Annotated in this window: 53 protein-coding genes (2 of these 53 only partly in view); 30 read left to right on the top strand and 23 right to left on the bottom strand. The window is 69.3% G+C overall.

The features are described from left to right. Positions 1–518: the 3' end of a Na+/H+ antiporter gene (locus ACIBJH_RS00510; RefSeq protein ID WP_399114678.1), read on the top strand. 1,078 nt of this gene lie to the left of the window's left edge; only the last 518 of its 1,596 coding nucleotides appear in the window; its start codon lies beyond the left edge, outside the window; it ends in the stop codon at positions 516–518. 285 nt (positions 519–803) lie between these two features. Here the strand turns inward: ACIBJH_RS00510 and ACIBJH_RS00505 are convergent, their stop codons facing one another. Beyond that, positions 804–1,709 (bottom strand): 1-aminocyclopropane-1-carboxylate deaminase/D-cysteine desulfhydrase, encoded by a 906-nt coding sequence (locus ACIBJH_RS00505; protein WP_399114677.1) that lies wholly within the window; start codon positions 1,707–1,709, stop codon positions 804–806. Positions 1,710–1,757: 48 nt separating this feature from the next. Next, on the bottom strand, positions 1,758–2,348 hold the full coding sequence (locus ACIBJH_RS00500) for an N-acetylmuramoyl-L-alanine amidase (RefSeq protein ID WP_399114676.1): 591 nt from the start codon (positions 2,346–2,348) through the stop codon (positions 1,758–1,760). 298 nt (positions 2,349–2,646) lie between these two features. Between ACIBJH_RS00500 and ACIBJH_RS00495 the strand changes: the two genes are divergently transcribed. The 5 genes from ACIBJH_RS00495 to ACIBJH_RS00475 all read left to right on the top strand — a co-directional run bounded on the left by ACIBJH_RS00495 (position 2,647) and on the right by ACIBJH_RS00475 (position 6,950). Further along, positions 2,647–4,053: a family 2B encapsulin nanocompartment shell protein gene (locus tag ACIBJH_RS00495; RefSeq protein ID WP_399114675.1), complete on the top strand. Its 1,407-nt coding sequence runs from the start codon at positions 2,647–2,649 to the stop codon at positions 4,051–4,053. Between the two features lie 113 nt (positions 4,054–4,166). Then, complete coding sequence (locus ACIBJH_RS00490) at positions 4,167–5,243, top strand: family 2 encapsulin nanocompartment cargo protein polyprenyl transferase (protein ID WP_399114674.1); 1,077 nt, start codon at positions 4,167–4,169, stop codon at positions 5,241–5,243. A 297-nt stretch (positions 5,244–5,540) separates the two neighbouring features. Beyond that, positions 5,541–6,146, top strand: a complete 606-nt coding sequence (locus ACIBJH_RS00485; RefSeq protein WP_399114673.1) for a GNAT family N-acetyltransferase — start codon at positions 5,541–5,543, stop codon at positions 6,144–6,146. Positions 6,147–6,357: 211 nt separating this feature from the next. Further along, the gene (locus tag ACIBJH_RS00480; RefSeq protein WP_399114672.1) at positions 6,358–6,699 is read left to right on the top strand and encodes a DUF952 domain-containing protein; all 342 of its coding nucleotides are present in this window, start codon (positions 6,358–6,360) and stop codon (positions 6,697–6,699) included. Continuing rightward, positions 6,687–6,950, top strand: coding sequence for a hypothetical protein (locus tag ACIBJH_RS00475; protein ID WP_399114671.1), 264 nt, complete (start codon positions 6,687–6,689; stop codon positions 6,948–6,950). Before ACIBJH_RS00480 ends, ACIBJH_RS00475 begins: the two co-directional genes overlap by 13 nt. Here ACIBJH_RS00475 and ACIBJH_RS00470 read toward each other — a convergent pair. The 4 genes from ACIBJH_RS00470 to ACIBJH_RS00455 form a co-directional block, all read right to left on the bottom strand. Next, positions 6,937–7,689: a VOC family protein gene (locus ACIBJH_RS00470; protein WP_399114670.1), complete on the bottom strand. Its 753-nt coding sequence runs from the start codon at positions 7,687–7,689 to the stop codon at positions 6,937–6,939. The two genes, ACIBJH_RS00475 and ACIBJH_RS00470, sit on opposite strands and share 14 nt — an antisense overlap. 43 nt (positions 7,690–7,732) lie before the next feature. Next, positions 7,733–8,149, bottom strand: coding sequence for a VOC family protein (locus ACIBJH_RS00465; RefSeq protein ID WP_019072193.1), 417 nt, complete (start codon positions 8,147–8,149; stop codon positions 7,733–7,735). Positions 8,150–8,159: 10 nt separating this feature from the next. After that, positions 8,160–8,570 (bottom strand): helix-turn-helix transcriptional regulator, encoded by a 411-nt coding sequence (locus ACIBJH_RS00460; RefSeq protein ID WP_019072194.1) that lies wholly within the window; start codon positions 8,568–8,570, stop codon positions 8,160–8,162. Between the two features lie 336 nt (positions 8,571–8,906). Beyond that, the gene (locus ACIBJH_RS00455) at positions 8,907–9,980 is read right to left on the bottom strand and encodes a LacI family DNA-binding transcriptional regulator (RefSeq protein ID WP_399114669.1); all 1,074 of its coding nucleotides are present in this window, start codon (positions 9,978–9,980) and stop codon (positions 8,907–8,909) included. A gap of 367 nt (positions 9,981–10,347) precedes the next feature. On the opposite strand from ACIBJH_RS00455, the gene ACIBJH_RS00450 reads away from it, so the two are divergent. Genes ACIBJH_RS00450 through ACIBJH_RS00435 form a run of 4 tightly spaced genes read left to right on the top strand, consistent with a single transcriptional unit; the run spans position 10,348 to position 15,220 of the window. Then, positions 10,348–11,646, top strand: a complete 1,299-nt coding sequence (locus tag ACIBJH_RS00450; protein ID WP_399114668.1) for an ABC transporter substrate-binding protein — start codon at positions 10,348–10,350, stop codon at positions 11,644–11,646. Between the two features lie 11 nt (positions 11,647–11,657). Beyond that, positions 11,658–12,704, top strand: a complete 1,047-nt coding sequence (locus ACIBJH_RS00445) for a carbohydrate ABC transporter permease (protein ID WP_399114667.1) — start codon at positions 11,658–11,660, stop codon at positions 12,702–12,704. Further along, positions 12,701–13,534, top strand: a complete 834-nt coding sequence (locus ACIBJH_RS00440) for a carbohydrate ABC transporter permease (protein WP_399114666.1) — start codon at positions 12,701–12,703, stop codon at positions 13,532–13,534. Before ACIBJH_RS00445 ends, ACIBJH_RS00440 begins: the two co-directional genes overlap by 4 nt. 45 nt (positions 13,535–13,579) lie before the next feature. After that, positions 13,580–15,220, top strand: coding sequence for a glycoside hydrolase family 13 protein (locus tag ACIBJH_RS00435; RefSeq protein ID WP_399114665.1), 1,641 nt, complete (start codon positions 13,580–13,582; stop codon positions 15,218–15,220). 74 nt (positions 15,221–15,294) lie between these two features. Here the strand turns inward: ACIBJH_RS00435 and ACIBJH_RS00430 are convergent, their stop codons facing one another. From ACIBJH_RS00430 to ACIBJH_RS00415, 4 genes are read right to left on the bottom strand one after another with little or no spacing between them, the layout of a single operon-like run. Further along, positions 15,295–15,651: an ASCH domain-containing protein gene (locus tag ACIBJH_RS00430; protein ID WP_399114664.1), complete on the bottom strand. Its 357-nt coding sequence runs from the start codon at positions 15,649–15,651 to the stop codon at positions 15,295–15,297. Beyond that, a complete protein-coding gene (locus tag ACIBJH_RS00425; protein ID WP_399114663.1) occupies positions 15,648–16,763 on the bottom strand; it encodes a hypothetical protein in 1,116 nt (371 codons plus the stop codon). Before ACIBJH_RS00425 ends, ACIBJH_RS00430 begins: the two co-directional genes overlap by 4 nt. A gap of 28 nt (positions 16,764–16,791) precedes the next feature. Further along, entirely contained in the window at positions 16,792–17,268 is a 477-nt protein-coding gene (locus tag ACIBJH_RS00420) for a hypothetical protein (protein WP_399114662.1), read from the bottom strand. After that, positions 17,262–17,723, bottom strand: a complete 462-nt coding sequence (locus ACIBJH_RS00415; protein WP_399114661.1) for an ATP-binding protein — start codon at positions 17,721–17,723, stop codon at positions 17,262–17,264. The genes ACIBJH_RS00420 and ACIBJH_RS00415 overlap by 7 nt, the downstream gene beginning before the upstream one ends. Before the next feature lie 104 nt (positions 17,724–17,827). Here ACIBJH_RS00415 and ACIBJH_RS00410 point away from each other — a divergent pair, with 104 nt between their 5' ends. After that, entirely contained in the window at positions 17,828–19,165 is a 1,338-nt protein-coding gene (locus tag ACIBJH_RS00410) for an XRE family transcriptional regulator (protein ID WP_399114660.1), read from the top strand. Then, on the top strand, positions 19,162–19,986 hold the full coding sequence (locus ACIBJH_RS00405; protein WP_399114659.1) for a class I SAM-dependent methyltransferase: 825 nt from the start codon (positions 19,162–19,164) through the stop codon (positions 19,984–19,986). The genes ACIBJH_RS00410 and ACIBJH_RS00405 overlap by 4 nt, the downstream gene beginning before the upstream one ends. A gap of 120 nt (positions 19,987–20,106) precedes the next feature. Here the strand turns inward: ACIBJH_RS00405 and sodN are convergent, their stop codons facing one another. Next, positions 20,107–20,502: a superoxide dismutase, Ni gene (gene sodN, locus ACIBJH_RS00400; protein WP_399114658.1), complete on the bottom strand. Its 396-nt coding sequence runs from the start codon at positions 20,500–20,502 to the stop codon at positions 20,107–20,109. A gap of 145 nt (positions 20,503–20,647) precedes the next feature. Here sodN and sodX point away from each other — a divergent pair, with 145 nt between their 5' ends. Continuing rightward, positions 20,648–21,082: a nickel-type superoxide dismutase maturation protease gene (gene sodX, locus ACIBJH_RS00395; RefSeq protein ID WP_399114657.1), complete on the top strand. Its 435-nt coding sequence runs from the start codon at positions 20,648–20,650 to the stop codon at positions 21,080–21,082. Here the strand turns inward: sodX and ACIBJH_RS00390 are convergent. Next, entirely contained in the window at positions 20,986–21,615 is a 630-nt protein-coding gene (locus ACIBJH_RS00390) for a CGNR zinc finger domain-containing protein (RefSeq protein WP_399114656.1), read from the bottom strand. The two genes, sodX and ACIBJH_RS00390, sit on opposite strands and share 97 nt — an antisense overlap. A gap of 114 nt (positions 21,616–21,729) precedes the next feature. Here ACIBJH_RS00390 and ACIBJH_RS00385 point away from each other — a divergent pair, with 114 nt between their 5' ends. Next, the gene (locus tag ACIBJH_RS00385) at positions 21,730–22,488 is read left to right on the top strand and encodes a class I SAM-dependent methyltransferase (protein WP_399114655.1); all 759 of its coding nucleotides are present in this window, start codon (positions 21,730–21,732) and stop codon (positions 22,486–22,488) included. Positions 22,489–22,555: 67 nt separating this feature from the next. On the opposite strand, the gene ACIBJH_RS00380 is transcribed toward ACIBJH_RS00385, so the two are convergent. Genes ACIBJH_RS00380 through ACIBJH_RS00370 form a run of 3 tightly spaced genes read right to left on the bottom strand, consistent with a single transcriptional unit; the run spans position 22,556 to position 25,287 of the window. After that, positions 22,556–23,362 (bottom strand): amino acid ABC transporter ATP-binding protein, encoded by an 807-nt coding sequence (locus ACIBJH_RS00380; RefSeq protein ID WP_399114654.1) that lies wholly within the window; start codon positions 23,360–23,362, stop codon positions 22,556–22,558. Next, positions 23,359–24,297, bottom strand: a complete 939-nt coding sequence (locus ACIBJH_RS00375; RefSeq protein WP_200710789.1) for an amino acid ABC transporter permease — start codon at positions 24,295–24,297, stop codon at positions 23,359–23,361. The genes ACIBJH_RS00380 and ACIBJH_RS00375 overlap by 4 nt, the downstream gene beginning before the upstream one ends. 33 nt (positions 24,298–24,330) lie before the next feature. Further along, positions 24,331–25,287 carry an ABC transporter substrate-binding protein gene (locus tag ACIBJH_RS00370; protein ID WP_399114653.1) on the bottom strand — a complete coding sequence of 319 codons (957 nt, stop codon included), beginning with the start codon at positions 25,285–25,287 and terminating at the stop codon, positions 24,331–24,333. A gap of 501 nt (positions 25,288–25,788) precedes the next feature. Between ACIBJH_RS00370 and ACIBJH_RS00365 the strand changes: the two genes are divergently transcribed. The 4 genes from ACIBJH_RS00365 to ACIBJH_RS00350 all read left to right on the top strand — a co-directional run bounded on the left by ACIBJH_RS00365 (position 25,789) and on the right by ACIBJH_RS00350 (position 29,298). Further along, positions 25,789–27,012, top strand: coding sequence for an NADP-dependent malic enzyme (locus ACIBJH_RS00365; protein WP_262055719.1), 1,224 nt, complete (start codon positions 25,789–25,791; stop codon positions 27,010–27,012). A 335-nt stretch (positions 27,013–27,347) separates the two neighbouring features. Next, complete coding sequence (locus tag ACIBJH_RS00360) at positions 27,348–28,313, top strand: zinc-binding dehydrogenase (protein WP_262055718.1); 966 nt, start codon at positions 27,348–27,350, stop codon at positions 28,311–28,313. A 206-nt stretch (positions 28,314–28,519) separates the two neighbouring features. After that, positions 28,520–28,729, top strand: a complete 210-nt coding sequence (locus ACIBJH_RS00355; protein ID WP_399114652.1) for a helix-turn-helix domain-containing protein — start codon at positions 28,520–28,522, stop codon at positions 28,727–28,729. After that, positions 28,729–29,298, top strand: a complete 570-nt coding sequence (locus tag ACIBJH_RS00350; RefSeq protein ID WP_399114651.1) for a Clp protease N-terminal domain-containing protein — start codon at positions 28,729–28,731, stop codon at positions 29,296–29,298. The genes ACIBJH_RS00355 and ACIBJH_RS00350 overlap by 1 nt, the downstream gene beginning before the upstream one ends. Before the next feature lie 200 nt (positions 29,299–29,498). Here ACIBJH_RS00350 and ACIBJH_RS00345 read toward each other — a convergent pair whose 3' ends face one another. Together ACIBJH_RS00345 and ACIBJH_RS00340 are read right to left on the bottom strand one after the other, a co-directional pair. After that, on the bottom strand, positions 29,499–30,602 hold the full coding sequence (locus ACIBJH_RS00345; protein WP_399114650.1) for a helix-turn-helix transcriptional regulator: 1,104 nt from the start codon (positions 30,600–30,602) through the stop codon (positions 29,499–29,501). A gap of 1 nt (position 30,603) precedes the next feature. Further along, positions 30,604–31,614 (bottom strand): DUF4097 family beta strand repeat-containing protein, encoded by a 1,011-nt coding sequence (locus tag ACIBJH_RS00340; protein ID WP_399114649.1) that lies wholly within the window; start codon positions 31,612–31,614, stop codon positions 30,604–30,606. A 189-nt stretch (positions 31,615–31,803) separates the two neighbouring features. Here ACIBJH_RS00340 and ACIBJH_RS00335 point away from each other — a divergent pair, with 189 nt between their 5' ends. Further along, positions 31,804–32,649, top strand: a complete 846-nt coding sequence (locus tag ACIBJH_RS00335; RefSeq protein WP_399114648.1) for a hypothetical protein — start codon at positions 31,804–31,806, stop codon at positions 32,647–32,649. Between the two features lie 48 nt (positions 32,650–32,697). Here the strand turns inward: ACIBJH_RS00335 and ACIBJH_RS00330 are convergent, their stop codons facing one another. Then, positions 32,698–32,880 (bottom strand): DUF6104 family protein, encoded by a 183-nt coding sequence (locus ACIBJH_RS00330; protein ID WP_019075209.1) that lies wholly within the window; start codon positions 32,878–32,880, stop codon positions 32,698–32,700. Between the two features lie 120 nt (positions 32,881–33,000). On the opposite strand from ACIBJH_RS00330, the gene fxsA reads away from it, so the two are divergent. The 9 genes from fxsA (at position 33,001) to fxsT (ACIBJH_RS00285) (ending at position 47,440) form a co-directional block, all read left to right on the top strand. Further along, on the top strand, positions 33,001–33,309 hold the full coding sequence (fxsA, locus tag ACIBJH_RS00325; protein ID WP_399114647.1) for an FxSxx-COOH cyclophane-containing RiPP peptide: 309 nt from the start codon (positions 33,001–33,003) through the stop codon (positions 33,307–33,309). Positions 33,310–33,481: 172 nt separating this feature from the next. Continuing rightward, positions 33,482–34,693 carry an FxsB family cyclophane-forming radical SAM/SPASM peptide maturase gene (locus tag ACIBJH_RS00320; protein ID WP_399114646.1) on the top strand — a complete coding sequence of 404 codons (1,212 nt, stop codon included), beginning with the start codon at positions 33,482–33,484 and terminating at the stop codon, positions 34,691–34,693. Next, entirely contained in the window at positions 34,690–36,180 is a 1,491-nt protein-coding gene (locus tag ACIBJH_RS00315; RefSeq protein ID WP_399114645.1) for an aKG-HExxH-type peptide beta-hydroxylase, read from the top strand. The genes ACIBJH_RS00320 and ACIBJH_RS00315 overlap by 4 nt, the downstream gene beginning before the upstream one ends. A gap of 196 nt (positions 36,181–36,376) precedes the next feature. After that, positions 36,377–39,373, top strand: coding sequence for an FxSxx-COOH system tetratricopeptide repeat protein (gene fxsT / locus ACIBJH_RS00310; protein ID WP_399114644.1), 2,997 nt, complete (start codon positions 36,377–36,379; stop codon positions 39,371–39,373). Positions 39,374–39,531: 158 nt separating this feature from the next. Further along, the gene (locus ACIBJH_RS00305; protein WP_399114643.1) at positions 39,532–39,891 is read left to right on the top strand and encodes a CU044_2847 family protein; all 360 of its coding nucleotides are present in this window, start codon (positions 39,532–39,534) and stop codon (positions 39,889–39,891) included. Beyond that, positions 39,888–40,832, top strand: coding sequence for an AAA family ATPase (locus ACIBJH_RS00300; RefSeq protein WP_399114642.1), 945 nt, complete (start codon positions 39,888–39,890; stop codon positions 40,830–40,832). Before ACIBJH_RS00305 ends, ACIBJH_RS00300 begins: the two co-directional genes overlap by 4 nt. An 8-nt stretch (positions 40,833–40,840) precedes the next feature. Beyond that, the gene (locus ACIBJH_RS00295; protein ID WP_399114641.1) at positions 40,841–42,736 is read left to right on the top strand and encodes a magnesium chelatase; all 1,896 of its coding nucleotides are present in this window, start codon (positions 40,841–40,843) and stop codon (positions 42,734–42,736) included. Next, positions 42,726–44,048, top strand: coding sequence for a CHAT domain-containing protein (locus tag ACIBJH_RS00290; RefSeq protein WP_399114640.1), 1,323 nt, complete (start codon positions 42,726–42,728; stop codon positions 44,046–44,048). Before ACIBJH_RS00295 ends, ACIBJH_RS00290 begins: the two co-directional genes overlap by 11 nt. After that, positions 44,042–47,440, top strand: coding sequence for an FxSxx-COOH system tetratricopeptide repeat protein (gene fxsT, locus ACIBJH_RS00285; RefSeq protein WP_399114639.1), 3,399 nt, complete (start codon positions 44,042–44,044; stop codon positions 47,438–47,440). Before ACIBJH_RS00290 ends, fxsT (ACIBJH_RS00285) begins: the two co-directional genes overlap by 7 nt. 80 nt (positions 47,441–47,520) lie before the next feature. Here fxsT (ACIBJH_RS00285) and ACIBJH_RS00280 read toward each other — a convergent pair whose 3' ends face one another. From ACIBJH_RS00280 to ACIBJH_RS00265, 4 genes are all read right to left on the bottom strand, one after another. Further along, positions 47,521–51,318: a multifunctional oxoglutarate decarboxylase/oxoglutarate dehydrogenase thiamine pyrophosphate-binding subunit/dihydrolipoyllysine-residue succinyltransferase subunit gene (locus ACIBJH_RS00280; RefSeq protein ID WP_399114638.1), complete on the bottom strand. Its 3,798-nt coding sequence runs from the start codon at positions 51,316–51,318 to the stop codon at positions 47,521–47,523. Positions 51,319–51,599: 281 nt separating this feature from the next. Then, the gene (locus ACIBJH_RS00275) at positions 51,600–52,706 is read right to left on the bottom strand and encodes a sensor histidine kinase (RefSeq protein WP_399114637.1); all 1,107 of its coding nucleotides are present in this window, start codon (positions 52,704–52,706) and stop codon (positions 51,600–51,602) included. Next, positions 52,703–53,443, bottom strand: coding sequence for a response regulator transcription factor (locus tag ACIBJH_RS00270; protein WP_399114636.1), 741 nt, complete (start codon positions 53,441–53,443; stop codon positions 52,703–52,705). Before ACIBJH_RS00270 ends, ACIBJH_RS00275 begins: the two co-directional genes overlap by 4 nt. Before the next feature lie 113 nt (positions 53,444–53,556). After that, the gene (locus ACIBJH_RS00265; protein WP_399114635.1) at positions 53,557–54,234 is read right to left on the bottom strand and encodes a spermidine synthase; all 678 of its coding nucleotides are present in this window, start codon (positions 54,232–54,234) and stop codon (positions 53,557–53,559) included. A gap of 131 nt (positions 54,235–54,365) precedes the next feature. On the opposite strand from ACIBJH_RS00265, the gene ACIBJH_RS00260 reads away from it, so the two are divergent. After that, the gene (locus tag ACIBJH_RS00260; protein WP_399114634.1) at positions 54,366–55,220 is read left to right on the top strand and encodes a rhomboid-like protein; all 855 of its coding nucleotides are present in this window, start codon (positions 54,366–54,368) and stop codon (positions 55,218–55,220) included. Positions 55,221–55,279: 59 nt separating this feature from the next. Continuing rightward, on the top strand, positions 55,280–55,903 hold the full coding sequence (locus ACIBJH_RS00255; protein WP_399114633.1) for a TIGR03086 family metal-binding protein: 624 nt from the start codon (positions 55,280–55,282) through the stop codon (positions 55,901–55,903). Between the two features lie 32 nt (positions 55,904–55,935). On the opposite strand, the gene ACIBJH_RS00250 is transcribed toward ACIBJH_RS00255, so the two are convergent. After that, positions 55,936–56,074: the 3' portion of a hypothetical protein gene (locus ACIBJH_RS00250; protein ID WP_399114632.1), read on the bottom strand. It continues 53 nt past the right edge of the window; only the last 139 of its 192 coding nucleotides appear in the window; the start codon falls outside the window, past its right edge; the stop codon is at positions 55,936–55,938.

Genomic DNA, 56,074 nt, shown 5'->3' with positions numbered 1-56,074 from the left:
CCTTCTCGATCCCCCTCACGGTGCACGGCGGCGAGCCCTTCCCGCAGCGCAACATCATCCTGTTCCTGACCTTCACGACGGTCATCGGCACCCTGGTCGTGCAGGGCCTGAGCCTGCCCCCGATCATCCGGCTGCTGAAATTCCCCGGCCGCGACCCCCAGGCCGAGACGCTCGCCGAGGCCAACGCCCAGGCGCAGGCCTCCCGAGTGGCCGAGAAACGCCTCAACGCCCTTCTGGAGGACGAGCGCAACGCCCTGCCCCCTCCGCTGGCCGACCGCCTCCGCGAGGTCCTGGAGCGCCGCCGCAACGCCGTCTGGGAGCGCCTGGGCGCCACCAACCCCGTCACCGGCGAGACCGTCGACGACACCTACCGCCGCCTGTCCCGCGAGATGATCAGCGCCGAACGCTCGATGTTCGTCCGCCTGCGCGACGGCCGCTACATCGACGACGAGATGCTGCGCACGCTGCTGCGCAGGCTGGACCTGGAGGAGGCGGCGGCCTATCGGGAAGCGGCCTAGGCCTGTCGGGAGGCCGCCCGGGCTTGTGGGGGAGGGCACCTGGGCGTACCGGGGATCACGTCGCAGACGCGGGGCGTGGCACGCGCTCCCCTCTGCCCCAGGAGCGCGGGCGCCCCAGCCGCCGTTGCCTTCACTCGCCGACGTCCCCCAGCCTTCGGCCGGGAGGTGTCCCCACCGCGTCGCCCGCGGCCGCACGGGCCTCGCCCCGCTCTCCGGCGCGGCCCTCAGCTACCGCCGCTTTCCCGCGACCTGAGCCGCCGGGCAGCCTCAGCGCGTGGCGGGACGCTACGGGAACGGTCGCCCGGTGACGACAGCGGCGACCGTGCTCCCGCGCGGGAAGGCTCCTTCCTCCGCCATCACGACAAGTCCGTACAGCAACTTGGCGACATAGAGACGCTCGACGGCCAGCCCGTGCCGGTCCTCGAAGTCCTCGGCGAAGGCGTCGAGTTCGGCCGGCACGCGCGCGTAGCCACCGAAATGGAAGCGCTCGTCGAGCGACCAGTCGCCGCGCCGGCCGCCGAAGGCCCGCTCCTGGAGGGCTGTGATGTCGGCGCCAAGGAAGCCGCCCTTGAGGACCGGGATCCCCAACACCCGCTGGTCGGGGGCGAGTCCGGCGGCCAGCCCGGCCAGTGTGCCGCCGGTCCCGCAGGCGAGGGCGACGACATCGACGCCGGCACGCGCGCGCAGCTCCTCACCCAGGGCCCGGCAGCCGCGCACGGCAAGGGAGTTGCTGCCGCCCTCCGGGACGACGTACGCGTCCTCCGCGTCCACCTCGCGCAGGATGCCGGCCAGCGCCCCGGGCTCGGCCTTGCGCCGGTACGTCGACCTGTCGACGAAGCGGAGACGCATCCCGTCGGCCGCGCACCGGGCCAGGGACGGATTGAGCGGGCGGTCCGCCAGCTCCTGGCCGCGGACCACGCCGACCGTGCGCAGGCCCAGGAGGCGGCCCGCGGCGGCGGTGGCGCGCAGGTGGTTGGAGTAGGCGCCGCCGAAGGTGACGACCGTATGGCCGGCCGCCGCCGCGAGGTTGGGCGCGAGTTTGCGCCACTTGTTGCCGATCAGGTCCGGGTGGATCAGGTCGTCCCGCTTGAGCAGCAGCCGGACACCGTGCCGGCCGAAGCGCCCGTCCGTGATCTCCTCCACCGGCGACGGCAGCCGGGGCCGTAGGGCGGCGAGGTCGGGGCTGGTCACGGCACCATTGTCACCCGGGTCGCCTGCACCGCCCGTGTTCGGCGGAGGTCACTTCAGACGGTCGCCGACCCGCTCGCGCAGCCAGTCCATCGTGAACCCGCGCGGGTCCACCTTTCCGGGCTGCCACTCCAGGTGGCCGATCACCGAGCGGGCAGACCATTCGTGGTGGCGGCAGATCGCCGCGCAGACCTTCTCGATCGCCTCCAACTGGGCCTCCGGCCACGGGTCCTCGCCGTCGCCGAGGTTCTCGCACTCGAAGCCGTAGAAGTGCCGGTTGCCGTCGGTGTTGGCCTCGTTGTCGTGCGGCAGCCGCTTCTCGGCGATTACCGCGCGCAGCACGTCGTCGTCGCCCAGGCCCGCGTGGTTGGCGCGGCCGTAGCCGACCAGGTGGACCCTGCCGTCCTTGGTGATGACGCCGTGGCACAGCGGGCCGGGCAGGTCGGGGCGGCCCTCGCGGCAGAGGTCCACGGTGTGTGCGCTGCCCTTGGTGACCGTGTGGTGGATCATCACGCCGTGGACGGGTCCCCACGGGCCCTTGTGGTTGCGGTTGTGGTGCTCCCAGTCGCCGACCTCGACGACCGTGACGCCCTCGTCCCGCAGCGCGCCCAGGAAACCGCCTGCGGACATGGGTGAGGCCATGAACGCCTCCTTCGTGCTGTGCGACGGCCGACGTGCACGGCCGCCTGTTATCGCTGCTTGTACCGAGAAAGTCCCGGTACGCACGACTTGTTCGTACGGCGTGCGAGCCGATCCGGACAACGGCGGCCCCGGCCGCAACTCGAACAACATTCGACGTAAACAGCCCCCGTGCCCAGCACGTGAAGATCCATTCCCGCTCTTTCGGGTAATACCACCGGCACGCAGAGTGAGGAAAGCTGGTGCGCGAGAACGAATGCCGGGCGCACAGGCCCGGCATCAATGGGGAGGGCATTTCTCTATGTCGGTAGGCGAAGAGGTCCGCGCGGAGCAGAACAAGCCGCAGCAGAGTCTTGGCACGGCGGCTGCGCGGAACCTGGCCACCACCACGAAGTCCGCACCGCAGATGCAGGAGATCAGCTCCCGCTGGCTCCTGCGCACACTGCCGTGGGTGAACGTGCAGGGTGGCACGTACCGGGTGAACCGACGGCTGAGCTACTCCGTCGGCGACGGCCGGGTGACATTCGTGAAGACCGGCGACCGCGTCGAGGTCATCCCCGCGGAGCTCGGCGAACTGCCCGCACTGCGGGACTACGAGGACGAGGAGGTCCTCTCGGAACTGGCCGTCCGCTGCCGGCAGCGCGAGTTCGCCCCGGGGGAGGCGATCGCGTCGTTCGGCAGCCAGGCCGACGAGGTGTACCTGCTGGCACACGGCAGGGTGGAGAAGATCGGCACGGGCCCGTACGGCGACGACACGGTCCTCGGAGTCCTCGCCGACGGCGCCTACTTCGGTGACCAGGCACTGCTGGACCCGGAGGCCATCTGGGAGTACACGGCCCGCGCGGACACCGCCTGCACGGTGCTCGTGCTGGCCCGCGGGGACGTCGAGCAGGTCGCGGAGCGCTCCGAGACCCTGCGCGACCACCTCACGCAGCTGCGCGCGATCCCCGAGCAGCGCACCAACAAGTACGGCGAGAAGGCCATCGACCTCGCCGCGGGCCACTCCGGCGAGCCGGACATCCCGCACACGTTCGTCGACTATGACGCCCGGCCGCGCGAGTACGAACTGAGCGTCGCCCAGACCGTCCTGCGCATCCACTCGCGCGTGGCCGATCTCTACAACCAGCCGATGAACCAGACGGAACAGCAACTCCGGCTCACCGTCGAGGCGTTGAAGGAGCGCCAGGAGCACGAGCTGATCAACAACCGCGAGTTCGGCCTGCTCAACAACTGCGAGTACGACCAGCGGCTCCAGCCGCACGACGGAGTGCCCAGCCCGGACGACCTGGACGAGCTGCTCAGCAGGCGGCGCGGCACCAGGATGCTCCTCGCCCACCCGCGCGCGATCTCCGCGTTCGGCCGCGAGCTCAACAAGCGCGGCCTGGTCCCGGAGTCCATCGAGATCGCCGGCAACCGCATCCCGACCTGGCGCGGGGTGCCGATCTACCCGTGCAACAAGATCCCGGTCAGCGACCGGCGGACCACCTCGATCATCGCCATGCGTACCGGCGAGGCCGACCAGGGCGTCATCGGCCTCCAGCAGGCCGGCATCCCGGACGAGATCGAGCCGAGCCTGTCGGTGCGCTTCATGGGCATCAACGAACAGGCGATCATCAAGTACCTCGTGACGGCCTACTACTCGGCGGCGGTCCTGGTGCCGGACGCCCTCGGCGTCCTGGAGAACGTCGAGATCGGCCGCTGGAGGTGACGTTTCAGCAGCTGGACGCGGTGTCCCCGCCCTTCGGGGCGGGTACACCCCGGTCACATGTGCCCAGCCGCAGTGGAAACGCCACCGTCCGCGGACTCTCCGAGGGGGACCCCATGGCCGAGTTCAGGGCGGAGACGAAACAGCATCCTGACCGGACGCAGCCGGCCGACGGGCACGAGGCCGCGGTGATCCTGGAGGAGGCCCGGGCGTCCGTCGACCCCGAACTGCGCTCGGCGATCCACTCGTTGCCCGGCTCCATGCGCCGGATCGCGCTCTACCACTTCGGGTGGGAGCACGCGGACGGCACCCCGGCGGCGGGCAACGCCGGCAAGGCGATCCGCCCCGCCCTCGTCCTCACCGCGGCCGGCGCACTCGGCGGCGAGCGGGCGCGGACGGGCGCGCTGCGGGCCGCCGCGGCGGTCGAGCTGATCCACAACTTCACACTGCTGCACGACGACGTGATGGACCGGGACACCACCCGCAGACACCGGCCCACCGCGTGGACCGTGTTCGGCGACCCCGACGCGATCCTCGCCGGGGACGCGCTCCAGGCGCTGGCACTGCGACTGCTCGCCGAGGACCCGCACCCGGCGGCCTCGGCCGCCGCGGCCCGGCTCGCGGACTGCGTCGTCGAACTGTGCGCGGGCCAGCACGCGGACACCGCCATGGAGCAGCGCGCCCCCGGCGAGGTCACTCTCGACGAGGTGCTCGCCATGGCCGAGGCCAAGACCGGCGCGCTGCTCGGCTGCGCCTGCGCGGTGGGCGCGCTGTACGCGGGGGCGTCCGCCGAGGACGTGGAGGCACTGGACGCGTTCGGCCGGCAGGCCGGGCTCGCCTTCCAGCTGATCGACGACGTCATCGGCATATGGGGCGACCCCGCCCGCACCGGCAAACCGGCCGGCGCCGACCTCGCCGTACGCAAGAAGTCGCTGCCCGTGGTCGCCGCGCTCACCTCGGGCACCCCGGCGGCCGTGGAACTCGCCGAACTGTACGGAATGCCGTACGAGGAAGGGGACTTGGAGCGCACCGCGCTCGCGGTCGAGCGGGCCGGCGGCCGGGACTGGGCGCAGGCCCAGGCGGCCGACCGGATGGCCCGGGCCGTGCAGGAACTGGCCCGGGCGATCCCGGACCCGCAGGACGCGGGCGGTCTGCTCGCGCTGGCCGAGTTCGTGACCCGGCGCAGCAGTTGAAGACTCCGGGGCCTTGTGGTGCCGTGCGGTCCTGACCCCGCACGGTGACCCGGGGCCCCGGACACGGGCGGGTCCCGCGCATCCCCACGGTGCGCGGGGCCCGCCCCTCTTTTTTTAAGGCTCGGTTCGCCTCCGGGGCGCAAAAGTCGGTGTCGAGAGGCCGACCGTGCTCGACCCTTCGGGCCTCCGCGCGCTGGGCCTCTCGCCTCCGACGCGCCCCTTCGGCTCACTCGCCCGTAAGTCCCGCTAGGCTCAACACCCGTACGGAATAGGACTGTTGAGACGCGGAGGCGGGACATGGGCGTGGCGATACGGGCGGCCGGCGAGGGCGACAGAGAGCTGGTCGTCCGGCTGCTGGACGACGCGTTCCAGGACGATCCGGTGAGCGGCTGGATCTTCCCCGACGCCGAGTACCGCCGTGCGACCCACCACAAGCTGATGGCCGCCTTCACGGACGCAGTGCTCGCCGACGGCCGTATCGACCTGGTCGAGGACGGCGCGGCCTGCGCGCTGTGGCTGTCCATGCCGGCCGAGGCGCACGCGGCGGACGGCGAGGACGAGGCCGTACAGCTGCGGGAGTTCGTGGATGCGGACAACGAGCGGGTCGAGACGATCGTCCGGCTCATGGAGGAGGGGCATCCCACCGGCCGGGCCCACGAGTACCTGTGGATGATCGCCGTGACACCGGGCCGGCAGGGCGAGGGACTCGGCGCCGCGCTGATCCGGCACGTCCTGGAGCGCTGCGACCGCGAGGGACTGCCCGCGTACCTGGAGGCGAGCAGCGAGCGCAGCACCAAGCTGTACCAGCGGCTCGGCTACGCCTTCACCGACACCAACCTCGACCTTCCGGACGGCCCGCGCATGTATCCGATGTGGCGCGAGCCCCGAACGGTTCTAGTCTGAGTGCATGGGCAGAGAAGAGCACACCTGTCCCGTCTGCGGACAGCCCGTTGCCACCGTCGTCCGGCGGTACAAGACGCTCGGCGCATGGGTACCGAAGTGGGTGGCCGGCCCGTGCCGGAACCCCGAGTGCGAGGCGAACGTCGGCCAGGGTGCCGAGCCCGATGAACCCGGGTCGCGCACCCCGGCCGGGCCGACGCCGTAGCGTGATCCCATGCCGGACAAGGAACCCACCACCATCCTCCACATCACCGAGCGCGCCCTCTGGGACGCGGCCCGCGAGCGCGGCGCCTACGAGTGGTCGACCCGTGGCCGCACCCTCCAGGAGGAGGGCTTCATCCACTGCTCGACCCGCACCCAACTCCCGCGCGTGGCAGCCTTCTTGTACGGCTCCTACGACGGCCCCGACGACCTGGTGGTCCTGGAGGTGGAACCGGGACGGCTCGGCGCACCCCTGAAGTACGAGGCGCCGGAGCCGGGCGGCGAGGAGTTCCCGCACATCTACGGGCCGATTCCGGTGGACGCGGTGGTGAGCGTGGAGGTGTGGACGGCTTGAGCCGGTTGTGGCGCCGGGTCCTGATGGTGTGGGCGGTCGCCGTGGCCGTCGGGGGCGGGCTCACGTTGTGGCTGCAGGACTCCGGTGGGCCGCACGAGCCGTACAGCTGGCAGCTGAACAAGCCTGATGGCGAGACGCCGACGCCGTCGCCGAGCCAAGACGGTCAGGACCCGGCGAACGGCTGTCCGACGCCCACGGCCTCGCCGTACGACGACCCGCATACGATCTTCATCTGCCTCAAGAACGGCTAGGCAGCCCGCCGGTCTCCGGGTCGCGCCCGGTCAGGCAGTAGACACCGCCCGCCGGATCCCGCATCACCGTCCAGTGCCTGCCGTGGGAGACGACACTCGCCCCGAGCCGCTCGTGTCGCGCCGTCGTCGCGTCGATGTCGGCGCAGGCCAGGTCGAGATGGGCGGAGGCGGGGCGTTCCTCGCCGAGCCGCTGGAGCAGGATCCGGATCGGCAGGCCGGGCGGCGGCTTGAGCACATGGAACTCGGGGAGCGCACCGCGCAGGGACGCCCAGTCGGGCAACAGGGCGCTCCAGAAGGCGACTTCGGCGTCGTAGGAGCCGGGCCCGATGTCGAGGGACACCTGGTCGAGACGGCTGCCGTCCACGACGGGCGGCCGTACGGCCTCGCCGTGCCAGGGGACCGCGCAGAACAACTGCCCGGCGGGGGACCGGAGTACGGCCCAGCCGTCGTGCTCGGCGACGGTCTCGGCGCCGAGCGCCAGCGCGGACGCCACGAACGCCGGCACGTCGTCGACGGAGAAGTCGAGGTGCGCCCCGCCCATGCCCGTCCCGACCCCCTGCACCTTCACGCAGGGATCCGCCCCCTCCACCAGCAAGGTGACGAACTCGCCTTCCCCACCGCGCGGTTCGGACAGCCGGGTGTCCGTGACGGCCGTCCAGAAGGCGCGGGCGGGGTCGCGGAGCGCGAGCGGGCGGTCGACGAAGGCGTAGGTCCAGCGGATGCCGGCTGGGATGCTCATGGCGTGATCGTAAGCCGGAAGGCGCGACCGGCCCCCGTCGCTTTCAGTCCCCGCTGCGCTGCATGAACCGCAGCATGTTCCCGGCCGGGTCCCGGAACGCGCAGTCGCGCACACCGTACGGCTGGTCCGTCGGCTCCTGGACCACCTCGGCGCCGGACTCCTGGACGCGGGCGTAGAGGGCGTCGCAGTCGGCGGTGGTGAAGTTGACCCCGCGCAGGGTGCCCTTGGCGAGAAGTTCGGCCATGGCCTGCTTGTCGGCGGGGGAGGCGTCCGGGTTGGCGGCCGGCGGCTCCAACACAATCTCGACATCGGGCTGCAACGGCGACCCCACGGTCACCCACCGCATGCCCTCGAAACCGACGTCGTTACGGATTTCCAGCTCCAGCACGTCGCAGTAGAAGGCGAGGGCCTTGTCGTGGTCGTCGACGGCGATGAAGCACTGGCGGAGTTTGAGATCCATGCAGCACAGGCTAGGGCCGGAGGGGCGGTCCCGCCCGGTTCGGGCGGGTGAAAGTGCGGGCCACGCAGGACGGGATCACCGCGCCGGCCTCGTGGGAGCGGGCGCGGTAGGCGCTGGGGGTCTCGCCGACCAGCTCGGTGAAACGGGAACTGAACGAACCGAGCGAGGTACAGCCGACGGCCATGCACACCTCCGTCACACTCAGATCCCCGCGCCGCAGCAACGCCTTCGCCCGCTCGATCCGCCGCGTCATGAGATAGCTGTACGGCGTCTCCCCGTACGCGGCACGGAAGCTCCGCTGGAAGTGCCCCGGCGACATCAGCGCGGTCCGCGCGATCGAGGCCATGTCGAGCGGTTCGGCGTACTCGCGGTTCATCCGGTCGCGGGCCTGACGCAGCCGTACGAGGTCTTCGCGGTTCACGTCGTCCAGGATGGCACGGGGCGGGAGGGGGCGTGGGGGTACGGCGAAAGGGCCCGCCCGGCGAACCGGTCGGACCCCTTCGTCATGCCCACTGACACACACCCGATGACCCCTGCCCGCTGACCCGCGATGGTGCACCGATCGCCGGTCGGGCGGGGGGTGTCGGGTGGGTCAGGCCTTCTTGGTCTCCTAGTAACGGGCCGGGTCGGTGACCTGCGGGGATTCTCCCGGTGGGGCGCTGACCTGGCCTTTTGGCGATTGGTGGCGATGGGGTGCGACGGTCTTGATTGGGTGTCTTGCGCACTGTGTGCGGACTGCGCGATCAAGGCGTTGCCGTCACCGTCCTTCGTGTGGCAGCTCGCCGTTGCCTTCGCACTGGTCGGGAGTTCCGGGCGGCGGGGCCGTGGTGGCCCTCGGGATCAGCGTCGTGGGCAGGACGACGTGCTGTGTGCGGTCGGCCTCGGAGTCGTCGATCAGCGTCAGGGCCAGTTCGCCGGCGATGCGGCCCATCTCGGAGGGTGACTGGGCGACCGTGGACAGGTCGAACCACTCGGCCGTGTCCTGGTCGTCGAAGCCGACGACGGACATCCGCTCGGGCACCGCGATCCCCGTCTTGCGCAGGGTCCAGATGACGGAGACGGCCTGCTCGTCCGCGTCGGCGAAGATCGCTGTGGGCGGCTCCCGCAGGCTCAGCAGGTTTCCGACCGCCTCCATGGTGCCGCGCTTGTCGCGGGGCGGGATCGTGACCACCAGGTCGTCGTCCAGGGGGATGCCCGCCTCGGTGAGCGCCTGCCGGTAGCCGAGCAGTCGGTCGCGGGTGCTGAAGCTGAAGCCGCGGGCGCCCACCGTCTGGGCGAAGGCGATCCGGCGGTGGCCGAGGTTGAGCAGGTGGCGGGTGGCCTTGCAGGCTCCGGCCACGTCGTCGGCGTAGACGCTCGGGCGGCCCTCGACGTGCTGGCTGACGTAGATGACCGGCATTCCGAGGTCGTCCAGGCGCGCGGTCTCTTCGGCGGTGAGGTCGAAGGAGAACACCAGCAGGGCGTCGGCGTTGCGGCGGGCGGGGAGGCGCTCGAAGAACGCGGTGCGTTCGGCCAGGTCGGGGATCACGTAGACGGTCATCTCCAGGCCGGCCTCCCGCAGCAATGGGCCCAGACGCGTCAGTGCCGAGCCCATGAACCACGAATCCAGTGTGGGCACCAGCACCGCCACGACCCCGGTCTTGCCGGTGACCAGACTCGCTGCGTGCCGTGAGACGGCGAAGTTCAGCTCACGGGCGGCTTGCTCGACCCGTGCGCGGACGTCCGGTGAGACCGATGTCAGGCCGCGCAGGGTGCGCGAGACGGTGGACGGGGAGACCCCCGCCCGTTCGGCGACATCAGTCATGGTGGGCAGTCGTTGAGCTGGCGGCATGACCGGAAGTTAGCACAGCTTCAGCTTCCCGCCAGACCTTCTGAGACAGCGCTGTCACGACCCGCTCGGCGGAGACAGCGACCCGTTATGCCCGTATATGGGCCACACATCCACCCAATCTTCTTCGTGCTACCGGCAGGTTACGCATTGACTTCCGCCAGGTGCACTCCTACGGTGCAAGCGTTGTCTCGGTGGGTTCGGAGCCGTCGCCGTGAAGTCATCCTTCGATGCTTTGACCTGCGTTTTTGATCTACAAAATGCCGTGACAGCACAGTCTCGTAACAGAGCCATCCCAGAGTCATCTCGGTAGCTACTCCCTACAGGGCGCCCCCGCCGAGACTTCGGTTCCGCACGTCCAGGAGAGACAGTGAACGCCAGAACCACCAGAGCCTTTCAGTGCTCGGCCGTGCTCGCCGCCGCCGGGCTCACCCTCACCGCCTGCGGTTCTTCCGGCGGTGGCAGCTCCTCGGGGCAGTCCCAGAACACGTCGTTCACGGGCCGTGGCCCGATCACCTACGTGTCCGGCAAGGACACCACCGGCGTCGTCCAGAAGGTGCTCGACCGCTGGAACAAGCTGCACCCGAAGGAGAAGGTCACCTTCATCCAGCTGCCGACGGATGCGGACTCGCAGCGCCAGCAGATGATCCAGAACGCCGAGACCAAGTCCGACACCTACACGATCCTGTCCCTCGACGCCGTGTGGACCTCGGAGTTCGCCGCGCACCAGTGGATCGACAAGCTGCCCGAGAAGCAGTTCCCGCTGGACAAGATGCTCAAGCCGGTGGTGGAGACGGCGAAGTACCGCGGCAGCCTGTACGCGGCCCCGTACATCTCGAACGGCGGCGTGCTGTACTACCGCACCGACCTGCTCAAGAAGGCCGGCATCAGCGCCCCGCCGACGACATGGGCTCAGATGAAGGCCGACTGCGCCAAGGTCGAGAAGCTGCCCGAGGCCAAGGGCATGTCCTGCTACGCCGGGCAGTTCCAGAAGTACGAGGGCCTGACGGTGAACTTCGGCGAGGCCGTGAACTCCGCGGGCGGTGTGATCACCGACGCCAACGGCAAACCCGACGTCAACACCCCGGCGGCCAAGAAGGGCCTGGACTTCCTCGTCGACTCCTTCAAGGACGGCACGATCCCCAAAGAGGCCATCACCTACCAGGAGGAGGACGGCCGTCAGGCGTTCCAGTCCGGCAAGCTGATCTTCCACCGCAACTGGCCCTACGTATACGCGCTGGCCCAGAAGAGCAAGGTGGCCGGGAAGTTCGCGGTCGCGCCGCTGCCCGGCCTGAACGGAGTCGGCGCCTCCAGCCTGGGCGGCTCCAACCTGGGCCTGTCGTCCTTCGCCAAGAACAAGGCCACCGCGCTGGACTTCATGAAGTTCTTCACCGACGAGAAGAACTCGACGACGTTCCTCAAGGACGCCGCCTTCGCCCCGCCGTACACGGACCTGTACGACGACCAGACCCTGGCCGCGCAGTACCCGTACCTGCCCGTCCTGAAGCAGTCGATCCTGCACGCCGTGCCGCGCCCGCGGGTCGTGCAGTACGGCGATGTGACGTCCGCGATCCAGCAGGAGGCGTACGCCGCGCTGACCGGCAGCAAGACCAGTGCGCAGGCGCTGAAGGACCTGCAGCAGGAGCTGCAGAAGTCCGCGGCGCAGTGAGGAGCAGGGCCATGGCCGACACCAAGATCCCGCCCGGACCCGCCACCGGTGAGGCCGACCGTGCGGCGGGCAGCCGATCGCCGGTGATCGGCAGACCTTCCCGGGCCCGGGCGACCTCGGGTTCGGGGCGGATGGCGGCGCTCCTGGTGTCCCCGACGCTCCTGGTGCTGACGATCGTCGTGCTCTACCCGACGGTCATGGCACTGCAGGAGTCGCTGTACGGGACGAAGGGGCTGGACCCGAAGACCGGCTTCATCAGCGACACCGAGCCGTTCGTGGGGCTGAAGAACTACGCCGACATCTTCGGCGCGGCCGGAGACCGGTTCTGGAACGCCTTCTGGAACACCACCTTCTTCACCGTCGTCACCGTCGGGCTGGAGACGGTGATCGGTGTGGCCATGGCCCTCATCATGCACAAGGCGTTCAGCGGCCGGGCGCTGGTCAGGGCTGGCATCCTCATCCCCTGGGCCGTCCCCACAGCCATCTCCGGCCTGCTGTGGCGATGGATCTTCAACAGCAACGGCGTGGCCAACGCCCTGATCGGTCACCAGATCCTGTGGACCACCGAGGGCTTCCACGCCAAGGTCGCGGTCATCATCGCCGAGGTGTGGAAGACCGCTCCCTTCATCGGACTGCTGGTCCTGGCCGGCCTGCAGGTGATCGGCAAGGAGGTGTACGAGGCGGCCCGCATCGACGGTGCGAGCGCCCCGCGCCAGTTCTGGCACATCACCCTGCCGCTGGTGAGGCCCGCCCTGCTGGTGGCGATGCTGTTCCGCTGCATGGACGCCCTGCGGATGTTCGACCTGCCCTACATCCTCATCGGCGCCCGGAAGAACTCCGTGGAAACCCTCTCCATGCTCGCGCAGAGCGAGGCGTCCAACGTCCGCTTCGGACCGGCCTCGGCCTACGCGGTGCTCCTCTTCCTCTATGTCTTCCTCGTCGCGCTCGCCTTCGTCCGGTTGCTGGGCGCCGACCTCGTCGGCGACAGCGGTACGGCCAAGCCCCGACGCAAGCACCGCAGGACGCCCTTCTCCCGTCGTTCGGAGGTGACGACATGATGGCCTCGGCGAAGCTGCGCGGCTGGCTGCTGTACGCGGGTGTCCTCGCGGTGGTGGCGTACTGCCTGGCCCCGTTCTACTGGATGCTGGTCTCCAGCCTGCGCAGCACCTCCGACATCTTCGACACCTCGTTGTTGCCCTCCCGGGTGTCGTTCGAGAACTACCGAGCCCTGCTCGACTCGTCCCAGGGTTTTCCCCGGGCCCTGCTCAACAGCCTGATCGTCGCCGGCATCACCACCGTCCTGGCGCTGATTCTGGCCACGTTCACCGCCTACGCCATGGCCCGGCTGGAGTTCCGCTTCAAGCGGCTGATCCTCACGCTGATCATCGCCACCTCGATGTTCCCGGTGGTGTCGATCGTGGTGCCGCTGCTGAAGCTGTTCACCGACATCGGCTGGATCAACACCTACCAGGCCATGATCGTGCCGAGCATGTCCTTCACGCTGCCGCTGGCGGTGTGGAACCTGACTACTTTCTTCCGGCAGATGCCGGACGAGCTGGAGCACGCCGCCATGATCGACGGCTGCACCCGCGGCCAGGCGTTCCGCAAGGTCATCGTCCCGCTCGCCGCGCCGGGCATCTTCACCACCGCGATCATCGTCTTCATCGCCGCCTGGAACGAGTTCCTCATCGCCCTGACGATGACGAACAAGCCCGGCATGCAGACTGCGCCGGTCGCCATCTCGAAGTTCACCGGCGCCACGACGTACGAGACCCCGTTCGGCAGCCAGATGGCCGCCGGCGTCCTCGTCACCATCCCGCTGGTGGTCATGGTGCTGCTCTTCCAGCGCCGCATCGTCGCCGGACTCACCGCCGGCGCGGCCAAGTAGCCGCCGTCCCCCACAAACCCACTCTCAAAGGACCCTTTCAGCACCATGTCCCCCACGAGCCCCTGGTGGCGCAGCGCCGTCATCTACCAGGTCTACATCCGCAGCTTCGTCGACGGGAACGGCGACGGCGTCGGCGACATCGCCGGCATCCGCTCCCGCCTGCCGTACCTGAAGTCACTCGGTGTCGACGCCCTCTGGATCAACCCGTGGTACAAGTCGCCGATGGCCGACCACGGTTACGACGTGGCCGACTACCGCGAGATCGACCCGCTGTTCGGCACGGTCGCCGAGGCCGAGCAGCTCATCGAGGAAGCGCACGAGCACGGGATCCGCATCATCCCCGACATCGTGCCCAACCACACCTCCGACCAGCACGCCTGGTTCCAGGCGGCACTGGCCGCCGGACCGGGCAGCCCGGAACGCGGACGCTACATCTTCCGCCCCGGCCGCGGCCCCGACGGCGACCAGCCACCCAACGACTGGGACTCCCGCTTCGGCGGCCCGGCCTGGACCCGCGTGTCGGACGGCGAGTGGTACCTGCACCTGTTCACCCCCCAGCAGCCCGACCTCAACTGGCAACACCCCGAAGTCCACGCGGAGTTCGAATCCGTCCTGCGATTCTGGTTCAGCCGGGGCGTCGACGGCTTCCGCGTCGACGTCGCCCACGGACTCGTCAAGGACCCCGAGCTGCCCGACCTGCCACCCCTGTCCGCCCCCGCGGACGGGCAGCCCAGGCCCCACACCGACCACCCCTTCTGGGACCGCGACGAGGTCCACGACATCTACCGCGCCTGGCGCAAGCTGGCCGACGGGTACCCCGGCGACCGCTCCTTCGTCGCCGAGGCATGGACCGACACCCCCGAGCGTCTCGCCGCCTACGTCCGCGAAGACGGCCTGCACACCGCCTTCAACTTCGACTTCCTCATGTCCAGCTGGGACCCGAAGGACCTGCGCACGGTCATCGACGACACCCTCGCGATGCTCGGCAACGTGGGCGCGCCGGCCACCTGGGTGCTCTCCAACCACGACGTCATGCGCCACCCCAGCCGCTACGGCCGCACTGCGGCACGACGCTGGCTGGCCAACGAGTCCTACGTACCCGAAGGCCCCCTCGACCTGCGACTGGGCACCCGCCGCGCCCGCGCAGCCGCCCTGCTGATGCTCTCCCTGCCTGGCGGCGCCTACGTCTATCAGGGCGAGGAACTCGGCCTGCCCGAGGCCGAGGACCTGCCCGAGTCCGTCCTCCAGGACCCCGTCTGGGAACGCTCCGGCCACACCGAACGGGGCCGCGACGGCTGCCGCGTCCCGATCCCCTGGTCCGGACAGGCCGCACCGTACGGTTTCAGCCCCGACAACGCCACCGCCGAACCTTGGTTGCCGCAGCCCGCCGACTGGGCCGAGCGAAGCGCGGAAGCACAGACCGGTGACGAGGCGTCCATGCTGGAGCTCTACCGCAGCGCCCTGAGCCTGCGTCGCGAACACCCCGCCCTCGGCGACGGAGGCATGACCTGGCTGGACACCCCGGCCAGGGTCCTCGCCTTCCGTCGCGAACCCGGCTTCGTCTGCGTGCTGAACCTCTCCACCGAGCCCTACCGGCTGCCCGACCACACATCGATCCTGCTGACCAGCGAACCCGTCGACGACGGCCGACTGGCCCCGGACCAGGCGGCCTGGCTCGCGGTGTAACACCGATCGGTGGTCTCAAGTCCGCCAGGGCCTGTTCGGTCTTCCCTCCCCGCCGGCCGGACAGGCCCTGGTCCCTACTGGTCAAATCGTTGGATTTCGATGGCGAGGGCGCCGAGGGCTTCCTTCTCGGGCGGATAGATGGTGCGGATGTTGGCGAGCTGCTGTTCGCGGTTGGCGGTCGGGTTGACGTTGCCGGGTCCTTCGCCGTCGAGCAGCGCCTCGAAGTTGGGGTACTCGGTAACCCGCTTGGCTTTGACTTCGCATGTCTCGTCGGTGCCCTTGATGCGGAAGCGGATGATGTCACCGGCGGCGAGGTCGGCGAGGTGCGGGTACTTCACCCGCACCTCGATGGTCTTGGTGCCCGCGGCGACGAGGTCGAAGTACTGGCGGTAGAGGTTGAGTTCGTGGACGCGGGCGGTGGTGTCGGTCATGGGGCGGGAACGCTCCTGGGGACTGATGCGGTCATCATGCGGCCGATCTCGGCGGCCGAGTACGAGCGGAAGAAGTGGCGGGGGTCGGACAGCAACGTATCGGTCATGGCCAGCAGTTGCTCGGCGTACTCGGCGATGGTGCCGGGCCACTGCCGGGTATCGAGCATCCAGCTGGCCGCGCCCTTCGGCAGAGAAGCCCGGCCCTCGCGGATCAGCGACTTGGACAACTTGGCGCCGGTGTCGGTGACGACCTGAGGGCAGAACAGGCGGGCCGGGAGCTGTCCGTGGGTGAGGCCGACGGCCTGGAGGGCCTCGTCGACCAGGTGGGAGCCGAAGACCCAGTCGCCGCCCTTGACCATGACGTGCAGGGTGCCGTGGGGGTTTGACAGGGCGAGTTCTTTGACGAGGTTGCGGTACAGCGTGGCCAGGTCGAGGTAGGCGCCTTCGGCCGGGGCGATGGTGGCCTGGTAAGGACCGTGGTGGAGGCAGACGGCAGCCACTTGCGCGGCCTCGCGGTCGGTGAGTTGGACGCGAGTGCGCTCGGCGTGCTTCTCGGCCCAGCCGCAGCCGGGCTGTGGGCATGGGACGCGCACGTGCGGCGTGCCGGTGGAGGGGGCCAGCCACCAGCGGGCGGCATCGAGTCGGGGCAGGAGCCGTAGCCAGGTGCGGCGGAAGTGCTCGCCGGCCTGCTGGTGGCTGTAGGTCTCGACCCGGTGAGGGATGCCCAGACGCCGGGACAGCGCGGTGAACAGGGGTTGGTAGAGGGCACCGACGAGGTCGGTCAGGGCCTGGTCGCCGAGGGCCTGGGCGTAGGCACGCTGGTAGCGGTGACCGCTGACCGGGTCAGTGGTCAGCTCGTGTGGGGCGTTGTCGAGGGCGCTGAACAGGACCTCGGTCGGGATGCCGAAGCGGTCTCGCAGGCGGGCGGCCATGGCGAAGGAGAGCGCCTGGACGAGCGAGGTGCCGATATGCGGGGCGCCGTTGATCTGGGTGCCGACGACCAGCACGATCCGCTCGGGTGGGTTGGCCAGGATGCGTGGGGTCAGGACGTCCTCGGCATGGTGGAGGGCGTTGGCCAGGACGGTGTTCGGTGAGACGGGGTGGGTCGTCACGGCGTGTCCCCCTGGGGTGGGTTGGGGTTCATTCGGTTCGGGTGTGGCCGAAGAGGAGGCTCTGGCGGGGCGTGGCGTGGTCCAGGTAGGTGTCGATCTCCGCTGGCGTGGCACTGCGGGAGAGCGGGTCGAGGCCCAGGACAAGGGCTACTGGCGTCCCTTGGCCGAGGAGCAGGATCCAGGGGCGGCCCGCGGGGATCCGTTTTCGGTGGGGGGTGCCGTCGAAGCGCAAGGCCACCTCGGTCGGGGTGATCTGGCGCAGGCGCGGCCCGATGTCCGGCGGTGGTGCGGTGGCGGGGCCGAGGTGCAGAGCTTCGGCGACCGCGCGCATGCGTTGTTCGATGACGGTAGGCGTCTCGTAGAGGCTGCGGGGTTGTTGGGGCGCCAGTAGGAGGCAACACAGAGTGGCGCCGGTCGGGGCGGTGTCCAGCCACGTGGTCGTGGCCAGGGAGGCGATCAGACCGGCGGTCAGCGTGAGCGCCTCGGTATTGGCGGGCGTCAGCATGTCGGCACCGCGCTGTGGTGGAAGGCCGCCCAGACGCACTTGCCGGGGCCACGGCGTTCCTCCACGCCCCAGTGGTCGGCCACTGCGGATACGAGGAGAAGGCCGCGGCCTTCGGCGTCAGTGCTCCGTGCCTCTCGCTTGGTGGGTGTGCCGTTGCCGCCGTCGTGCACCTCGATGCGCAGCACGGTGGCGTGCAGTTCGACGCGTACAAGGACCTGGCCGCCCGCAGGGGCTCCGTGCAGGACGGCGTTGGTGGCGAGTTCGGAGGTGCCCAGCCGGATGTCGTCGAGGCGTTCGGTCCGGCCCCATTGGGTAAGGGTCTCGGCGACGAAGGAGCGGGCGGCTCCTGGGGTGGTCCGGCGTCGGTCGAAGAGCATCGATCCGTGCTCGACGGCGCCGTCGAGGGCTTGGTCCGGTGCGAGGGTGTCCGGCTCGCCGGGCAGTCTGCTGGGCATGGCCAACAGCCAACCGCTGTCGCTCGTTTGGGTCGGGAGCCAGCACGGGGGCCATGTCAGGGGCCACTATGGGGGCCAGACTTCACGTGCTGCGGGGAGAGGGGATGAGCGACACGGGGATCGGTGCGCTGCTCATCAGGCTGCGTACCGAGCGTGGCTGGTCTCAGCAACGGGTGGCCGACGAGTACAACGCCCTGGAGGGGCGTGCCACCAAGACGGGCAAGGAGATCGGGCGCTACGAGCGCGAGGTACGCATCCCGGTGCCGTACACGCGAAAATACCTGGCTCAGGCGTTCGGCGTCGGAACCGCGGAACTCGACCGAGCGGTTGTGGTCAGCAAGAGCCGGCGGAACGGCGGCGGCCCGGAAGACGCGCAACAGACGCTGCCCACGCAGCCCATGGTGCGTCCGCGCACCGTGGCGGGGGCTGTGTCGGTGGATGCGGTGGCCTCGGCGGAGTTCGCCCGGTTCATCGCGCAGCGCAACGCCGACGAGTTCGTCGTAGAGCAGTTGGAGGCCGATGTCGCTCGGCTTGCCCGTAGCTACGTCAGTCACCCGCTGCTGGAGCTGTATGTCGAGATCAAGCGGTTGCGGAACGGCGTGTTCGAGCTGTTGCGCGGGCGGCAGCATCCCCGGCAGACCACTGATCTGTACGTCGCGGCCTCCCGTCTGTGCGGCCTGACCGCTCATGTGTGCCTAGACCTCGGTGACTACGACTCCGCGGCCACACACGCTCGCACTGCCCGGGCGTGCGCGGAGGCTGCAGGCCACGAAGGGATGTTGGCCTGGGTGCGAGCCGTTGAGTCCTTGATCGCCTACTGGACTGGGCGGTACGAGCAGGCCGCGCGGCTGGCGCAGGCGGGTCGTCAGCACCGGGCGGGCGGGAGCATCGGGGCCCGGCTGGCGAGCCTGGAGGCGCGGGCGCTGGCCATAGTGGGAGACCGGGTGGGTGTAGTGGCCGCGCTGGCGGATGCCGAGCGCTCTCGCGAGGCGATGGTGGGTCTCGACGAGGTGCCAGGCATCTTCGCTTTCCCGGCTGCCAAGCAGTTCACGTACGCCGGTACGAGCTATCTGGCGGTGGGCGGGCGCGAGCACGTCCAGCAGGCCATCGTCAGCGCGGACACCGCGATCCGGCTCTACCGCAGCGCCGAGGATGACGACCAATCGGTGGGCGACCTATTCGCCGCCCATGTCGATCTCGCCCGCGGCCATCTGCTTCTGGGCGATCTGGACGGTACAGGGACGGTGCTCGGCTTCGTCCTCGACTCCTCGCCGGAGCGCATGTCAGCCAGTATCGTGCGCCGGCTCATCGCTCTGGGCCGGGAGCTGAGCGAGCCGCAGTACGGTGGAGCCGCGCAGGCGGCACACCTGCGTGAACGACTCCAGCACACGGCCGTCCTCGCGGCCTCACCCGCCGCCCGTCCTCCGGAGCTGCCGACGTGACCGAACTGTCCGCCGCACACGCCGCCGCCGTCACCAACCGGAGCCGCCTTGCCGGAAGTGCCTACAACAGCGACCGGGATCTCGCTGCCCGCCAGTCGCTCTACCGGTGGCAGACGCCCCGCTACGACCTGCCCGGCATCGTCGCCGAGAAGCTGAGCGGTGTGCGGGAGCGCGGACGTGTGGCCGATGTCGGTTGTGGCAACGGCAAGTTCATCCAGCGGCTTCGCGAGGACCGGCCCGATCTGGCCCTGTTGGGCTTGGACATCGCCCCCGGCATCCTCGCCGACGTCCCCGGCCCGGTTGCCGTGGCGGATGCGACCCGTCTGCCGCTGGCGACCGGGAGTGTCAACGCCGCCCTGGCGCTGCACATGCTCTACCACGTCCCCGATATCCCCCTGGCAGTAAGGGAGTTGTCCCGCGTAGTCACCCGCGACGGGTTGGTGATCGCCTCCACCAACAGCGACCGGGACAAGGCGGAACTCGACGACCTGTGGCAGCGGGCTGCGGGCGATGTCCTCGGTACCGGACGTGGCCCGGCCCGTATCTCGCTCAGTGCCCGTTTCTCCCTGGAGAAGGCATCGGCCTTTCTGGGTGAGGAGTTCGGGCGGGTGGAGACCGTGGAGCTGCCCGGCACCGTCACGGTTGGCGATCCTGAGCCGGTCGTCGCGCACATGGCTTCGTACCGGGCCTGGGCGGACCAGCACGATGTGCCCTTCGACGCCACGGTCGAGCGGGCCCGCGCCATCCTCGTTGACCACATCGCCCAGCACGGGACCTTCGAGATCACGTGCCTCGGCGGCGTCCTCGTCTGTCGTCGGTGATGTGTGCGGGGGAAACGACGAAGGGACCCCACCGGCGAACCGGCAGAGTCCCTTCCCCATACCCACTGACCTGCGATGGTGCACCGATCGCCGGTCGAGTCGGGCCGGGCCGACTGAGTGTCAGGCCTTCTTCGTCTCCCAGAAGATCTTGTCGATCTGGGCGATGTAGTCCAGCGCCTTCTGGCCCGTCGCCGGGTCGGTGGACGCCTTGGCGGCCGAGAGGGCCTTCAGGGTGTCGTTGACCAGCTGGTGCAGCTGCGGGTACTTCTCGAAGTGCGGGGGCTTGAAGTAGTCGCTCCAGAGCACCGAGACGTGGTGCTTCGCGAGCTCGGCGCGCTGTTCCTTGATGACGATGGCGCGCGCCTGGAAGTGCGGGTCGTCGTTGGCGGCCATCTTGTCCTGCACGGCCTTCACCGACTCCGCCTCGATGCGGGCCTGGGCCGGGTCGTACACACCGCAGGGCAGGTCGCAGTGCGCGCTGACCTTCACCTTGGGGGCAAACAGGCGGGAAAGCATGGAGCGTTCCTTCCTCGTGATCGTCTTCTCAGGTGGGACATTACTCCCTGGAGAAGCTGATTTCGCGAGTGCCCCCATGGGCTTAGGACAAAAGTACGGGGTCGGACTCAGACTGGTGGAGGATAGGACCGGGGAGGTGCCGGGGATGCCGGAGCTGTCGCAGGAGACCGAGCGCGGGAGGGCCGTACTGCCCTTTGGTACGGCCGAGGTGACCGGGCCGTCCATGGTGCCGACGCTGGTCCACGGGGATCTGCTGGTGGTGCAGTACGGCGCCAGGGTCAGGCCCGGGGACGTCGTCGTGCTGCGGCATCCGTTCCAGCAGGATCTGCTGGTCGTCAAGCGGGCCGTGGAGCGGCGGGACGGCGGCTGGTGGGTGCTCGGGGACAACGCGTTCGCCGGTGGGGACAGTACCGACTACGGCACCGTGCCCGAGGATCTGGTGCTGGGCAGGGTGCGCTTCCGGTACCGGCCGCTCAAGCCGGATCAGCGTTCGCCGTTCGCGCTCGCCCGCTGGGTGCTCTCGGCCGCCAGGCCGGTCCTCTCCGACCGGTCGGCCTCCAGGCGCTTCCGGGCCCGGTAGGCGGCCACGTTGGCGCGGGTCGCGCAGCGGTCCGAGCAGTAGCGGCGGGAGCGGTTGGTCGAGGTGTCCAGGTAGGCGTTGCGGCACGGGGGCGCCTCGCACAGGCCCAGGCGGTCGACGCCGTACTCGGTGAGGTGGAAGGCCAGGCCCATCGCCGCGATGGCCGCGTAGCCGGCGGTCGCGTTCGACGGGTGGTCCGCGAGGTGCATGTGCCACAGCGGGCGGCCGTCCTCGTCCCGGAAGTTGTGCCCGGAGATCTGCGGGCTGACCGGGAACTCCAGGAGGAGCGAGTTCAGCAGGTTCACGGAGAGGGTCTCGTCGCCGTCGTCGGCCGCCTGGAAGACCGCCCGCAGCCGGCCCCGGACCGAACGGAAGCGCGTGACGTCGGCGTCGGTGGCGCGGCGGGCCGCCTCCTGGTTGGTGCCGAACAGGTCCCGCACGGCCTCGACCGAGGTCAGGGCGTCCTTGCCCCGGGCCGGTTCCTCGGTGTTGACGAGGCGTACGGCGTAGTCCGAGTAATAGGCCAGTTCCACTTGTAGTCCTTACGAGGGCGCTCTATGGTCGTGGATGCGGTCGGGTAACAGCTGATCGTGCTTCCAGGGTATTACGGCAGTGGCAATGTGACAGCGCGTGGACAGGGGGTCCTCATGACGACCGGTGTCGGAACCGACTGGCAGTCCTGGCAGGAGAGCTGGGACCGGCAGCAGGAGTGGTACTTGCCCGACCGGGAGGACCGCTTCCGGATCATGCTCGACATGGTCGAGGCCTGCGTCGGGCCCGAACCGCGCGTCCTCGACCTCGCCTGCGGCACCGGCAGCATCACCGCCCGGCTGCTGGCCCGCTTCCCGGACGCCACCAGTACCGGCGTCGACCTCGATCCCGCGCTCCTCGCCATCGCCCGCGGCACCTTCGAGGGCGACGAGCGGGCCTCCTTCGTCACCGCCGACCTCAAGGACCCGCGGTGGACGACGAAGCTGCCGTACGACTCGTACGACGCGGTCCTCACCGCCACTGCCCTGCACTGGCTGCACAGCGAACCCCTCGCGGTCCTCTACGGCGAACTCGCCGAACTCGTCCGCTACGGCGGCGTGTTCATGAACGCCGACCACATGATCGACGACAGCACGCCGCGGATCAACGCGATCGAGCGCACCCACAGTCACGGCCGCATGGAACAGGCCCAGCGGAACGGCGCCCTCGACTGGGCCGAGTGGTGGCAACTCGCCGCCCAGGACCCGGTTCTCGCCGAACCGACCGCCCGCCGCTTCGAGATCTACGGCGCCCATGCGGACGGCGACATGCCCTCGGCCGCATGGCACGCGCGCGTGCTGCGCGAGAAGGGGTTCGGGGAGGCACGGGCGGTGTGGTGCTCGCCGTCGGACACGCTGCTGCTCGCCCTCAAGTAGCCCGCCGCACAAGCGCAAGGGGCGGTACGGAAGATCCGTACCGCCCCTTGAAGGAACCGCCGTACCACTACAGCACCTTGGACAGGAACCCCTGCGTCCGCTCGTGCTGAGGGTTCGTCAGGACGTCGCGCGGGTGGCCGGATTCGACCACCACACCGCCGTCCATGAAGACGAGGCTGTCGCCGACCTCGCGGGCGAAGCCCATCTCGTGCGTGACGACGATCATCGTCATGCCGGACTCGGCGAGGTCGCGCATGACGTCCAGAACGTCGCCGACCAGCTCCGGGTCGAGGGCCGAGGTCGGCTCGTCGAACAGCATCAGCTTCGGGTCCATCGCCAACGCCCGCGCGATCGCGACCCGTTGCTGCTGGCCGCCGGAGAGCTGCGAGGGGTAGCTCTGGGCCTTGTCGGCCAGCCCCACCCGCTCCAGGAGCTGCATCGCGCGCTCCTTGGCCTGCCCCTTGTTGACGCCCCTGACCTGCACCGGCGCCTCGACGATGTTCTCGGCGGCCGTCATGTGCGGGAACAGGTTGAAGCGCTGGAAGACCATGCCGATGTCCCGGCGCTTCACCGCGACCTCGCGATCGCGCAACTCGTAGAGCTTGTCGCCCTGTTGGCGGTAGCCGACGAGTTCACCGTCGACGTACAGCCGGCCGGCGTTGATCTTCTCCAGGTGGTTGATGCACCGCAGGAAGGTCGACTTGCCGGAGCCGGAGGGGCCGATGAGGCAGAACACCTCGCCGGACTTCACCTCCAGGTCGATGCCCTTGAGCACCTCGACCGGGCCGAACGACTTGTGGACACCCTCGGACTTGACCATCGGGACCGACGGGTCGGTCGGGACGGAGTCGGTCTTGGTGAGCTTGTCGGTCATGCCGCTGCTCCCTTCGGACGGCCGATGGACAGCAGGTTCGCCCGGATCTTCTGGAGCGGGGTCGGCGGCAGCGCACGGCTGGAGCCGCGGGCGTAGTACCGCTCGACGTAGTACTGCCCGACGCTCAGGACGGACGTCATGATCAGGTACCAGGCAGCGGCGAGGAAGTACATCTCCACCGGGGCGCCGGAGTTCTGGCCGATGTCCTGGGCGTAGCGGAAGAGCTCCGGATACTGGACGGCCGCCACGAGCGAGGTCGTCTTCAGCATGTTGATCACTTCGTTGCCCGTGGGCGGCACGATCACCCGCATCGCCTGCGGGATCACGATCCGGCGCAGCGTCTTGGCGTGGCTCATGCCCAGCGCGTGCGAGGCCTCGGTCTGGCCCTCGTCGACCGCGAGCAGGCCGGCGCGGCAGATCTCCGCCATGTACGCGGCCTCGTTGAGACCGAGGCCGAGCAGCGCCGTCAGCAGCGGCGTCATGAAGGCCGACCAGTAGTTCTTGTAGATCGGCCCGAGGTTGATGTAGTGGAAGACCAGGCCCAGGTTGAACCAGAGGAACAGCTGGACCAGGACCGGCGTACCGCGGAAGAACCAGATGTAGAACCAGGCGATCGACGAGGTCACCGGGTTCTTCGACAGCCGCATCACCGCGAGGCCGATGCCGCCGACGATGCCGATCACCATCGACAGGACCGTCAGCAGCAGGGTCTTGTAGACACCGGTCATGATCCGGTGGTCGAAGAAGTAGTCCGGTACGGCATGCCAGTTGATCTGGCCGTTGCCGAACGCGTAGATGATCGAGACCAGGATCGCGATCGCGACGACAGCGGAGATGTACCGCCCGTAGTGCTTGACCGGAATGGCCTTGATGGTCTCCGGGGCGGCCGGGGGCGTGTCCTGCGGCCCCGGCGCCCGGTCGATGTCAGTTGTCACGGATGTTGCCTCTCAGCGACGGCGGATCCGCGGTCACTTGCCGCCGTTGATCACGGACGACTTGACGGCACCGTCCTCGGCGCCCCACTTGGTCAGGATCTTCTCGTACTCGCCGCTCTTGATCACCGCGTTCATCGCGGCCTGCAGCGCGTCCCGCAGCTGGGTGTTGCTCTTGGCGACCGCGATGCCGTACGGCGCCGCCTCGACCTGGTCGCCGACGATCTGGAAGTCCTTGCCGCCGCCGGAGGTCTTCACCGCGTAGGCCGCGACCGGGAAGTCGGAGGAGGCCGCGTCGGCGCCGCCGGAGCGCAGCCGGGTCTGGGCCTGCTGGTCGTCGTCGAAGGGCTCGATGGTGATCTTCTTGCCGCCCGTACACTTCTTCGTCTCGGTCTTGGCGAGGTCCTCGGAGACCGTGCCGCGCTCGACCGCGAGCTTCTTCCCGCACAGGTCGGACCACGAGGCGATGTTCCCGGTGTCGCCCTTGCGCGTGTAGATCGAGACGCCGGCGGTCAGGTAGTCGACGAAGTCGACGCCCTCACCGACCTTCTTGCCCGTGTCGCCGTCGATGCCGTTCTGCCGGTTCTTGTTGTCGGTCATCGCGGACATGGCGATGTCGTAGCGGTCGGAGCGCAGACCGGTGAGCAGCGCGTCGAAGGTGCCGTTCTCGAACTCGAACTTCACGCCGAGCTGCTTGCCCATGGCGGCCGCGAGGTCGGGGTCGAGGCCGACGACCTTGCCGGAGTCGTCCTTGAACTCGACCGGCGCGTACGCGATGTCCGAGCCGACCTTGACGACGCCCGCGCTGCGGATCGAGGCGGGCAGCTTGGAGGCCAGCGGCGCCGAGCTGGTCGACGCGCTGCTGGAGTCCTTGTCCTTCTTGGTCTGGTCACCGCAGCCGGTGAGCAGCAGGGCGCCGGCGACCGCGATCGCACCGACCGCTGTGAGCCGGGTGTGCGCGGCGGTCGTACGACGGGTGAAGCGTGCGGTCATGGTGGGTTCCTCCGGCGGATGGATGGCGGTGCCGACGGGTCGACGAGAACACACACCTTCGGGTGTCGCGACCTCGTGTGATTAGGGCATCTTGCCATTCGGACTGAACCATTCAGGGGACTCCCTATGTCAAAATCGGATAACGGGTGAACCCCGAATCGCATCAGGTCGGTACATCAGGACGCCCTGATCACGGACCATCTGCTGGAATCACTCCTTCCGGCCGGAAGATCTTCGGCATGTCTCACGATGTGATCGATCATCGTTCCGCCCCCGGCCGACGAGATGTGACCTTGCGCCTATTGGACTCGTCCTCGGTGCCGTCCGTCCGGTAAGAAGGTTCTTTACACCCCTCATCCGGGGCTCAGGGCGCGTGTGCGGCGCGCCCGTCGCGCAGGTGCTCGTACGCATCAACTCTCTGGGCCCTGCGCGGTGCCCGCCCACCCCTCACCAGGGAGTGGCCACCCTCAAAATCAATGAAGACTTAAGGGGTAAGACAAAGTGGCAGCGGAGATCGTCAATCCTCGCAGCGACAGCAGTACGGATCAGGACGGCGGGGCAGAGCCCCTCGATTCCTTCGATCCTGCGTTCGCGCTGCACCGCGGCGGCAAGATGGCCGTGCAGGCCACCGTGCCGATCCGCGACAAGGACGACCTGTCCCTCGCATACACACCCGGCGTCGCGCGCGTGTGCACCGCCATCGCGGAGCAGCCGGAACTCGTCCACGACTACACATGGAAGTCGTCCGTGGTCGCCGTCGTGACGGACGGTACGGCGGTGCTCGGACTCGGCGACATCGGTCCCGAGGCCTCCCTCCCCGTCATGGAGGGCAAGGCGATCCTGTTCAAGCAGTTCGGCGGGGTGGACGCGGTGCCGATCGCGCTGGCCTGCACGGGCGTCGACGAGATCATCGAGACCGTGGTGCGCCTCGCGCCCTCCTTCGGGGGCGTCAACCTGGAGGACATCTCGGCGCCGCGCTGCTTCGAGATCGAGCGCAGGCTCCAGGAGCGGCTCGACATTCCCGTCTTCCACGACGACCAGCACGGCACGGCGATCGTGACGCTGGCGGCGCTCCGCAACGCGGCGAAGCTGACCGGGCGGGAGCTGGGCGACCTGCGGGCCGTCATCTCCGGCGCGGGCGCGGCCGGCGTGGCCATCGCCAAGTTCCTGCTGGAGGCCGGGCTCGGCGACGTCGCGGTCGCCGACCGCAAGGGCGTCGTCTCCCGCGACCGGGACGACCTCACGCCCGTCAAGCGGGAACTGGCCGAGCTGACCAACAAGGCGGGCCTCTCCGGAACGCTGGAAGCGGCGCTGGAAGGTGCCGACGTCTTCATCGGCGTCTCCGGCGGTACGGTCCCGGAGCCGGCCGTGGCCTCCATGGCCGAGGGCGCGTTCGTCTTCGCGATGGCCAACCCGGACCCCGAGGTGCACCCCGATGTGGCGCACAAGTACGCGGCGGTCGTCGCCACGGGGCGGTCCGACTTCCCGAACCAGATCAACAACGTGCTGGCGTTCCCGGGCATCTTCGCGGGCGCGCTCCAGGTGCGGGCCTCTCGGATCACCGAGGGCATGAAGATCGCGGCGGCCGAGGCGCTGGCCGGTGTGGTCGGCGACGATCTCGCCGCGGACTATGTGATTCCGTCACCGTTCGACGAGCGGGTCGCTCCTGCGGTCACCGCGGCTGTCGCGGCGGCGGCGCGAGCGGAGGGCGTTGCCCGCCGGTAGCTGTGCATGGCCCCGCCTGTTCTGGGCGGGGCCATTTTCTTTGCCCACCCGCCCGCCCGTTCGGGTGATTGAGGGGTGGGCGTTTCCCGTGGGGGGCTCGGGTCGTTCGGCGGCTGCGGGCCGGGTGGCTTCTTGGCTCCGGTTCGGACATCTCAGCCCGTTGGGGGTCCCCCTCCGGGGGAGTTTGAGGACGAGGCCGTTCAGGCCGAAACGGGGGTCTGGGGGCGCAGCCCCCAGCGGCGCTCCCGCCAATGCCCCGCACCTTTGCGCAAGAGGGCATGTGTCACACCGCCCGGTAGTTCCCTGGTCAACCGGCGGAGCCTATCGTCAAGGTCATGTTCGCCGTCTACGCCGCCCGAATCGACCGCGACCAGCCGCTCTCCGGCCTTGAGTTGGGGGAGCGTCCCGCCCCCGAGGCCCGGCCGGGCTGGAGCACCATCGATGTCAGGGCCGCCTCCCTCAACCACCACGACCTGTGGTCCCTGCGCGGCGTGGGCCTCGCCGAGGACAAACTGCCGATGATCCTCGGCTGCGACGCCGCCGGCGTCGACGAGGACGGCAACGAGGTCGTCCTGCACTCCGTCATCGGCCAGACCGGCCACGGCGTCGGCCCCAGGGAACCCCGTTCCATCCTCACCGAGCACTACCAGGGCACCTTCGCCGAGCAGGTCGCCGTACCGACGTGGAACGTGCTGCCGAAGCCGAAGGAACTGTCCTTCGCGGAGGCCGCCTGTCTGCCCACCGCCTGGCTGACGGCGTACCGCATGCTCTTCACCAACTCCGGTGTACGGCCCGGTGATTCGGTGCTCGTGCAGGGCGCGGGCGGCGGTGTCGCCACGGCCGCGATCGTGCTCGCGAAGGCGGCCGGGCTGCGGGTCTTCGCGACCAGCCGGGACGAGGCCAAGCGGAAGCGGGCGCTGGAACTGGGTGCCCTGGAGGCTGTGGAGCCGGGGGCCCGGCTGCCGCAGCGCGTGGACGCCGTCATCGAGACCGTCGGCGCCGCCACCTGGTCCCACTCGGTCAAGTCGCTGAAGCCCGGCGGGACACTCGTCATCTCCGGTGCCACGAGCGGCGACCGCCCCTCGCACGCCGAACTGACCCGTATCTTCTTCCTCGAACTCAAGGTCGTCGGCTCGACCATGGGCACCAAGGACGAACTGGAGGACCTGCTCGCCTTCTGCGCCGCGACCGGTGTCCGCCCGGTCATCGACGAGGTACTCCCGCTGGACCGGGCCCGCGAGGGCTTCGAACGCCTCGACTCCGGCGGCCAGTTCGGCAAGATCGTGCTCACGAACGGCTGACGTCTCGTCCGTTCTGCCCGTCCCCCTGCTCGTCCCCGCTGCTCGTCTCCCTATCCGTCCCCCTGCTCGTCTCTTCTGCTCGTCTCTTCTGTCTGGCTCACGGCTCTTCTGTCTGGCTCACGGCCGGTCCGGTTCCTCCCGGGCCGGCCGTCGACGTTTGTCAACTTTGATTGACAGATGGGTGCGTGTCAACGTAGGTTGACATCATGACCGAAGCAACGGATCTCGCCGAGCGCGCGGGTGACCGTGACCCACGGGTCGGCCTCCGTGCCGTGTCCGCGCTGCGCAAGCTCGTGGAGCAGCTGGAGGCGGTGCAGGTGCGCAGCGCGCGCAATCAGGGCTGGTCGTGGCAGGAGATCGCCGCGGAACTCGGAGTCAGCAGGCAGGCCGTCCACAAGAAGCACGGGAGGCAGTGATGTTCGAACGGTTCACGAAAGACGCCCGCGCCCTGGTGCAGGGCGCGGTGGAGCACAGCGAGCGGTCGGGGTCCGGTTCCGTCGAGGCCGAGCACCTGCTCCTCGCGCTCCTCGACCGCGAAGGCAGCCGGGCCTCCTTCACCCTGACTGCCCTCGGCCTCACCACCGAAGAACGCAAGGAGTCCCTACGGCGGGCTCTGGGCGACGCCCGCCGACGTGCCGGGCTCTCCCAGTCCGAGGCCGACGCCCTTGCCGGACTCGGCATCGACGTCTCGGAGATCGTCGCCCGCGTCGAGGAGGTGCACGGTGTCGGTGCGATGTCCGGCGACCGCAAGGGCGGGGAGCGGTGGCCGGGCCGCCGTACCTTCGGCCGGGGTGCCAAGAACGTCCTGGAGAAGTCCCTGCGCATCGCCGTGGCCCACCACGACCGCCACATCGGCGACGAGCACTTCCTCCTCGCCCTGACCATCCTCCCCGGTGTGCCCGGCGAGGTGCTCGCCGACCACGGGGTGACCCACGAGGCGGCGACACGGGTCCTGTACGGCGGGGGAGAGGCGAAGGCGGGGTGAGGTGAAGGGTGGGGCGGTGCGCGGCGGGCCGGTGCGCGGGCGGGGCGGTGCGCCTGGGGCCGATGTCGCGGCGCACCGCCTGCGGGCCTTGGCGCTGGCCTTGCCCTGGCCCTGGCCCTGGCCCTGGCGCTGGCGCTGGCCCTGGCCCTGGCTCTGGCCCTGGCCCTGGCTCTGGCCCTGGCTCTGGCTCTGGCCTCGGCTCAGGCCTTGCGGCCGCCCCGCAGTATCGCCCCGATGTGGGCCGCCGCCGCGGACAAGTGGCGCCGGGTGTCGCGGAGTTGGTCCTCGGTGACACCGCGGTCGCGGGCCGCGTCACGGATGTCGTCCCGGAAGCGGTCGAGCAGTCGGTCCAGATCGCGGGCAGGGTCGCCGGTGGAGTCCTCGTGGGCCCAGGCCGGTTCGTACTCCGCGGGGAAGTCCTCCGGGGTCTGGCTGTACTCCGGTGCCGATGTCCCCGGTGCCGATCCCGATCCTGATCCCGACGCGGGTGCCGATGCCGACTTGCCCGTACCCGGCCGCCCCCCGAACCCGAAGTCCTTGCCGAACTCCTTCCCGAAGTCCCCGAACTCCTTTGCCAGTTCGGTCAGGCTCTCCCGCACGCCCGTGGGCCAGTCGCCGCGCGCGAAGTGGTCCTGCGCGTGCTCCTGGACCTGGCGGCCGATGCGCTGCATCTCCTCCTGGGCCTGTGCCCACGCCCGCGCCTGCGCCTCCTTGGCCTGACGCCGGGCCTGCTGGGCCTCTTCGCGGGCCCGCCGGCTCTCGTCCTTGGCGCGCCGGGCCTGCTCCTTCCACTCCTGCTTGGCGCGGCGCATCTCCTCCTTGGCGGCGCGCCACGACTCCTTGTCGCCGAAGTCCGTGAAGTCCCCGGCGGCGCCTTCGTGTTCGCCGCTTCGGGCTCGCGCGCCGCCGGTGCCCCGCCGGGCCTCGGAGGCCGCCGCGCGGATCTCGCGCCGCAGGTCGCCCGCGGCGCCCCGGACATCGGCCCGGATCTCGGCGGCCAACTCGGCGACGGACTCGCGGATCTCCAGCTCAAGGTCGGCCAACTCGCCGCTGCGGTCGGCCAGTTCGGCGCGGCCGGCGTCCGTGATGGAGTACACCTTGCGGCCGCCCTCGGTGGTATGGGTGACCAGGCCCTCGGCCTCCAGCTTGGCCAGGCGCGGGTAGACCGTGCCCGCCGACGGCGCGTACAGCCCCTGGAAGCGCTCCTCCAGGAGGCGGATCACCTCGTAGCCGTGGCGGGGGGCCTCGTCCAGCAGCTTCAGCAGGTAGAGGCGGAGGCGGCCGTGGGCGAAGACGGGAGGCATGTCAGAGCACCTTCTTGTCGGTCGTACCGTCGGCCGCGGCACTGCCGGAGGCATCGTCCGGGCCGGAAACGGAATTCTCCCCCGAGTCGCCCTGAACCCCGTCCGCAGGGGCATCGGTCACGTCGTCCTCAACGCCGTGTCCGCCTGCCGGACCGTCGTTCTGAGTACTGCTCCGGACGGTGTCTTCCTCGTCCTCCTCCGCGTCCTCCTCTGCCGGGCGGCGCAGCAGGGCGATGGAGCCGGAGACGGTCGTGGCGCGCAGCTTTCCGGTGCCCGCGCCGAGGCGGCCGGTGATCTTGTGGGCGCCCCACTGGCCGTGCACCCGTAGTCCGTCGAAGGCGTTGGAGATGGAACCGCTCGCCGTGTTCGCCTCGACGTCCGCGTCCGCCGGGTGCGGCAGGCGGATGGCGATCTCGCCCGAGACATTGGTCAGCCGGACATCGGTCGGGCCGTCCGGGTCGAGGTCCACGATCATGGAGCCGCTCACCGACTCGGCGCGCACGGAGGTCCCCGAACCCTCGACGACGGTGAGGTCGCCGGAGACGGAGTTGAAACGGAGGTCGCCGGTGACGGCCTGGGCCTCCAGGTTCCCCGAGACCGTCTCGGCGCGGACCGGGCCGGAGAGGCTGACGAGGGTGGTGTCGCCCGTGACGCCCCGCACCACGGAAGGCCCGCTGATCCCGGAGACGACGGCCGCGGCGCCGACCACCCCGACCTCGACCCTTGTGCCGGCCGGAACGGCCAGGGAGACCACCGCACTGCGCCGCCAGCCCCTGCGGTCGAGCCACTTGAGGAAGCCCTTCCAGGGCAGGTCCTCGTACGCCACCGTCAGGGTGCCGTGCTGCTGGGTCACCACCAGGGGCGGCCCGTCGATCTCGGAGATTTCGAGGCGGGCGGAACCCTCGTCGGTCCCCACGACGTTCACCGTTCCGTTGACGATGCGTACATGGAGATCGCTCACGGGCTCGTCGAACGTGAGCTTCCTGGGCTCTGCGACGGACCACTCGGACATGATGCAGACCTCCTCGGTCGACCCGGACGGGACGGGATCGGGCACAGACGGGATCGGACACGACGCGCCATATCGCGTCTTCCGTAAAACACGATATATCGTGGATGCGGAAAGTCAAGACACTCGTTTCGGTGATCGCCGACTGTCCGGCGACCGGCGAAAAGGGGCGTATTGCCCTAGCGTGTGACCATGTCCACGGAGAAGTTCCAGGTCGGACGGAGGGCCGGTGCCGGTCCGGGCGCCCTGCTGCTCTGCCGGGCCGAACCTGAGTCCGTCGCCCATGCGGCCCACCCGCTCCACGAACGCATGGTGCTGACCCGAGCGGGCGACGACTGGAGCGTGCTCGTCCCCGAGGGCAAGCCCTGGCTGCACGGCGACGAACCGGTCGACCGCGTCCTCACCGGCTGGGCCGCCGCGCTCGCCGTCGGCGCCCCCTGGCCCGTACTCGCCCTCTGGTGGGACGCCGACCGCGCCGGCTACACCCTGGCCTCGGGCTTCCGCCGTCCCGTCGGCTATGTCTGGCTCGCCGACGGCACTCCCGCCGGCGAGGACGAGGCGATGCGCACCTTCGCCGCCCGCCTGGATCTGGACCCCGTACTGGATCTCCAGTCCCTCGACCACCTGACGAAACCGGACCCCGAGGCCGACGCCCGCACCCGTCTGCGCGGCCTCCTGGCGGTCCTCACGCGCGCGGGAGTGGCCCTCCCGACGGGCCTCGCCCCCGGCGAACCGGCAGACCGCCTCCGCGAGATCGCCCGCATCCGTCCCGACGCCCGCCAGATCGAGCGCTCGGGCTGGCGCGAGGCGGTCCGAACGGAACTGGAAGCGGTCGACAACAGCTGCCTGGGCCCCTGGCTGCCCTGGTCCGGCACGTACGCGACCACTGTCCTGTCCATGGCCCAGCTGACGACGGGCGTCCCGCTCACGGCCTGGGGCCTACGGCGCCGCAGCGCGGGCTGGACCGCCGCGGGGGCGCTGCTCATGGCCCAAGGGGCGCTGGGCATCGCCTACGAGCTGGCCTGCCCGCGCGACTGACAACGGGGGCGGGACCGGACGTCGTGGAAACCGTCGTAGGAACGACTGCTACTCGTCGTCGTCCTCGTCGTCCAGCCGGGCCAGCCAGGTCGCCAGGCGCTCCACCGGGACCTCGAAGTCGGGGTTGAGATCGACGAACGTCCGCAGCTGCTCGGCGAGCCACTCGAAGGTGACTTCTTCCTCGCCGCGCCGCTTTTCGAGCTCTTCGATGCCTCGGTCGGTGAAGTACACGGGGGAATCTCCTGGAAGTGGGCCTCGGGCCACGATCGGTGGACCTCCAGGTTATGTGGGATCGGCCCAGCGGCCGACGGCCCCGCCGTTTCCGGCGCGCAGGCAGGCCGTTGCCGGGGTATGCCCTATGCGAGGAGGGGACGGCGGGACCGGGGTGCGCACCGGCAAGGGCTGCCGAGCGGGGACGCAGGCGACGAGGTGAGGGGGCAGGTGATGGCGGAGTCAGCGGACAGCACGCCGGATGGTGAGGAGCCGTCTCCGGGGCACCCGCGGGACGCGGAGCTGACGGAGCTGCCGGACCTTCTGGCAATGGGGCTTGCGGAGCTGAGGACTGTGCAGCACCCGATCCTGGCCGAGGTGCTGGCGGACCTCCGGGAGCGAGCGACGGGTCCGGACGAGATGTTGTGGGGATTCAACAACGCTTTCTGAGCGGTGAGTTGGGAGTGGAAGCGGGCGGTGGTCCGGAGCCAGGCCAGCCCGATACCGGGTTCCGGCCGATCCACCGGCCGAATCGGACACCTTCGAAGGGGCCGGGTTATGCGGGGGAAGGCGCCGGGAAAGGCGTCTCGGGCGGCTTGTGCCACGGCAATGGGGGGCCTGAGTGTCTGAACACGTGACTTTGGCACGGGCTCCTTTCCCCTTCCGGCAGTTCGTGGTGAAAGTCCATGGCCGGTGCAACCTTTCCTGCCGGTACTGCTATCTCTACGAAGGCCCCGACCAGACCTGGCGCGACCGCCCCGCCGCAACCTCGCCGGAGGTGCTCGACCGCACCGCGTCCCGTATCGCCGAGCACGCCGTGCAACACCGGCTGAGCGCGCTCTCCCTCGTCCTGCACGGCGGCGAGCCGCTGCTCGCGGGTGTGGAGCGGCTCGCCCACTTCACCGAGCGGGTGCGGGCCGAGGTGCCCGGACGGTGCACCGTCCACCCCACAGTCCAGACCAACGGCACGCTCCTGACCGCCCGCCGTGTCGACGCACTCGCCCAGCACGGCATCCGTATCGGGCTCAGCCTCGACGGGGGTCTCGCCGCGCACAACACGCGGCGCGTCGATCGCGCCGGACGGCCGTCATGGCCTGGGGCGGTGCGCGGTGCGCGGCTGCTCGCCGAGCGATGCCCGGAGTCGTACGCGGGAATCCTGGCGGTGGTGGATCCAGCGACCGACCCGGTTGAGCTGTACGAATCCCTGCTTGCGTTGCGCCCGCCGGCGATTGATCTTCTGCTGCCGCACGGGAACTGGTCGGCTCCGCCGCCCCACCTCGGGCCGAATCCGGCGGATCGGATCACGACCCCCTACGGGGACTGGTTGTGTGCTGTCTTCGACCGCTGGTGGGGAGCGGAACGCAAGGAGACGAAGGTGCGGCTCTTCGAGGAGTGCATCGCGTTGATGCTGGGACTGCGCGCGAGTACGGAGTCGTTGGGGCTTGCCCCTTTCGACGCGGTCGTGGTGGAGACAGACGGTTCGATCGAACAGATCGATTCGCTCAAGTCGGCGTTCGATGGGGCCGCTTGTACTGGACTGGACGTCTTTCGGAACAGTTTTGACGACGCGCTTGGCCATCCAGGTGTTGTTGCGCGGCAGGCTGGTGCTGCTGCGCTGGGGGCGGGGTGCCGGGTGTGTCCGTTGCTGGCGGTCTGCGGGGGTGGGCACTATGCCCACCGGTATCGGGCTGGGCAGGGCTTCGCCAACCCCTCGGTGTACTGCGCCGATCTGCAGCGCTTCATCCGCCATGTCGCCGGGCGGCTTGCCGGGGCGGCGACCGGGCCCCAAACGGCCCGAGCCGGAACTCCTGTCACCCGAGGAGATCCCTCGTGATCCCATCGGCGCTCCCCGAGGCAGCCCTGCGAGAACTGGGCCGTACGGCGGGCGGCCCCGACACGCTCGCACTGCTCGTCCGGGATCAGCACACTCGGCGGCTGCTTCTGCTGCGCGCCGTACTGGATGCCGTCGAGGCTGCCGATGTCGCGGTCTGCCCATTGCCGGTCCGGGACCGGCTGCGGGAGGACTGGGCCTTGTTGGAGGCTGCGGACGGGACGGGAGCGGGGGGTGGCGCGGAGACCTGGTCGGGGGCGGGCATCCGGGGATCGGCCGCGCTGGACCGACTTCTGTATCCGTTGGTCGGGCCCTGGGCGCAGAGCTGCCTGCGTTTGTTGGACGGTGCGGTGGTGGACGGTGCGCGCACGGCGCGTGAGGAACTGGCGCGTGGCCTGGCCCATTTCAGCGCCATTGCCGCTGCTGCGGCGGTTCGGGGCGGGGAGCCGTTCGCGGTGCGGCTCATGGCGCGGGACGGGGTACTGGTGCTCCCGTCTTTGGGGGCGTTGCGGACGGTTGCTTCGGGGGACGTGCCCGTTGAACTCGCTTTCCGGACAGGGGTGATGACCTTTCGTCAGGCCGGGGCGGCGGATGTCGTCGTCCGTTGGGGATGCGAGGGCACCACGATGTGGTCAGATGCGCTCGCCTGGACGGCGACACGCACCCTGCCCGGTTTGTTGCCCGGGGTCGACCCGGTGCCGCTCGATGACATCGATCCCTACCGAACTGCGAATCGTGAGCTTCGGCACCGTGATCTGAGCGGTCCGGCGGTCGTCGACGCGGCGGAGCGGGCGCGGTGGTTGCGCTCGTGGGAGGGGACGGCATCCCTGTTGCGGCTCGGGGGTGAGCATCGGCTGATGGAGGTCGCCGCCCTGTTGCGGTGTCTGGTGCCGCTGGTTGTTCCTGCCGCTCTTGCCTCGCCAATGTCCTTGAATTCGCCCCCCGACGGTATCGGTAGCTGCAGTGGGACTCGTAGGGAGGCCTTCGGTGCGGTTCTCAGCAGTACCCCGCCCACTCCTGCTGCTTTCGCGACGACCCTCGTGCACGAGATCCAGCACGCCAAGTTCGCGGCGCTCAGCGAGCTGGTGGAGTTGCACCGCGCGGGCCCGGAGGAACGGTACTTCGCGCCTTGGAGGCCTGACCCGAGGCCGTATGACGCGTTGTTGCACGGGCTGTACAGCCACTTGGCGCTTGCGGACTTCTTCCAGTGCTGTGCCCTGGCGTCCACCGTCGCGCCCGCGCAGAGACACTCGGCGTGGCTGAGGCACGCGCGCCATCGGGAGCAGGTGAGAGCCGCGCTTTCCTCGATCGACGCTTCCGACGCTCTCACTCCCGCAGGGCGCCTCCTGGTCGACATGCTCATGGAGGAGTGCACGCGAATGGATGCAAATCCACCCCCGAAGGAAGCGCGTGAGGAAGCCGAGACGTATGTCGATCTGGCGCGTAAGAGATGGAACGGGAGTACGCCCTGGGCCTCGGTAAGCGGGTGACGCGGCGTGTCCCGGCGGCAGGACGCTCGTTCCGCCGCATGGAAGATCACTAAGAACGACGGGGATGGACGAGAACGCTGTGGAGCCGCGCGAGCACCGCACGACTCCACTGGTGCCGAAAGCGCCCTGTTCCACTTCCATGCCCGCCTCTACACTCACGCACGGGTACCGAGTGCCCGACGGGGGAGGTCGCGACATGTCTGGGACTCGCATGCCAGTTGGACCGGTCGGCGGGCGTGCGGTCAAACAGACCGTCACGATCAGCTTCGCCGGATTCAACAGGGCTTGGGCCGCGTGGATCGGGGACCGGTTGGAGCGCCGAGGCCACCGTGTCGTGTTCGCGCGGTGGGATGCTCCGCCGGAGATTCCGCTCGTCGATCTCCTGGAGTCCCTGAAGCTCGCTGACGGGCGGATTCTGATCGTCGTCAGCAAGTGGTACTTCCAACTGGGGCCACGTACCTACGAGGAGTGGAACGCCGCACTGCGGCAGGTGGTGGCTCCCGATGCGGCGAAGTTCGCGGCGGTGTCCGTCAGCAGTGACCCGATGCCGACCGCCACCGCCGTCCTCGCCGCGACGGACCTGAGCAACGTGGGTGTGGACGAGGCCGAACGGCGTCTGCTTGACCGGCTCGACATGCTCGGCGAGCCGTTGCTGGAGTCCGCTGACGGTGCGCGGCGCGGTCCGCGCTTTCCGGCTGTGATGCCCGAGGTCTGGGGCGGGGTGCCGCGCCGCAACACGCGTTTCACGGGACGTGAGCCGCTGCTGAACGACGCCTACCACCTCTTGCAGGATGCCGAGCCGGGCGCGGGAGTGTTGGCCTTCTACGGCATGCCGGGGGTGGGCAAGACCCAACTTGCGGCCGAGTACGTCTACCGCTTCGGGCCTGAATACGACGTGGTGTGGTGGGTCAACGCCGAGTCGTTGACGGCCTATCGGCGGCGCCTCGCGGAACTCGCCCCCAGGCTCGGCCTGTCGACGGGCGCCGACTACGGCGAGCGACTGCGTGCCGTGAGAGACGCTCTGCGTCGGGGTCAACCTCATAGCCGCTGGTTGTTGGTTCTGGACGGCGCGGACGAGCCGGGTCAGATCTCGAATGTCGTACCCACCGGTCCCGGTCACGTCCTGATCACCTCACGGAACCAGGGGTGGCGCGAGCACAACAGCCAGTTGATGGAGGTGCCGGTCTATCTTCGCGACGAATCGGTGGCCTTCATCCGTCGCAGGGCCTCGCGGCTGACGGATGCTGATGCCAATCAGCTCGCGGAGGCGCTGGAAGACCTGCCGTTGCTGCTGGACCAGACGGCCGGCTGGCTGAACGACTCGGACTTGTCCGTGCCGGACTACATCGAGCAGTTCGAGAGCGGCTTGGCTGTTCCAGGAGACATCCCGGGGCCTTTCCAGCGGGCCTGGGCGATTCTGCTGACAAAACTGAGGCAGACCGTGCCTGAGTCCGTTGACCTGCTGCGGCTGTGCACGTTTTTCGCACCAGGCTTCATTCCTGTGGGATTCCTCAGGGCACTGTCGATGGAGGAGATTCCAGAGAGGTTCGCCGGGCTGATTGGTGATCCCGCGCTGTGGACCAGAGCGATCGACCAGTTGCGCCAGTATTCGGTGGTTCGCCTGGAATCCCACGAGACGGTCGCTGACGAGGATGCCTCCGCCGGCCAGTCCCTCTACCTGCACAGGATGGTGCATCAGATCGTGCATCAGGGAATTTCCGATGAGGACAGTCGCATCTTCATCGACTTGGTGCGACGGGCTCTGGTGGCGGCCGATCCCGGGCGCCCCGACGACACCCGGCTGTGGGACAAGTACGCGGAGATCGTGCCGCACCTCAAGTACGCGGATGTGCTCACGAGCGAAGCTCGCCAGGTCCAACAGCTTGTCCTGAACTGCCTCCGGTACATGTACAGCTCGGGTGAGTACACAGCAGGCCTCAAACTCGGCGAGCGTGCCATGGATGCCTGGCGGGAGTTGCTGGGTGAGGGACACCCTCGCTTCTGGGAGCTGGCCCATCACTATGCCAACCTGCTTCGAGCGGTAGGCGACTACCAGAATGCTGAGGCGGTGGGACGTTCGGTTGTCGAAACGCTCAAAAGTCAAAACAGGGCCCACGGGCTGGAGTACGTACGTGCGATCAACGGTATCGCCGCCGACCTGCGAGGTCTTGCTCGCTACCAAGAAGCGCTGGAGCTCTCGGAGTGGCTTGTCCCGGCCTGGCGTGACCTTCTTGGCGAATCGGATCGTCAAACGCTGAGTGCGCAGAACAATCTGGCGGTTTCGCTGAGGCTTCTTGGCCGCTATGAAGAAGCCTTGGAGATGAATCGGAGAACTCTGGAACTGCGTCGTGAAGTCCTTCGAGCAGCGCATACGGAAACGATTTGGTCGGGAATCAGCTATGCTATCGATCTGCGCCTTTTGGGTCGATACACGGAAGCCGAATCCATTCAGAGGGACAATCTGCGCGAATTGCGCAGGGTTCTGGGCGATGACGGGGCTCTGACGCTGCTGGGAGAGCACTATCTTGCGTTGTGCCTGTATCGAGGTGGTGACCGTGGCCAAGCGGGACGGTTGCTTGCCGGGGTGTTGGAGCGCGGGGAGCGAGTGTTGGGTGAAGCATCCCCATGGACGTTGGTATTTGCCGTAAGTCAGAGCTGTTTCGCCCGTGAACACGGTGACATCGACAAGGCGCGCGAGGTCAGCGAATCCGTCCTGGCGCGCTATGAGTTGGCGCATTCGGAAGGGCATCCGTTCATTGCGGGATGCCGGTCCAACCACTCCCTGATCCTCTGCAACGTCGGAGAACTGGACCAGGCTTACGCTGTCGCCGAGCGAGCCCTGGCCGACATGACCACGGCGGTGGGGGAGAGCCACCCCTGGACCTTGGGCTGTGCCATCAACGCCTCATTCATCCGCAACCTGTCCGGCGACCCGGAGTCGGCCGCTGAGTTGAGTAGGACGACGGTCTCGCGGGCGGCCGAAGTGTTGGGCCGTACTCATCCGCTGACCTTGTCGGCCCGTATTGCTCTCGCAGCCGATCTCCGCGATCTGAGGAACCGTCAAGAGGCTGAAAAAATCGAACAGGAAGCGCTGTCGGATCTGTCGGGAACCCTCGGATCCCAGCATGTTCACACGGTAGCGGCCCGTTCCCGGAAGCGCCCTTACTGGGACTTCGAGCCGCTGGTGGTCTAACACAGCCGGTCGAACCCTCTCCGGTGCATACCTGATCACGCCCCGGGGAATGAGCAGAATCCCTGTCAACAACCGCACACAACACTGAAGTTGGACCGGGGGGACGTGTGGTGATTCTAGTGGGGCCTGTTCCTTTGGGCGCAGACGGCCCCATCCCTGTGGAAGTCGAAGCCGAGGGCAACCCTGACGTTCTTGACGGCCTCGCCGCCATCTACGCCGACGAAAAAACCAGAGACGGCTCCGCCCGCCGAGTAGTCCAAGTCGCCCAGGACGCCTACACCGAAGGCCTCGACCTGGCCCGGCGGTGTGCCGCGCAGGCCGTGCGGCGGTTCGGGGAGATGGCGGACGAACTGCGGCCGGACGAGATCGAGTTGCAGTTGGCGATCAAAGTGGACGCAGGTGTCGTGGCGCTGGTCAGGAGCGGGGCCGAGGCGCAGCTCCAGGTCACCTTCAGGTGGCGGACGGACAGCGCCCCCAGCGTGGTGTTACCGGTCAGCGGAGGGGGAGCCGACTCGTGAGCCGTGGAACTGAGGGCGTGCACATCCTGCCGTACAGCCGTGTCGTGGGGCAGGACGATCTCAAGCTGGCGCTGGAACTCAACTACGTCTCACCCCACATCGGTGGTGTGCTCATGGCCGGAGCGCGCGGGACGGCCAAGTCGACCCTCGTACGGGCCTTCGCGCTCATGGTGCATGAGGAACTGCCGGTCACGCTCCCCATCAACGCGACCGACGACCGGGTCGTCGGCGGTTGGGAGTTGGACGCGCTCATGCGGGGTGAGGCCCGTCCGCAGCCTGGGTTGCTGGAAGAGGCCGCGGAGAAGGGACTGCTCTACATCGACGAGGTGAATCTGCTCGACGACCACCTCGTCAACATCATTCTCGACGTCGTCTCGACGGGGGTGCTGTCCGTGCAGCGGGAAGGGCTGGCCACCGCCAAGCAGCTGTCCTTCGGGCTGGTGGGCACGATGAATCCCGAAGAGGGCGGTCTGCGGCCGCAGTTGCTCGACCGGTTCGGGCTCATGGTCGCCGCGAGTCAGCTGGACACGGACGCGCGCCACAGGACGATCCGGACCGTGCTCGACTTCGAGGAGGAGCTGACCCGGAAGGAATCCGCCTGGCGGGACGAGGCGGAACGGGACGACAGTGTGCGGCGGGACCGGCTGGAGAGGGCGAGGGCGCGGGTGTCCGGCACGCAAGTCCCCGACGAGATGGTGCGGTTGTGCGCTCAGGCCGCCGAACGCGTCGCCGCCGTCGGCCAGCGCGGCGAGATCGTGGCGACCCTCGCGGCCCGCGCGCTGGCCGCGTTGGAGGAGGCGGACGCGGTGGGGCCGAGTCATCTGTTCCGGGTACTGCCCATGGCCTTTCGGCACCGGCGGCCGGAGACCGCCCATGGCGGCACATTCGAATGGGGGCCCGAGGACGAGTCCCGCGTCAAGGACCTCTTCGACGCGGCCTGAGGGCAGTCATGTCCGACGAGCCGCCGAACAGGACCGACGCGCCCGCTCAGAACACTCCGGCACAGCCGGAGCCCGACGAGCTCGCCATGAGGCTGTGCCATGCCCTGGTCTGCTCCGCCGTCGACCCGGCGCTGAGCGGTGTGCTGCTGTTCGACCTGGAACCCCAGCTGCTCGACCCGGTGACGCGGCTCTTCGGGCAGATACTCGGCGGTGCCCGGCAGCCGGCGCATCCCGCCGTCATGCTGGGGGCCACCAGCCGGGACGAGGACCTGTGGACGCGGCCCGTGCTCTTCCAGGAACCCGACGGCATCTCGTTCCGGATGGAGCCCGGCCCGCTGATCGAGGCGGACGGTCGTGCCGGGCCGCCACCGGTGGTCGCCGTTCCGGACCTGACCCGGCTGAGCGTGGCCGGGATGCGGGCAGCCGTCCAGTTACTGGGGGCCGAGGTCGCAGTCGTCGAATACGCGGGACTGCGCCGCAGTGCCAGGCCACGGGCCCGCTGGCTGGCGCTGTGCCGTTCTGTCGACGCGGGGCGACCCGCCGGCCATCTGCTCGATCGGTTCGCCATCAGACTGCCGGTCTCCGGACTGCGGCTGCCGGCGGACCCCGGCCGGCTGCTCGCGGCACTTCCCCCCGGCTGGCTGGAGGCCGCCCGAGCCGCCCAGTCGGCTCCGGTGCCGACCGCCGCGGTCGGCGACGATGCCCTGGGCCGCGTACACGAGTTGCTCGGGCCGGAGGGGAACATCCGCAGGGAACTCTCCCTGGCCAGGCTCGCCCGTGCCCTGGCCACGCTCGACGGAGAGCGGGTGGCGACCGCCGGGCACTGCGATGCGGCGGCCCGGCTCATGGGGTTGGCCGTGGCGGAAGTGCCCGAGGAGTCGACCGGGGACGTACCGGGCCCGGAGCATCCGCCGCCACGGCCGGGCCGGCGACCGCAGGGCGACCCCGGAGAACGACGGCGGACCGAACAGGACGAGCGCCATCATCCGGAGAGCGGTCAGCCGCTGCTGGAGTCCGAACCCGCCGAGGGCGTCGGGGCGGGGCGCGGGGGTACCCAGGCCGTCCTCGCCACCCCCTACCCCGAGGACGAGGCCGACGAGTTGCGGGAGTTCGCGCCACTGCGCAGCCCCTGGCAGCGTACGGCGGGGTCGGCATCGCTCCGCGGAGTGGTGATCGGCAGCCGGCGGGCCACGGATCTGAGCGACCTCGCCCATGTGCGCACCGTCCGGGAGGCGGCCGTGCACCAGCGCATCCGTCGTACGGAAAGGTTCACGGTCTCGCCCGTCGACCTGCACAGTCACATACGTTCCGGCTCGCCCGAGCACCTGCTCGTCCTGCTCCTCGACCACACCTGCCGGGCCGACGACTGGGACTGGCGGGGCACCCTCACCCCGTTCCTGGACTGGGCGTACACCAGGCGCGCCGCGGTCCAGGTCGTCGAGGTGGGCAGTGCGGAGGCCGACGACGAACTGCGGGCGGAGTCCTTCGCCGCCCGCAGCGTTCTCGACCCGAGGATCGTGCCGGCCCTGCAAAGGTCGCCGGGCCGGGCCAGCCCACTCGCGCACGGCGTCGAGCAGGCGCTGCAGGCACTGCGCCGGTCCTTCCGGCAGCACGACAGCAGTCTCGCCGAGGCCTGGCTCGTGGTGGTCACCGACGGCAGGGGCAACGTCCCCCTGCACGTCAGCCGCACCGGACGGCTGACGGGCCCGGTGGGAGCGGAGGGCGTGGAGGACGCGTTGAGGGCAGCCGCCGGCGCCGGTGCCATGGACCGGACGAGGCTGCGCGTCGCCGTCATCGACGCGCGGCGGGAGCCGTACGGGGACCTGCCGTTCTCGCTGGCGGACGCACTGGGCGGAACGGTGCTCGCCCCGGCACACGAGGAAGGAGGTGCCGGTGAGCGGTGAGCCGCCGCGCGCCGCGCGCTGGCTGACAGGCACGGGGACCGCGATACGGCGGGCCGCGTTCCCCGGCCTGCAGGCGGCGGCGAGGCGTGAGCCCGCGGCCGTCCTGCAGTTCCGCCGCCCGTCCGGCCCGCCCTCGGGAACCGGCAGTGGCCAGGCCCGGCCCTACGAACGTCTGGAGGACGGCTACGCGGTCCTCCGGGTCATCCGCACCGCGGGCTACGACAGCCAGGACGGATACCAACTCCAGGGCTGGTGCGGCGAGTTCACGGTGACCTGCCGGACCGGACCGACCCGGCTCGTGGCACCCGGCGTCTCTCTCGCCACCATCCGGCAGACCGGCGAGTTCCCCTCGGAGACACTGCGGGGGATCCAGCTCTGGTCCGGAAACCAGACCGAACTCGCCGACTGGATCAACCGCATCCGCGAACGGCACGGCGATCGCCTGCGCCTCATCGTGTGGGACGACACCGGGTTCGAACTGCCCTGGGAGTTGTTCTGGGTGCCCCCCGACGAACGGCACGGTCTGCCCGGCGGACTGCTGGGAGCCCTGCTCGTCCTGGCCCGCTGGACCACCGTGCACGGTGTGGACGAGAACCTGCCCCGGCACACGGGCGACTGCCACGGCCGGGTCCTCGCCTATCTGCACGAGGACATGACCGCAGACGGCGGGGTCTTCGTCCCCTACGCGCATCAGGTGCACGACATGATGACGCCGTTCCTGCAAGCCCTCGACCTCCCGCTGCCCGACGAACGAACCGGCCTGGTCTACATGGGCTGCCACGGCACGTACGGCGAGGCCGTCATGCGGCTCACGCTCGGCGACCGGACGTGGGCGGAGTTCAACACCAGGGACATGCACGTGCTGCGCCAGGACCGCGCGCTCGTCTGTCTCAACGCCTGCCACTCGGGCCGCTTCGTCCACAACTGGGTCCAGGGCGAGGCCGCGCTGCGCGGTTTCGCCGAACTCTTCCTGCGGAAGGGCGCGGGCGGCTGCATCGTCACCGCAGGGGAGGTCGGCGACCAGGAGGCCCGGGGGATGGTCCGCCGCCTGTTGCACGAGGTCGCCGCGCACCCCGACCGTCCCGTCACGGAGACCCTGCGGGACTTCCGGGCCCGCGCGGTCGAGGACTTCGGCACCCTGGCGGCGATCCCGACGACGCGCAACGATGACGGGCAGGTCGACAAAGTCGGGCAGAAGCGAGTCCTACGGCTGCTTTATGCGTTCATGTTCCACTACTACGGGCATCCGCTCACCACACTGCGGCTCGTCGCCGGCAATGGGCACACTGCCTGGGGAGGGGGCCCATGGTGAACCTCGACGAGCACCCGCTGCTGATCGAACCGGTCGTGGCCTGGCCGCAGGTGGCCGAGACGGAGTGCGACTACCTTGTCACCGTAGATCTGCGCGGCCCGCTCCCGGAGACGCCGGACGCCGTACCCAACTGGCCTTACCCGGAGGAGGAGTTCACCTTCACCGTCGCACTCGACGGCTCCCCGTACTTCGTGTGCACCGCGCTGGACGAACCGAGTGTCGTCCTCCACCGGTTCGGCGGCACGTACGGCCCCGCGTACTTCAGGGTGTCGACCGGCCGGGCCACCGGCCACGGCGCACTCTGGCTCACCGTCAGCAACCAGTGGGGCGTGCCCGTCCGCAAGGCCGAACTGCGCTCCGAGGTCAGGGAGCGCGCTCCGGGGCGGGCACCCGCGGCACGACTGGCCGAGGTGGCGCGGGAACGGGCCTCCCTCGCCCGGGCGCCGGAGCGATCCGCAGACGTTCCGTGGGTTCAGGACCGACCCGGTGGCAAGCACGCTGTCACTGTCCTCTCGGGGGCGCCACCCGGCGGAGACATATCGCCGGGCCCGGAACAACGGCCGCTGCGCGTCGGACGGCAGACCATCACCATCAGCTTCACCCCCTTCGACCAGAGCTGGGCCAACTGGATCGGACACCGCCTCGAACGGCGCGGTCACCGTGTCGTGCTCCAGCGCTGGGACCCGCCGCCGGACGCCTCCCTGGAGGAGTCACTGCGTGACCTGCTGCTGGCCCCCGGCCCCGTCCTCCTGCTTCTGAGTGACCAGTACCTCCGGTCCGGGGCGCACACCGATGCGGAGTGGCACTCGGCGCTGGGCGAGGTTCTCGTGCCCGAGGCGGAGCGGATCGCCACGGTGGCGGTGGCCCCCTCGGTCCCGTCGTCCGCGGTCTTCGATGCCGTCAGCCTGCACGATGTGAGCACCGACGAGGCCGAACGCCGACTGCTGAACCGGCTCGCGCTGCCCGCCGATCCCGACCCGGGAACCACCACCGATCCCGACGACGACCCGCCCTTCCCGGTCCACACCCTCCGCGTGTGGGGCAGGATCCCGGAACGCAACGAGCGGTTCACCGGTCGTGTCCCCCTGCTCAACACGGCCTACGAACGGATCCAGCGCGAGAGTCGGGTCACTCTGTGCGGCCTGTCCGGAGTCGGCAAGACACAGCTGGCAGCCGAGTACGCCTACCGCTTCGCGTACGGATACCACGTCGTCTGGTGGATCAACGCGGGCAACCGCGCCGCCTTCCGGCAGGGACTCGCCGACCTGGCACCTGCACTCGGGCTGCCGACCGGGTCCGACTACGGCGAGCGCCTGCGCGCGGTCCGCGAGGCGCTGCGCACAGGGGACCCCTATCCGCGCTGGCTGATCATCTTGGACGGCGCGGACGACCCGGAGCAGATCCAGGACCTGGTACCGACCGGACCGGGCCATGTGCTGATCACGTCCTGCAACCAGGAGTGGAGTGCGCACCGCAGCACGTTGGTGCAGGTGCCCGCCTACGACCGCGCCGAGTCGGTGGACTTCATCCGCCACCGCGCGCCTCGGCTGACCGATGACGATGCCCGTCGGCTGGCGGAGGCGCTTGCCGACCTCCCGCTGGCTCTCGACCAGACGGCCGGCTGGCTGGACGAGTCCGGCATGTCGGTGGCGGAGTACCTGGAACTCCTGGCCAGGGACTTCTCCGTGGACACCAGGGTCGCGGTCTCCCAGGACTTCCCGAGGACCTTCCGGGCGGCCTGGGCCATCCTGCTGGGAAGGCTCCGCGCGGCCTGCCCGGACTCCGTACTGCTGCTGCGGTTGTGCACGTTCTTCGCACCCGACGCCGTACCCCTGCGGCTGCTGCGGGAGACGCCGGTCGACGGCCTGCCACCCGCCGTGGTCCGGCTGCTCACGGACACGGACCGCTGGAACGATGCCGTCGCGCAACTCCGGACGTACTCGGTGGTCAGGGTCGAGCACTCGGCGCAGGACCCGTCGAACGAAGTCCTGTCCATGCACCGGATGGTGCATCAGACCGTCCGTGACGGCATGCCCTCCGAGGAACACCAGGAACTCGCCGATGTGGCCTGGCGAACACTCGGCGCGGCCGATCCGGGTACCCCGGGGAACGCGAGTGCGTGGCTGCGGTACGCCGAGTTCGTCCCGAACCTGGAGTACGCGGACGTTCTGTCTCGCGATGCTTCCGCGGCACACCAACTGGTCCTCAACTGCCTGCGATATCTGTACCTTTCGGGCGAGTACGAGACGGGCATCCGGTTGGCCGAGCAGGCCATGTCGGCCTGGGAGCAACTCCAGGACGAGCACCCGGACTTGCTCTGGGACCTCGGCCATCATTACGCCAACCTGCTGCGCGCCGTGGGTGATTACCGGCGCAGTGAGATGGTGAACCGGGCGGCCATGGAGCAGTTCCGCTCCGTGGGCGGGGCGAGGGACCTCCGGTATCTGCGTGCCGTCGGGAGTCTCGCTGCGGACCTGCGCGCGTTGGGCGGTTACGAGGAAGCACTTGATCTGTCGGAGAAGGTGCGGGAGGGCTACCGCGAGCTTCTTGGCGAACTGCATCTGGACACTCTGAACGCCAGGAACAACGTGGCCGTCTCGCTGAGGCTGCTCGGCCGCTACGGCGAGACCGCTGACATGGGCCGGGAAGTGCTGCGGGACCGTGAGCAGGTTCTGGGTTCCAACCACTACAGGACTCTCTACTCGGAACTCCAATGTGCGACCGACCTGCGACTCCTGGGTCGCTACGCAGAGGCCGAGCGCCTGCAGAGCGAGAACGCGGCCCGGCACCAGCAGATCATGGGCGATGGTCACCCTCAGACCCTGCAAGCGTTCTACAACCTGGCGCAGTGCCAGTACCGCACTGGCGACGTCGAGAGCGCGGGAGCGCGTTTCACCGCGGTGCTGGACAGGAGCGAACGGCTCAGCGGCAGGGACGCTCCCTTCACCCTGATGTTCGCGGTCGCCCACTGCTGCCACGAACGTGAGCACGGCGACGTCGACCACGCCCGACGCCTCAGCGAGTCCATCGTCGACAGGTACGAGACCCTGCTCGGTCCCGACCATCCCTACGCGGCCGGAGCCCGGGCCAACCACGCTCTCATCCTCCGCAGGGTGGGCGAGCACAGGCAGGCCCACGCCCTAGGGGAACGGTCACTCGCCGACATGACCCGGGCCGTTGGTCAGACGCATCCCTGGGCACTCGGCTGCGCGGTGAACGTCGTAGCCGGCAACCCGGATCGCTCGGCCGTGTCCACCGGACTCGGCCGGGAGACGGTGGCCCGGGCAACCGCGAGCCTCGGTGCCGACCACCCGCTCACGCGCATGGCACAGGCGGCCCTCGATGGTGCGCACAGCCACTCTCACTGGAATTTCGAACCGCAGAGCACCTGAGGTGGGACGGAAACCCCGAAGGGCCGCCCCCGGATTCCTCCAGTGACGGCCCCTCGATCAGTACCGCTGTGTGTCGAGACCTAAGCCTCGAACACCTCAGTAACCAACTGCTCCTGCTCAGCCTGATGCCGCTTCGCCGACCCCACCGCCGGAGACGACGAGTGCGGGCGCGAGATGCGCCGCAGCCGCTCCCCGTGCGGAACATCCGCGCCGACCGCGAGGTCCAGGTGGTCGATCAGGTTGAGGGCGATGAACGGCCAGGCGCCCTGGTTGGCCGGCTCCTCCTGGGCCCACAGGTACTTCTCGACGTTCGGGTACTTGTTGACCTCCGCCTGGAGCTCGGCACCCGGCAGCGGGTACAGGCGCTCGACGCGGATGATCGCCACGTCCGTGGTGCCGCGCTTGGCGCGCTCGGCCTCCAGGTCGTAGTACAGCTTGCCCGTGACGAAGACGACCTTGCGGACGGCCGCGGGGTCCGTCACCGTCTCGTCGCCGATGACCGGGCGGAACTGGCCCGTCGTGAACTCCTCCGTCTTCGACGCGGCGGCCTTGAGGCGCAGCATCGACTTCGGGGTGAAGACCACCAGCGGCTTGTGGTGCGGGTTGTGCACCTGCCAGCGGAGAAGGTGGAAGTAGTTCGACGGGAGGGTCGGCATCGCGACCGTCATGTTGTTCTGCGCGCAGAGCTGGAGGAAGCGCTCCACGCGGGCCGACGAGTGGTCGGGACCCTGGCCTTCGTAGCCGTGCGGGAGCAACAAGGTCACACCCGACGTCTGGCCCCACTTCTGTTCCGCCGCCGAGATGTACTCGTCGACCACGCTCTGCGCGCCGTTGACGAAGTCGCCGAACTGCGCCTCCCACATCACGAGCGCGTCGGGGCGGGCCAGCGAGTAGCCGTACTCGAAGCCCATGACGGCGTACTCGGAGAGGAGGGAGTCGTAGACGTTGTAGCGGGCCTGGTCCTCGGAGAGGTACTGGAGCGGGGTGTAGTCCTCGCCCGTCTGGCGGTCGATGAGGACCGCGTGGCGCTGGCCGAAGGTGCCTCGGCGGGAGTCCTGGCCGGAGAGGCGGACCGGGGTGCCCTCAAGGAGCAGGGAGCCGATCGCGAGTGTCTCGCCCATGCCCCAGTCGATCGTGCCGTCCTCGACCATCGTCGCCCGGCGCTGCAGCTGGGGCAGCAGGCGCGGGTGGACGTGGAAGTTGTCCGGGATGTTGACCTGGGACTCGGCGATCCGCTTCACGACCTCGGAGGAGATCGCCGTCGAAACCGCGACCGGGAACTCCGCCTGCGGGTCCGACAACGGCGCCGCCCCCGGCTGGGCCGTCGCCTCGCGGACCTCCGTGAAGACCTTCTCCAGCTGGCCCTGGTAGTCCTGGAGGGCTTGTTCGGCTTCCTCAAGGGTGATGTCGCCACGGCCGATCAACGACTCGGTGTACAGCTTGCGCACCGAGCGCTTCTTGTCGATCAGGTCGTACATCAGGGGCTGGGTGAAGGCCGGGTTGTCCGACTCGTTGTGACCGCGGCGGCGGTAGCAGATGAGGTCGATCACCACGTCCTTGTTGAACGCCTGACGGAACTCGAAGGCCAGGCGGGCCACGCGGACCACGGCCTCCGGGTCGTCGCCGTTCACGTGGAAGATCGGGGCCTCGATCATCCTCGCCACGTCCGTCGCGTACATGGAGGAGCGCGAGGATTCGGGCGCCGCCGTGAAGCCGACCTGGTTGTTGATGACGATGTGGATCGTGCCGCCGGTGCGGTAGCCGCGGAGCTGCGACATGTTGAGCGTTTCCGCCACCACGCCCTGGCCCGCGAAGGCCGCGTCACCGTGCAGGGCGAGCGGGAGGACCGTGAAGTCCGTGCCGCCCTTGTTGATGATGTCCTGGCGGGCGCGGACGATGCCCTCGATGATCGGGTCGACCGTCTCCAGGTGGGACGGGTTCGCCGCGAGAGTCACCTTGATCTGCTCGCCGTCCAGGCCGGTGAAGGTGCCCTGGGCGCCCAGGTGGTACTTCACGTCGCCGGAGCCGTGCATCGACTTCGGGTCGAGGTTGCCCTCGAACTCGCGGAAGATCTGGGCGTACGACTTGCCGACGATGTTCGCGAGAACGTTGAGGCGGCCTCGGTGGGCCATGCCGATGACGACCTCGTCGAGGCGCGACTCGGCCGCGCTGTCGATGACCGCGTCGAGGAGCGGGATGACCGACTCGCCACCCTCAAGAGAGAAGCGCTTCTGGCCCACGTACTTCGTCTGCAGGAAGGTCTCGAAGGCCTCCGCCGCGTTCAGGCGGCGCAGGATGCGCAGCTGCTCCTCGCGCTCCGGCTTGGAGTGCGAGCGCTCGATGCGGTCCTGGATCCACTTGCGCTGCTTGGGGTCCTGGATGTGCATGAACTCGATGCCGGTGGTGCGGCAGTACGAGTCGCGCAGCACGCCGAGGATGTCGCGCAGCTTCATCAGGGACTTGCCGGCGAAGCCGCCGACCGCGAACTCCCGCTCCAGGTCCCACAGGGTGAGGCCGTGCTCGGTGATGTCCAGGTCGGGGTGCTTGCGCTGGCGGTACTCCAACGGGTCGGTGTCGGCCATGACATGGCCGCGGACCCGGTAGGAGTGGATCAGCTCGAAGACGCGGGCGGCCTTCGTCACGTCGTTGTCGTGCGAGGCGTCGATGTCCTTGAGCCAGCGCACCGGCTCGTAGGGAATCCGCAGCGACTCGAAGATCTCGTCGTAGAAGCCGCTCTCGCCGAGCAGGAGGTTGGCGACGATCCGCAGGAACTCGCCCGAGGCGGCGCCCTGGATGACCCGGTGGTCGTAGGTCGACGTGAGCGTCATGACCTTCGAGATGCCGAGCTTGTTCAGGGTGTCCTGGCTGGTGCCCTGGAACTCCGCCGGGTAGTCCATGGAGCCGACGCCCATGATGACCGACTGACCGGGCATCAGGCGGGGCACGGAGTGGACGGTGCCGAGGCCACCCGGGTTGGTCAGAGAGACCGTCACGCCGGTGAAGTCGTCCATCGTCAGCTTGCCGTCGCGGGCGCGGCGGACGATGTCCTCGTAGGCCTGCCAGAACTCGAAGAAGTTCAGCGTCTCGGCCTTCTTGATGCCGGCGACGACGAGCTGGCGGTCGCCGTTGGGCTTCACCAGGTCGATGGCGAGACCGAAGTTGATGTGCTCCGGCTTGACCAGGGTCGGCTTGCCGTCCTTCTCCTGGAAGGAGTGGTTCATCGACGGCATGGCCTTGATGGCCTGCACCATCGCGTAGCCGATGAGGTGGGTGAAGGAGATCTTCCCGCCCCGGGCGCGCTTCAGGTGGTTGTTGATGACGATGCGGTTGTCGAAGAGCAGCTTGACCGGGACCGCACGCACCGATGTGGCGGTGGGGACCTCGATCGAGGCGTTCATGTTCTTCGCGACCGCGGCGGCGGGGCCGCGCAGCGTCACGTACTCGGGGCCGGCGGGGGCCTCGGTCGCGGGCTCGGCCTTCTTCGGCTGAGCGGCCGGAGCCGGGGCTACGGCCTTCACGGGGGCCGGAGCGGCGACGGGAGCCGGAGCCGGGGCCGGAGCGGCGGCTGCGGGCGCCGGCGCGGGAACCGCCGGAGCCGCGGGCGCCGGTGGAGCGGCCGGGGCCGGGGTGGAGGTCCCTGCGGCCCCCGCGGCCGCAGTACCCGCCGAAGTCGAGGTCGGGGCGGCAGCCGCGCCCGGCTTGTAGTCGGCGAAGAAGTCCCACCAGGCTCGGTCCACCGAGTTCGGATCCTGGAGGTACTGCTGATAGATCTCGTCGACGAGCCACTCGTTCGGGCCGAACGCCGCCGCGGGATTCTTGCCCGCGGCTTGGTCGGACTCTGTCGAGATGGTCGAGTTACTGGGGGACTGTGACGACACGGCGGCAACCGCCCTCTTCCGCTTCACAAGGTGATGGACAGCGGGAATTAAGGCTACGCCCCCATGACCACGAAGGTCAGGTCGGGCCGGTCCATCGTCGTGTAAGTCACACCGGAAAGTGTGTTTCGGGGGCTGAAATGGCGGGAAACAAACGTGGTTCCGCTACAGGGGGGGCGTCTTGGTGCGGGCCGGGCGCACGAACGGCGCGGGCCTGTGCCTGGTCACACGTGTCCGTCAGCGCGGACCGCCGTGGATCTTGGGGCTCCGGGTCGAACTTTACGTCAACTTGGCACGGATGACAGTCCCGGAAGGGTGACGATAATCCTGCAGCCACGGTCGGATTCGGCCACACCGATCCGGCCGCCGTGCAGGTCCACCGCCCAGCGGGCGATCGCCAGGCCGAGGCCCGTACCGCCGTCGCTGCCGGGTCCGTGGGGCGCGCTCACCGCTCCCCGGTTGAACCGCTCGAAGATGTGCGCCCACTCCGCCTTCGGGATGCCGGGCCCCTCGTCCAGGACCTCCAGCTCCAGCGACTCCGGCAGCACTCCGCGCCTTGCCTTGACCGTCACGCGCCCGTGCGCCGGGCTGTGCTTCACCGCGTTGTCGATGAGGTTGGCGACGACCTGGTGGATGCGCTCAGGGTCCGCGAGCGCGGTCAGCTCCGGCGGGGACACGTCCAGGTGCAGATGGACGTCCGTGCGTGTGTGGCTGCCCGAGCCGGACGCGATGCCCGCGCGCGCGGAGGCGACCATGTTGGCCTCCTTGAGCACGCCCGAGAGATACGGCCACACCTCGAAGCGGCGCGTCTTCAGCGGTACGACGCCGTTGTCCAGGCGGGAGAGGTCGAGGAGCGTCTCGACCAGACGTCCCAGGCGCTCGGTCTGCTTCAGTGCCGTCCGCATGGTCTCCGGGTCGGCGGCCGAGACGCCGTCGACGACGTTCTCCAGTACGGCGCGCAGGCCGGCGATGGGGGTGCGCAGCTCGTGCGAGACGTTCGCGACGAGTTCCTTGCGCTGGCGCTCCTGGGCCTCCAGCTCGTCGGCCATGACGTTGATCGTCTCGGCCAGGTCGCCCAGTTCGTCGCGGCGGTTCTCGCGCACCCGGCGGGTGTAGTCGCCGTGCGAGATGGACCGGGCGACCGTGTTCATCTCGTCCAGCGGCGCGGTGAGCGAATGGGCCACGAACTGCGTTATCAGCAGTGTGGCGATCATCGAGAAGACCGTGATGAAGCGCAGCTCCGTCGCCGTGCGCATGGCGATCATCATCAGCCCGGTGGTGATGAGCACCGAGATGACGACCAGTGCGCCCAGTTTGGTCTTGATCGAGAACGGGCGTACGCCGCCCCAGGGCTCCCCGGGGCTCCTCCGTGACGTCGGCCCGCCGCTCATGGCGTCGGAGTCTCCAGCGCGTAGCCGACACCGTGCACCGTGCGGATCCGCTCGGCGCCGATCTTCCGACGCAGCGCCTTGATGTGGCTGTCGACGGTGCGGGTGCCGGAGGCGTCCGCCCAGTCCCACACCTCGGCGAGCAGCTGCTCGCGGGAGAGCACGGCACGCGGGGTGTTCGCCAGGCACACCAGCAGGTCGAACTCGGTGGGCGTGAGATGCACGTCGTCGCTGCGCACCCGTACCCGGCGCTGCGCGTGGTCGATCTCCAGCTCGCCCAGGCGCAGGATGCCCGAGCGCGGGGTGGAGGCGGCCACCACGGCGCGCTCGACGCGGCGCAGCAGGACGTGCACCCGGGCGGCCAGCTCCCGCATGGAGAACGGCTTGGTCATGTAGTCGTCGGCGCCGACCCCGAGCCCGACCAGCATGTCGGTCTCGTCGTCGCGCGCGGTGAGCATCAGCACCGGCACCGGACGGGCGGCCTGCACCCGGCGGCAGACCTCCAGGCCGTCGAAGCCGGGCAGCATGATGTCGAGGATCAGCAGGTCGGGCTGCCAGGCCTCGGCGGTGTCGACGGCCGAGGGCCCGTCGCCCGCGGTCTGTACGAGGAATCCCTCGGCGCGCAAACGGGCCGCGATGGCGTCGACGATCGTCGGATCGTCCTCGACCACGAGCACCCGGCGCTGTGCGCCCGGCGTGGCCGTGGCCGTACCGTTGTGGGAGGTGTGTGTCTGCTCCATCGCCCGCCCCTGAAGTGTGCTTTCCGGAACCAGTGGGGTGATCCCATGACTGCGCTTGACGCTTGAATGATCCGCGTCAGGGAAGCAGGGTACGGGCAGTCACGGCGCCTTTGCTATCCAGGTCGTACGGCGAGGTGCACCACGTCGGGAACTCCTCGGGCAACGGGGATCTCTTCGGTACGCACCTGCTGGAACCCGGCATTCCATAAGGTTCGCTCAAATTCCGGAGAGGGCTGTGCCGACCATACGGCGAGTACCCCGCCAGGCCTCAACACCCTTGCACAGCTTGCCAGTCCGGCCGGTGAGTAGAGGTTGTCGTTGCTGTCGGTGACGGTCCAGCCGGGCCCGTTGTCGATGTCGAGGCAGAGCGCGTCGAAAGTGGCGCAAGTCTCATTGACGAATGCGACCAGGTCCGTTTTCAGAATGTCGGTGCGCGGGTCGGCGAGAGCGGACGCGGAGAGCTCCGACAGCGGCCCGGAGAGGTGCCATTCGACGATCGCGGGCTCCCGCTCCACGACCGTGATCCGGCCCCAGCGGGGGTCGGCGGCGGCGTGCGCGAGGGAGAAACCCACGCCCAACCCGCCGATCAGTACGTCCGGTCGGGGGCGCCCGTCGAGCGCGGCGTACGCGGCGTCGACCAGCAGCCGCTCCGAGCGCCCGTCCGAAGTGTCCATCAGGAAGCACCCGTTGGCGATGATCTGCAGCAACTCCCCGTGCCGGCGCAGCACCACCTCGCCGTAGGGGCCCTCGCGACGGTCCAGGACAAGGGGATTGTCGTACGCGGTGGTCATCCGCGCACGGTACCGGGGGACGCGTGAGAAAGCTTTCGGGTTGCTGTGAATCGGCTCTCGCGTGGCGTCGGTCATAGACAGCGGCAGGCGGGACGGCGAAGGGTGGGGTGAAACGGAAGGAGTCCCTCACGGTGGAACGGACCGCGACGGCCGATACCCAGGCCTCCGCCACGCCCCTGGCCGAGGAGGACTCCCCCCTGCTGGATGCGATGCCGAGACAGCGTGAAGTGGTGGAAACGGCCTGGGAGTCGGGCCGTCCCGCGGTCTCCGTCTCGGCGTCCACCCCCGCGATTCCCCGCGTATCGCGCATGCCGGCCGCGCTGCGCCTCCTCGCCCCCTGGCGGCTGCTGCCCACGCCCAACGGGACGCCGTTCACCTTCGGTTACGCGTCGCTGCTCGTCGTCACCTCGCTCATCGCGCAGTACGCCGATCCCACGCTGGTGAACCAGTTGCACCAGGCCTCCAGCACCGATGTCACCCACCTCCTCCGCGACCCGTTCCTCGTGCTGGTCGCCAGTGCGCTGTGGATCGTCGGCGGGGTGCTGTCGCCGTACGCGTTCCTCTTCCTGCTGGTGCTGACCGCGCTGGAGCGGCGGATCGGCGGGGTGCGGGCCGCCGGGGTGTTCCTGACCGGGCACATCCTGGCCACGCTCGCGACCGAGGGCACCGTGGGGCTGGCCGTGCTGGCGGGACATCTGCCCGACACCTCGCTGCACCGCTTCGACTACGGCATCAGCTTCGGCGTCGCCGCGAGCACGGGAGCGTTGGCCGGTCTGCTCAGGCCCTGGCTCGGGCTGCCGCTGCTCGCCCTCTTCGGCTGGACGCTGGTCTCGGACCTGATGGCGTTCACCGACCCCATGACGAACTGGGGCCATCTGATCTCGCTCACGATAGGCGTCGCGACCTGGCCGTTGATACGGCGCTGGCAGCGGGCCGAGCGGATGGCCCGGTTCGCGCTCCCCCGGGTCGGGGTTGCCCGAGTCTGACTCCCCGCTGTAGAGATGGTGCGGACGGCCGAGCACGGTCCTGGACGGGGGAGGTCCAAGTGGCGGACACGGGTGCGGAGACGATCGCGGTACGGCGCATCGAGCGGGCGATCACGGCAACCGGCCTTGTGGTGGCGGGAGTTGCCGAGGACCAGTGGGTGAACCCCACTCCGTGCGCGGAGTGGGACGTACGAGCCGTCCTCAACCACACAGTGGGCGGGATGCGCATCTTCACCGCCGAACTGAACGGCACCGATCCGGGCGGCGAGCACGAGTCCGACTGGCTGGGCGCGGATCCCCGGGGCGCGTACGCGGAGGCGTCCGAGACCGACCGTGCGGCCTGGAACCGTCCCGGTGCCCTCGACACCACCGTCCACATCTCGCTCGGCGCGCTGCCCGGCCCGATGGCCGCGCTCATCCACTTCACGGAGATCTGCGTCCACGGCGTGGACCTGGCGGTCGCGACGGGCCAACAGGCTGTGGTGGACGAGGAGTTGTGCGGGGAGCTGCTCGCGGTGATGCACGGCCTCGGCGGCTTCGACGCGTACCGCGTGCCCGGTGTCTTCGGTCCCGAGGTCCGGCCCGCGCCTGGGGCGGCCCCGCACGGGCGGCTGCTGGCCTACCTGGGCCGCGCGGTCGCCGCCCCGCCCCGGCCGGAAGGGACCGTCTCCGTGAAAGCGTGACATTTCCGCCCCGGATGTCACGCTTTCGCGACTCACCCTCCGTGTTCGTCCCGGCTCGGGTCGAAGTCGTCCGGACGGTCGCGGCGGAGTTCCGCGTACCGCTCCGCGAGGACATCGACCGCCTGGTGGATGCCGCACCCCAGGGTTTCGCGGATGGTGGCGATCGCGGCG

This window comes from Streptomyces sp. NPDC050548 (genome assembly GCF_044457385.1).
Lineage (GTDB): Bacteria > Actinomycetota > Actinomycetes > Streptomycetales > Streptomycetaceae > Streptomyces.
This window is presented reverse-complemented; position numbering and strand designations above follow the sequence as displayed.

Bases quoted from the DNA above. Each gene is read 5' to 3' on its own strand.
- ACIBJH_RS00500 (WP_399114676.1), bottom strand. From the start codon at position 2,348: ATGGCCTCACCCATGTCCGCAGGCGGTTTCCTGGGCGCGCTGCGGGAC.
- ACIBJH_RS00495 (WP_399114675.1), top strand. From the start codon at position 2,647: ATGTCGGTAGGCGAAGAGGTCCGCGCGGAGCAGAACAAGCCGCAGCAG.
- ACIBJH_RS00490 (WP_399114674.1), top strand. From the start codon at position 4,167: ATGGCCGAGTTCAGGGCGGAGACGAAACAGCATCCTGACCGGACGCAG.
- ACIBJH_RS00485 (WP_399114673.1), top strand. From the start codon at position 5,541: ATGGGCGTGGCGATACGGGCGGCCGGCGAGGGCGACAGAGAGCTGGTC.
- ACIBJH_RS00480 (WP_399114672.1), top strand. From the start codon at position 6,358: ATGCCGGACAAGGAACCCACCACCATCCTCCACATCACCGAGCGCGCC.
- ACIBJH_RS00470 (WP_399114670.1), bottom strand. From the start codon at position 7,689: ATGAGCATCCCAGCCGGCATCCGCTGGACCTACGCCTTCGTCGACCGC.
- ACIBJH_RS00465 (WP_019072193.1), bottom strand. From the start codon at position 8,149: ATGGATCTCAAACTCCGCCAGTGCTTCATCGCCGTCGACGACCACGAC.
- ACIBJH_RS00455 (WP_399114669.1), bottom strand. From the start codon at position 9,980: ATGCCGCCAGCTCAACGACTGCCCACCATGACTGATGTCGCCGAACGG.
- ACIBJH_RS00445 (WP_399114667.1), top strand. From the start codon at position 11,658: ATGGCCGACACCAAGATCCCGCCCGGACCCGCCACCGGTGAGGCCGAC.
- ACIBJH_RS00440 (WP_399114666.1), top strand. From the start codon at position 12,701: ATGATGGCCTCGGCGAAGCTGCGCGGCTGGCTGCTGTACGCGGGTGTC.
- ACIBJH_RS00435 (WP_399114665.1), top strand. From the start codon at position 13,580: ATGTCCCCCACGAGCCCCTGGTGGCGCAGCGCCGTCATCTACCAGGTC.
- ACIBJH_RS00430 (WP_399114664.1), bottom strand. From the start codon at position 15,651: ATGACCGACACCACCGCCCGCGTCCACGAACTCAACCTCTACCGCCAG.
- ACIBJH_RS00420 (WP_399114662.1), bottom strand. From the start codon at position 17,268: ATGCTGACGCCCGCCAATACCGAGGCGCTCACGCTGACCGCCGGTCTG.
- ACIBJH_RS00415 (WP_399114661.1), bottom strand. From the start codon at position 17,723: ATGCCCAGCAGACTGCCCGGCGAGCCGGACACCCTCGCACCGGACCAA.
- ACIBJH_RS00410 (WP_399114660.1), top strand. From the start codon at position 17,828: ATGAGCGACACGGGGATCGGTGCGCTGCTCATCAGGCTGCGTACCGAG.
- sodN (WP_399114658.1), bottom strand. From the start codon at position 20,502: ATGCTTTCCCGCCTGTTTGCCCCCAAGGTGAAGGTCAGCGCGCACTGC.
- sodX (WP_399114657.1), top strand. From the start codon at position 20,648: ATGCCGGAGCTGTCGCAGGAGACCGAGCGCGGGAGGGCCGTACTGCCC.
- ACIBJH_RS00385 (WP_399114655.1), top strand. From the start codon at position 21,730: ATGACGACCGGTGTCGGAACCGACTGGCAGTCCTGGCAGGAGAGCTGG.
- ACIBJH_RS00380 (WP_399114654.1), bottom strand. From the start codon at position 23,362: ATGACCGACAAGCTCACCAAGACCGACTCCGTCCCGACCGACCCGTCG.
- ACIBJH_RS00370 (WP_399114653.1), bottom strand. From the start codon at position 25,287: ATGACCGCACGCTTCACCCGTCGTACGACCGCCGCGCACACCCGGCTC.
- ACIBJH_RS00360 (WP_262055718.1), top strand. From the start codon at position 27,348: ATGTTCGCCGTCTACGCCGCCCGAATCGACCGCGACCAGCCGCTCTCC.
- ACIBJH_RS00355 (WP_399114652.1), top strand. From the start codon at position 28,520: ATGACCGAAGCAACGGATCTCGCCGAGCGCGCGGGTGACCGTGACCCA.
- ACIBJH_RS00350 (WP_399114651.1), top strand. From the start codon at position 28,729: ATGTTCGAACGGTTCACGAAAGACGCCCGCGCCCTGGTGCAGGGCGCG.
- ACIBJH_RS00345 (WP_399114650.1), bottom strand. From the start codon at position 30,602: ATGCCTCCCGTCTTCGCCCACGGCCGCCTCCGCCTCTACCTGCTGAAG.
- ACIBJH_RS00340 (WP_399114649.1), bottom strand. From the start codon at position 31,614: ATGTCCGAGTGGTCCGTCGCAGAGCCCAGGAAGCTCACGTTCGACGAG.
- ACIBJH_RS00335 (WP_399114648.1), top strand. From the start codon at position 31,804: ATGTCCACGGAGAAGTTCCAGGTCGGACGGAGGGCCGGTGCCGGTCCG.
- fxsA (WP_399114647.1), top strand. From the start codon at position 33,001: ATGCCCTATGCGAGGAGGGGACGGCGGGACCGGGGTGCGCACCGGCAA.
- fxsT (WP_399114644.1), top strand. From the start codon at position 36,377: ATGTCTGGGACTCGCATGCCAGTTGGACCGGTCGGCGGGCGTGCGGTC.
- ACIBJH_RS00295 (WP_399114641.1), top strand. From the start codon at position 40,841: ATGTCCGACGAGCCGCCGAACAGGACCGACGCGCCCGCTCAGAACACT.
- fxsT (WP_399114639.1), top strand. From the start codon at position 44,042: ATGGTGAACCTCGACGAGCACCCGCTGCTGATCGAACCGGTCGTGGCC.
- ACIBJH_RS00275 (WP_399114637.1), bottom strand. From the start codon at position 52,706: ATGAGCGGCGGGCCGACGTCACGGAGGAGCCCCGGGGAGCCCTGGGGC.
- ACIBJH_RS00270 (WP_399114636.1), bottom strand. From the start codon at position 53,443: ATGGAGCAGACACACACCTCCCACAACGGTACGGCCACGGCCACGCCG.
- ACIBJH_RS00265 (WP_399114635.1), bottom strand. From the start codon at position 54,234: ATGACCACCGCGTACGACAATCCCCTTGTCCTGGACCGTCGCGAGGGC.